Source organism: Paraburkholderia fungorum, from assembly GCF_003610895.1.
Lineage (GTDB): Bacteria > Pseudomonadota > Gammaproteobacteria > Burkholderiales > Burkholderiaceae > Paraburkholderia > Paraburkholderia fungorum_B.
Genome location: NZ_MCAS01000034.1, coordinates 1 through 56419, shown reverse-complemented (window position 1 = coordinate 56419; position 56419 = coordinate 1). Strand labels below are relative to the sequence as shown.

Here is a 56419-nt window from a genome sequence, read left to right as displayed (position 1 = left end):
CCGCGCTCGCCTGGACCGGCGTGAAGAATACCGGCCGTGGCGCGACCTTGTCGGCAGTTGGTTACGAGCACCTGACGCGACCCAAGTCTTTTCATCTGAAAACCCGTCTTTGAACGGGACTCTCGAAGGAACTCGCATGTCACTCCCCACCGCAAACTGGAATTACCCGACCGCAGTCAAGGTCGGCGCAGGCCGCATTGGCGAATTGGCTCAATGGTGCAAAAGCCTGGGCATGCGCCGGCCGCTCCTGATCACCGACCCAGGTCTCGCGGCGTTGCCGCTGATCGCCGGCGCGCTCGATCAATGCAAGTCCGCGGGTCTCGAGTGCGGACTGTTTCACGATATCAAGGGTAACCCCACCGGCAAGAATGTCGACGACGGTGTGGCGATATTCAAGGCCGGCGACCATGACGGCGTGATCGCCTTCGGCGGCGGCTCGGCCCTCGATGCAGCCAAAGCCGTCGCGCTGATGGTCGGGCAGGATCGTCCGCTGTGGGACTTTGAAGATGTCGGCGACAACTATCTGCGCGTCAACGTGGCCGGCATGGCGCCTGTCGTCGCCGTACCGACCACGGCGGGAACCGGCTCGGAAGTCGGGCGCGCGTCGGTGATCACCGACGACGAATCCCACGTCAAGCGAATCATCTTTCACGCGAAGATGCTGCCCGCGGTGGTCATCCTCGATCCTGAGTTGACGGTAGGCCTGCCGGCGAAACTGACCGCGGCGACCGGCATGGACGCCCTGTCGCATAACCTCGAAGCCTACTGCTCGCCGTTTTATCACCCGATGGCGACCGGCATCGCCGTCGAGGGGATTCGCCTGATCAAGCAGTTTCTGCCGCGAGCCGTCAAGGACGGCCACGATCTCGACGCGCGTCTGCAAATGCTGGTGGCATCGAGCATGGGCGCCACGGCGTTTCAGCGTGGTCTGGGGGCAATGCACGCACTGGCCCATCCGTTGGGCGCGCTGTATGACGCTCATCACGGCATGCTCAACGCCATTCTGATGCCGTATGTGCTCAAGGCGAACGAATCGGCGATCAAGGATCGGATCGAATTGCTGGCACGCTATCTGGAACTGGCGCAGCCGTCGTTCGCATCGTTCCTCGAATGGGTTCTGACCATGCGCGAGTCGCTCGGTATTCCTCATACGCTGCGGGACATCGGCATCGACGCGCGCGACGCGGCGAAGATCGGTGAAATGGCCGTGGCTGACGGATCTGCCGGAACCAATCCGATACCGTTCAGCGCCGCCGAGTACAGCCGCATTTTCACGGCCGCGGTAGAAGGCCTGCTGTAACGCCGGAGCGAATCAGTCAGTGTTATCGAGGGAATGCTGTGGCAAGAATCGGGATCGCTGGTTTTCTGCATGAGACCAATACTTTCGCCGCCAGCCGGGCGAGTTTTGCTACGTTCGTCGAAGCGGACGCGTGGCCGGGCTTGCTGGTTGGCGAGGAAATCTTCGGCGCGGTCTCGGGCGTCAATCTGGCCATCGACGGTTTCATCCAGGCCGCACGGCCGGCGCACCAGTTAGTCCCGCTATTGTGGGCCTCCGCGAATCCGAGCGGCCCGGTCACACAAGATGCGTTCGAAGCCATTGCCTTCATGCTCGACCGGATGATTCGCGACGCAGGTCCGCTCGACGCGTTGCTGCTCGATCTGCACGGCGCGATGGTGAGCGAGCATCTGGAAGACGGCGAGGGAGAATTGCTGCGGCGTTTGCGGCACCGGGTCGGCGCCACGATGCCGATCGTGGCGGCGCTCGATTTTCACGCCAACATCACGCCGGCCATGATCGAACATGCAAGCGGCCTGCTCACGTATCGCAGCTATCCGCATATCGACATGATGCGGACCGGGCAGCGGGCGCTCGCGCTATTGGATAAGTTGCTCGCTGGCGCGACGCTGTACAAAGGCTATCGCCAGGTGCCCTTTCTGATTCCCATGCCGTGGCAAAGCACCTTGACCGAGCCGATGCGCGGTTTGGTGGCGTTCGGTGAGTCGTTGGCATCGGAACAGGTTTTTGTCGCTGAATTTGTGCCGGGCTTTCCGCTCGCCGATATTCATCACAGTGGCCCTAGCGTGATTGCCTACGGCTGCGATCCGATCGCAGTCGAGGCGGCGGTCGACGCTTTGACGCAAGCTGTTCTGGCCAGACAGACAGACTTCGGCGGGCGCCTCCATGCACCGGCCGATGCAGTCGCGCACGCGCTCGAACAGGCGCTGCGGCCAGGCGGCGGCAGGGTCATCCTGGCCGACACGCAGGACAATCCGGGCGGCGGCGGTGGCGGTGAAACAACCGACATCCTGCACGAGTTGCTACGGCAAAAAGCGCAACGTGTCTGCGCCGGCGTGCTGTGCGATGCGGACTTTGTCGAAGCGGCGGCGCGCGCGGGCGTCGGCGCGGTTATTCACGCGCCGCTGGGCGGCGCCGGTGGCATGGGGGCCGGGCCGCTGCAGGTGCCGTTCGAAGTGCTTGCGCTCGGAACCGGCCGTTTCACCGGCACGGGGCCGTTCTATCTTGGCTGCCAGATGGATCTCGGGCCCATGGCCCGCGTGCGGTGTGGTGGCCCACTCGGCGTGGAGATCGTCGTATCAAGCCGCAAACAGCAAGCCGCCGATCAGGCAATGTTCCGGCACGTCGGCGCCAACCCCGCTGATTACCGCATCCTGGTACTCAAGAGCTCGGTTCATTTCCGGGCCGACTTTGCCGCGTTGGCGAACGAAATTCTGGTGGTGGCCGCGCCCGGCATCAATGTTGCCGATCTGCACCAACTGCGTTACGAAAAACTGAGACCCGGCGTCAAACTGCTTTGAAATCAGCCCAACACGATAGACGGCAGCAACCAGGGGGCATTCGCTTCGATGATGGGCAAGAAGCGATTCTTCAGCAACTGTACGCTGTCCTCGGCGAGTTGCTGCGGCAGCAATCCGAGATCGTCCTGGCGGGCGACCATGGTGAGTTCGCGAAAGAATTCCTCGCCGGGTATCGGGATCAGGCGAAACGCCTGAGAAAACTTTTTGTCCGGTGTCAGCCCGGACTGCAGCAAGCACAACGGTGTCGTGATGGTCCAGCCGGCATTGGCCATCACCAGTTGCATGATCGCAAACGAATTGTCGAGTTGCAGGCGCAAAGGCGGTTGAATGCCCCATTTCTCCAACTGCGTTTCGATACTGCGGCCAATCACCGTGGTATTGCTGTAGCGAATGAAATCGTCTCTGACCAGCAGGCTGCGCAGTGATGGAACGGGTCCTTTGAAGTCGCCGGGCAAAACCAGTACGAATGGTTCGCGCAAGATGCGCTGGCGGTACAGCAAAGGGTTTTTTAACACCAGGTCATCGGAAACGATGATGTCCACCCGCCTCGATAGCAATGCTTCGGCATGCTGATGTGACTGGCCCGTGACCATCGACCAGTTAGTGGTGCGCTGCCGTATCGCACTCAACAATTCGGCGCCGATGCTGGTGGCCATGGAGTCGACCAAGGCGATGCGAATGTGTTTGAGCGGCTCGCCCGGCGGCTTGTGGAACTCCTGACTCAAATGCCTCGCGTCATCCAGCAGCGTGCAGGCGCGGTTGTAGAACTGGCGGCCCGCAGGTGTCAGCAACGGAGGCCGTTGCGAGCGATCGAGGAGCTGGAGATTGAGTGCCTGCTCCAGGTTCGATAGCGTTTGAGAGACTGAGGATTGCGTGATGCTGAGCCGTTGACCTGCTGCTGTCATGCCGCCGGATTCGACGACAAGCACGAAGACTTCGAGCGCCTTCAGATCGAAATGAATGCCATTTTGCATAAGACCGCCTGATTAACCGCGACGGCAAGTGGCCGCGAGCGCGAGGGTGCTGTATCCCGGGGTAGTGTACCCACTGTTGGCGTGGGTGCAAAAAGCGACATCAGAATCGGATAGACAAGCATATGACTTTCTCGTCTGCTGCTTCAGAGCCCGACGCGGCTTATGAAGTGCCGTTTTCGGGCGCCACGGCGCCGGAGTTCCCCGACGGTTTTTGTATCAACACCCGGGTCGCCAGCGACGCCGACGAACAGGCGAGAAATCTCTCAGGCTGGCGGCAAACTTACGACCAGCTGGCGCCAGGCGGTTTTTCAGGCAGCGTGAACGAGTTGCGCCTGCCGCATATGACGATATTCTGCGAAACCACCAGTCACGCGCTGAGGCAAACCTGCGAGGTCGGTTCTGATGCCTACTGGTTCGGCATTCCATTGAAAAATGAAGGCCAAGGTTTGATTGACGGCCATCTGATTGCCGACGACGCATTGGCCGTCATGCGAGGCCGGGACGAATTCGAGTTGGTGACGGCGAGCGAGTACCGGATCCTCGGCGTGGTGATGGCGGATGCCGAATTACGCGCGCATGCCAATGAAGTCGAACGGGTCCATTTCTCCGACGAAGTGCTGGGCCGGCAAATTCTGAATGTGGGCACATCGCGCAAGACTAGCTTGTGCAATACGTTGAACATGCTTTTGCTGACTGCGCAAGCGGACCCGCAGCCGTTCTCCGCAACTGCCAGCAACAATTTGCGGTCTTCCGTGCTGGCTATGTTGTTTGACCTGGTGAGCTCATTGCAAACAGTCGACCCACCGGAAAGCCGCTCGAAGTCGGATCGCTACTGGATCGTCATGCAGGCGCGGGACTATATTCTGGCGCACCGTGACCGCCCGATCGCGGTGCCCGAGTTGTGCCGTCAATTCCACGTGAGCCGGCGTACCTTGCAATACTGCTTCGAAGAGACTTTGGGCATGACACCCGTGTCCTATCTGCGAGCAATCCGGCTCAATGGTGTGCGGCGCGATTTGAGTTCGGCGCAGGCGGGTTCGCCAAGAACGGTGCAAAGCGTGGCTGCCGACTGGGGCTTCTGGCATTTGAGCCAGTTCGCGACGGACTATCGCAAGCTTTTCGGCAAGCGGCCTTCGGAGTCCTTGCGAGAATCGGCGGTGAATGACACATCATGCCGAATCAACTGCTGTACGCGAGCGTGAGTCCGTTGTCTGACGCAGAAGAAGGTCTGCAGCATGCCAGGCTCGCGTCGCAACAGTGGGGTCACCGAATGCGCGGGCGTCGATCGTTGCGCCGTCCAACAACATCAGGCACACGCCAGCCAACTGGTGCGCCGTCTGCGACGGTACGATCTCCCGAAGAATTTCGCCCATCCAACCCTGCAATTTCTCCCGGTAGCGAAGCGCCACTTCGGACACCTTGGGATAGGCCGGGCCGAATTCGGCAAGGGCACGTTCGAACAGGCATCCCGCAAATTCAGGGCTCTCGAACCATGTTTCGTACCACTCAAAGATGCCTTTCAACCGGGAAGTGGCATCCGGTAGCGGCGCCAACCGCTGCTCAATGCCCTCGACGATAACGATGTAGCGCTGCTCCAGAACTTCCCGGATCAGATCTTCCTTGCCCGAAAAGTGGCGATACATGGTCATTCTCGCCACACCCGATTCGTCAATGATCCAGTCAACGCCCACGGGATGAAAGCCGTGCTTTGAAAACAGCTCTGTCGCCTTGTCCACTATCTGCTGGCGCTTGTTCACAGACATCCTTTCCCCTCCCCTTGCAGGCTATTTAACAATTTTAGCATCTGAGAACCGCGCGGGTTGTCCGGATGACCCTATGCCCGAATCGGGCGTACCAACTGCGAGTCGAAAAATTCCGCACCAGGCGATTCTATGCTCCGCAGGTTTGAAAATAAATCCAATGTGACTTCGTTGACATCAAGGTAGAACGATCTATATACTTCAGACTCATAAAAACGGTTCTTATCTAAAAAATCGAGCTTCAGGCTTGATGCGCAAGCCGTTCCGGTATTTTTTACGAAACGGAGATGCCCATTCTCCATCTTGATTAGCGGTCTACGGAAAATCGTAGATCGAGTTCACGAGTGTCAATTCGCTCACATCACGCCTGTGAACTGTGTTTGAAAGTTTGGGGAAACATGCTTCTCAATTGTTCAGGATCGATCTATCCAGAACGCGAAAGAATCAGCAATTACCGCCAATAGCGGCTGAACTCAATAACAACCAAAAGTAACAGGAAGATCATGTTCAAACAGATTGTGGCTTCCCTGGTTCTCGTCGGGCTGTCAGCATGCAACACCATGACTGATTCGGTGATGGACTCCAAACCCGTCGGATCCGCGATGGGCGCAGATAAATTCAATATCGATTACTTGCGCGCCAATCTTGTTGTTGGAAAGACGACCCAAGCTGATGTCCGCCGCACTTTTGGCGAACCTCAAAGCACCGACTCCTATCTGGATAACCCCGACGGCCGGTGGGATTACCGCAACTCGACATCTCAGGATACCTTCGGCTTCCTGCTCAACCACGTTCCATCACTGGGTACGGCAGACGACCTGGCAAGGAATGCGGTAGCAGGGCATGAGCCGAGCTACGGTGTGATGATCTACTTCCATAACCGTGTAGTGAAGAGTTTTTCGCCGCTGAGTCCGAAAGGGAAAGGATGACAATCCGGGGTTCTGTTCGAGCACATTGTTTAAATACCTGACCCGGCGAACCTTGATGGGCGCCTCGCGCCGGACATTAATCGTGTGAAGGGCTGTCAGGTCACGCCGTTCCTGTCAATGGCCACCGTCTCAGGCGAATCGTTCCGGGCCACGGTCTTTTCAGAAGGACGTCGCGCAGCCGCCTTGTCCTCCTGGCGGTGTCAAGGTATCTCCGTGAGTCTTTGTTTCCGCAAACACGATCTGACTTTCCGGACCAACGGCGCCCTTTTTGAGAGAAAAATAATGCTGACAGGAAGGCTAACCTTGTTAATGGCGGCTATCGCCGCCTTGGCCCTCTCGGGCTGCATGGGACTTTCACCCTATTCACCGACACGCAACGCTATGGATGCCCTGGTCGGCCATAACATCAAGGAAATGCTGCCGAGCTGGAAAGGGGCGACACCCGCCACCTATCGCGCCAATGCCCAGGAAAACGCCTACGTCTATACCTTTGGTTACCACCCCGGGCATTACGTTACCCAGGGATACCGGACTCTGGTTGCGCCTAACATTATCGAGGAGGGCTCCTACGATGATTATGTGCCGACCAATACGGATTGCGTGATGACATTCTTTACGGACCGGTCCGGAACCATCACTCGCTACATTATGAAAACCAATGGTGCAATAAACAATAACTCCTGCGGACACTATGTGAGCGGATGGGGCTTCTAGCACAGTCAGCGACGGTCACAAGACGTTGCCCAATTCATCTCGTCAAAGATCGCATCGGGCATGTTCAGCCTTTGTCATCAGGAGCGTCGTTATGCAGTTGAATCATCGGTTTCGTCGTGCCGTCCTGGCGGCCTTGCTCGTGGTCGCAATCGGCCAACCCGCATTCGCGGCCGATGCACAGCGCGGCCCATCTGCCGCCGATCTGGCAAGCCTGCGCAATTACCCTTTAACGGCCGGGTTTCTCGAAAAATGGCTGACGATCGCGGCAGACCCCAAGGCGCCGGTCAAGTCGCTGGACCTGACGTCACTGAGTCAGGACGGCAAAGCGATGTCGCTCGATGCGATGACCGCCACGCTCAACGCCCGGCCCGGTATCAGCGCCTATCTCGCGAGCCAGGGGTTGACCGGCCACGACTACGTTCTTGGCGGCTCGGCGCTGATGATGGCCACCTTCGAAGACATAAGGCAATTGCATCCGGAAATGTCCAGCAACGGTACCGCTGGTGTGTCGATGACGAGCCCTGCGAATCTGGCGTTCTATCGTCAGCACAAGAAGGAAATCCATCTGGCGATGCAGGCGGCGGGACGGCAGCAGTTGCAGGCCGATATGGCTAGAAACGGTGGGAACATGAGGCCCGACAAGATCGGCCCCTGCCTGAAACTCGCGATCGTGAGCGTCGGCCTGGCAGCGATGGCCGAACCAGGAACGGACAAAACGACGCCGGAGATGCACCTGAAACTCGCACAAAGTTTCAACGATATTTCCACCACACTGAAACAGAAAAACCTGCGCGACGACGTCAACGATATGGCCGATGAAATCCGGCTCCAGGCCAACGCATCTCACCTGACGCCAACGCCCAGGTTCACGCGTGGCTTTAACGACATGACCGCGTGGCTCAATACACAGTGTAATTGAGCGCGCCGGCCAATTGCGCTGCCTCTGCCCGGGTGCCGATCGACACCTTGCCAGGTGAGTGTTCGGAATCGGGCGCCCATCGCGGGTCGGCCGTGGCGTGTTGCCCGGCTTCTTCGCTACCCGTGTGTTTGAACTTCAGCTTATTGGGAACAGGCAGCCTGTCGAATCGACATGGCGTCATCCAATTTTGGCAGCATGCCCGGCTACGATCCGCCAATAGGCACCAGATTGCCTCCACAGTCGCGTGTAAGCGAACGTGCCGTCGAACGGGGTTGGCCCGAAGTGGCCACTGAGCGTAGCCTTCGTGGTCACTGCGATCATCTCACCGATGCGGTGAATTCTGGTTTCATACAGATCCAGTTGATCCAGACGCAAAAGCCTGGCGCGGTGAACGGATAGATCGTCTTCCTTCGATAGGAGCTGGCCATCCGGACCGGTGAAAACCAGATCGTCATCCAGCAACTCAGTGAGCGCTTCGACATCGTTGGTCAGCATAGCTGTCCGAAGTGCTGCTTCATATCGGTTGATGAACGTCACGTCATCCATATTTGATTCTCCCATCGCAAGACATGCTATTGAGGTCGGCAGGCGCTTGGCCTGGTCGCTGTCAACGGTCGCCCCGAGCGAATACTTTCGCATCGACGCATGAGTTCAGGATACCTGAGCGAACCATCTGGCGATCGTGCAGTATATGCATGTGTGACATGATTAAGCCAGCGGCGCTCGTTCAGTTTGCGTCGTCTTACGCGCTATTCGCAGCCGCCTGTTCCTCGCGCGCATATTGCGTAGGCGGCCGGCCAACGTGCCGGGTGAACGCGACGCTGAAGGTGCTGGCAGAACTGTAACCGACACGCTGCGCAATCTCGGCAACGCGGCCAACGTTGCGGCGCAGCAGGTCCTTCGCGAGTGCCATGCGCCAGGTGAGCAGATACTCCATCGGCGCGACGCCGACTGCGCGGTTGAAGCGCTCGAAAAAGGTCGAACGCGAAAGCGCGGCCTCCTTCGCGAACTCAGCCACCGTCCATGCGTGCGTCGGACGTTCGTGCATTCCCCGGATCGCGACCGCAAGGCGGCTGTCGGAGAGTCCGCGCACCAGACCCGGCGACGCATCCGTTCCGGCCATGGATCGCAGCGCCTCGATGAGCAGCACTTCCAGCAGCCGCGAGAGAACAACCTCGCGCGCCGGCCGCTGCTCGCGTGATTCCTCTCGTACAAGCTCCACGAGCGTGGCCAGCCGCCGTTCGCCGCGAACATGCACGAATTGCGGCAGCAGCGAAACCAGCAGCGACGCATCCGGCGAACCGAAGCTGCAGTGACCCGCCATCATTCGCGCGTCGACCGGACGATCCGGGGCGCCGATTCTGAATTCGCCGTTGCCCAGCGCGACGGGGGCAGCCGTCTCGACGCCCGGCGGCGGCGGCTCGAGACTGGACACCGCGACGCCATACGCCGCTGGAATCAGGATGAAGTCGCCCGACAGAAGTTCGATCGGCTCATGCCCGTCAATCGCGATGCGGCACCCACCTTCGAGGATCACGCAATAGAACGGCTGGCCGGCATCCGAGCGGCTGATGCGCCAGGGACTGGCGCCGTGGACGAGTTTGGAGAAGCGGGCACCCGGCTGCAGCAGCATCACGACTTCGGCCAAGGGATCGATCATCGCCGGACTCCTGCAAATGAAATTCGGATTTTTGATTGTAGCAAGTACGACCTCGGCGATCTATCGTATGGACACCCCTCACCCAGCAACCCTGTTGCATGAGATCGGAGTCAGTGCGCCGCACCCACTCCGATCGACATTGGAGTTTCCATGAAAACCGTACTGATCACAGGTTGCTCTTCCGGATTCGGCCTCGAGACCGCCCGCTTCTTCCTCGCCCGCGACTGGCGGGTCGTCGCCACGATGCGCACGCCGCGCGCCGACGTGCTGCCGCCTTCAGATCACCTGCGTGTGCTGGCGCTCGACGTCACGGACCCGGAGAGCATTCGCAAGGCTGTCGAGGCCGCAGGCCCAATCGACGTCCTCGTCAACAACGCGGGCTTCGGCGCAGCGGCTCCCGCCGAACTCGTCCCGCTCGCGACGGTGCGCGAGCTGTTCGAGACCAACACCATCGGGACGATCGTATTAACGCAAGCGGTATTGCCACAGTTTCGGCAGCGCAAGGCCGGCGTTGTCGTGAACGTCACGTCGAGTGTGACGCTCAAGGCGCTGCCGCTGCTTGCTGCGTACCGCGCGAGCAAGGCGGCAGTAAACGCATTCACCGAGTCGATGGCGCTGGAACTCGAGCAGTTCGGCGTACGGGCACACCTGGTTCTGCCGGGCCGTGCGCCGGACACCCGCTTTGGCGAGAACGCGCGCGCCCATATACACGGCTTCGACCATGAAGCCTATGCCGATCTTGCCAGCAAAGTCCTTGCGAGCTTCGGGGATGAGTCTGCCCCGATCACGCGAGCACAGGACGTCGCCGAAGCCGTGTGGCGCGCGGCGACCGACCCATCATCTCCGATGCGCATCCCGGCCGGCGCCGACGCCGAAGCGTGGGCAGCCGAGGCTCGCTGACCAGGCCGCACCACTGCCCTGAACTGAAACCGGCAATGGCATCCGCGAACCACAGCGCACCTCGGCGCACCACAGCGCATTACGACAAGGAGATTGCGATGCATGACTTTCACGCGCTGGGAAAATGAAATTATTCCGTGGTGGTGCGCTCTGGAATACAAGCTGCTTCGCAATCGTTTGCGAGAAGCCCGTAGTTCGCAAATAGCCCCGTATTGCCAGGCGGCGGTATTGCGCCGCTCACTGCCTACCTGCGCTGTAACGTTTGCGCGACTGGGGACAGCGGGGAGCGGCGATTCAATGAGCAGTTGGCAGCCAGACAGCAAGCTCCGATCAGCAACGCGACCAGGATCGCAATCACGAGTTGATAAGTCAGGATCGTGGTCAGCGCATGGGTATGGGCAAGCCATACCAACCAGCCTAGCGGACCGAGCGCTGCGCCAAATGCAGCTACACCGAACAAGCCGAGGATGACTCTCATGGCAACGTCCTCTTCAGGAGGTCAAACGGATACTGCACGGCAGATTATCTGCCAGAACCCGCCAGGCTGCCGGTTGATTGCACACACGATTGCACGCACAGAAGGCTCAGGCAAAAACACCTGTGGAGTGGATCGTCGCTCAACGCCCCAGTGCGCGCGCAAGAACAGCCATCCCCGACTCGATCGCAGCACTGTCGACAGACGCAAAACCCAGCACCAGTCCCGGCGGCGCGGGACGGTCGATCGCATACAGTGACAGCGGGCGCGTCTCGATACCCTCGCGAGCCGCGCGGCGTGCCATGTCGGTGTCATCCGTGCCGGGTGGAAAAAACGCCGGTGCATCGAGTCCCGCTGTGATCCGGGGAATATGCAGGAATCCGGAAAGATGCCGGTCAGCAGCCGCCGTCAGTGCTTCGGCACGCTCGCCGTACAGCATGCGCATGCGCCGAATATGCCGGCCAAAATGGCCTTCCGCGATGAACTCATGCAACACCGACTGCTGATCCAGTGGCACATGCCGCGCCGTCAACGACAATGCGGCCACGAACGAATCGACCAGGCGCTCAGGCAGGATCGCGTATGCGGTCCGCAGCGCGGGAAACAGCAATTTGCTGAACGTGCCGCAGTAGATCACGTGCCCATCGTGGTCGAGACTCTTCATCGCGGCCAGTGGATGGCCCTCGAAGCGGTATTCGCTGTCGTAGTCGTCCTCGACAATGACGGCGCCTCGATCGCGCGCCCACTCGAGCAGCGACAACCGCCGTTCGAGCGCGAGCGACGGTCCCAGCGGCGCCTGCCGCCCGGCCGTGACGTATGCAAGACGTGCTTCGGGAGCGTGCTGCCGCGCCCATTGCACATTGATACCGCTCGCATCGACAGGCACACCGATAACCCGCGCACCTGCTGCTTCGAGCACGAAGCGCGCGCCCTGATAGCCCGGATCTTCAATCCACGCGGCGTCGCCCGGATCGAGCAGCAAGCGCGCGGCCAGATCGATAGCCTGCTGGACGCTGCCCAGCATCACGACATTGCCGGCGGTGCAGGCGATACCGCGTGACATGCCCACGTACTCAGCAATCGCCTCGCGCAGCGGCCGGTATCCTTGCGCCTCGCCGTCACCCCGCAGATCTCGCCGGGTGCGGCGTGCGCGTCTTGCTGCCAGCCGTGCCCACAGTTCGAACGGGAACGCATCGAGGTCAGGTTGACTGGCGCGAAAAGCCCGCGCAGGACCTGGGCGGCCGCTTACGTCAAAAGCGCTTCGCGCAAGCAGACGGCCGCGGATCGAGAGTGCGACGGCGCGCGCTTGTGCGCCGCCGTCCCTGTCGCCATTGCGCTCGGCCGCGCCTGAGCGTCCATCGCGCTTTTTGCTCGACACCCGGTCGCCGCTATCGATACCCCGCCCGGACAGTTCGGGCAGTTCCGGCGCGACGAAACTGCCTCGTCCTACGGCGCCGCTCAGATAGCCTTCCGCATCGAGTTGCGAAAACACGCTCAGCACCGTTCCGCGTGACAAAGCGAATCGCGCTGCAAGATCGCGCGACGATGGCAGGCGCGCACCCGGCGACAGCCGGCCCGTCAGGATCGCCGAGCGTAATTCGTCGTATAGCCAGCGTTGCAGGGGCATACCGTCCGCTCGCGGCGCCAGTGCAAGTTCAATCTGTTCGGCTCGGCGCATCGTCGCTCATTCCAAATTGGCTCAATCCATTTCGCAATAATGGATCTTTTTCACGACCATTAAAAGCCCTATCGTCTTCTGTATCGACAGCGCGACCAACCGTGGCAGACGGTCGCCAACTCAAACAGGAGAAGAGAGATGACACACAGGGTTTTTGTAGCTGGAGCAAGCGGCGCGATCGGCACCGCGCTTGTGCCGCTCCTGATTGCCGCTGGTTACACGGTGTTCGGCAGCACGCGGCGCGCCGACCGGGCGAAAAAACTCGAAGACGCGGGGGTCACGCCGGTTGTTGTCGATGTATTCGACGCGCCCGCCTTACGCGACGCGCTGCTTCATATCGCGCCGCAAACCGTGATTCATCAATTGACCGATCTGCCTGCGGGACTCGACCCCGCTCGAATGGCTCAGGCGGTAACAGCCAACGCCAGGATACGTGACGAGGGAACGCAGCACCTGGTCGCCGCGGCCGTGTCGGCCGGCAGCAGCCGCATGATTGCGCAAAGCATTGCGTGGGCATATCGGCCAGGCGTGACGCCCTACGACGAAAGCTGCCCGCTCGACGTCGACGCACAAGGTACACGCGGTACGAGCGTGCGGGGCGTAGCCGCGCTCGAGCAACACGTGCTGGAAGCAGGGACGCTGACTGGCACGGTGCTGAGGTATGGGCAGATCTACGGGCCTGGCACAGGCGCCGATGCCCCCGCAGGTTCAAGCCCACTGCACGTTGAAGCCGCAGCGTATGCGGCATTGCTCGCCCTTCAACGGGAAAAAGCGGGCGTGTACAACATCGCGGAGGATGCCGCCGAGGTCAACAGCGCGAAGGCCAAGCGTGAATTAGGCTGGTCGCCCGACATGCGATCGGTGACGCGCTGATGACCCCGCGTAATCTGCCGGCCCTGTCAGGCAGGCCACCGATGCTTGCCGCGATCGTGGCGTCCGTGCTGATGGCCGGCCCGGCAGCGCCCCGTTCAGCATTCGACTGGATTGCGGATCTATGCGCTGGCGGCGTGGCCCTGTTGCTGTCCAGCGCTTCGCCGGCTGCCGGTGCCACAAATCGTCCTGCTTCGACAGTCAAGGTTCTATCGTGCGAAGCACTGCCTAACGCACCGGGAAAATCGGTGACAACAGCCATCGTCGACTTTCCGCCGCTCGGCTTTACGCCGGCGCATCGTCACCCGGGTTCGGTGACGGCGGTCGTGCTGGAAGGGACCATCCGCTCGCAGATGGAGGGCGGAGCAGCGGTCGACTACGTGAGTGGACAAACGTGGTTCGAGCCGCCGCGCGCGCTCCATCTGTTCGCCGAGAATCCCGATCCGACGCACCCGGCGCGGCTGCTTGCGACCTTCGTCGCCGACACGGGTTGCGGGCCGCTGGTGTTGCCACCGGATTAGGTCTCGCTGCTAAATGGTGACGCGGACGTCGTGATCTCGACGATCCAGTCGACAAACGCCTTGATCGCGGCGCTCGCATTCCGGCCGTGCGGATAGACAATCGAAACCGGCACCGGCGAGCATCTTGCATCGGAAAGCACCTCTTTCAGGCGCCCGGTTTGAAGATACGGAAAAGCGGCAAACTCCGACAACTGGATCAGCCCCAGCCCTTCCAGGCCGCACTGCAAATAGGCCTCGGTTTCGTTGATGGCGAATCGACCTGGCATGGTCATGGCGAGGTCTTCGCCATCGACGTTAAAGCGCCAGTCCATCGGACGGCCCGTCGCATTCGACAGGTAATTGACTATCCGATGCGCGCGCAAGGCACCGACGGAATCGGGCTCGCCGTGCTCTTTCAGATAGCGCGGCGCCGCACAGGTTATCCAGGTCAACTGACCGAGCCGCCGTGCAACCAGCGTCGAGTCCGTTAGTTCACCGGAGCGAATGACGCAATCTATACCGTCGTAAATCAGATCAGCGGGACGATCGCTAAGACCGATCACCAGCTCGATATCTGGAAAGCGTTGCTCGAATTCGCGCAGCCGTGGCAACACGATCGCGCGACCAATCACTCCGGGCATGTCCACTCGCACCCGGCCGCGCGGATTCGCCGAATCGATCGACAATCCGCTTTCAGCCTCGGCAATGTCCGACAGAATGGCCTGGCACGATGCAAAGTAGCGCGCGCCGGCATCGGTCAGGCTGAGCCTTCGCGTGCTTCGCCTGAGCAAAGGGGTACCGAGATGCGCCTCCAGGGTCTTGATCATTGTCGTAACCGACGAGCGCGGCAGCGACAAGGTTTCCGCCGCCTTGCTGAAGCTCTGAGCCTCGACAACGCGCACGAAGATCGTCATTGCTTGAAGTTTGTCCATGAGTGGCACACGTGGCGGATTTGCCGGCCATCTTACCGCTGCTGCCAGCCACGCCGGTCAAAACCTGTCCGTGCAACCTCCAGTTCACGCGGTCCGGTTCGGCGCGCTTGCGTTCTGTATTCCGGCATGGCGAACAATGCGGCACGTGCGGGCCCCTACACTTCAGATCGTTCGTCGTGCCTTCTTTCCGGCGTCTTGTCAGCAGGAAAGGAGTGCACGCTCCTTCACGATCTTCTTCCCAATATGGGGAACACACATGTCTCGCGATAACGCAATTCTCGTCTTAGGCGCAGGTGAACTCGGCATGGCCGTGCTGCGCAATCTCGCCCAACGCGCCGGCTCAGCCACCGGTATTTCTGTTGCCGTGCTGCTTCGTCCGTCGACCATCAACTCCACGAATCCCGACAAACAGAAGGATGTCGCGGAATTGCGGGCATTGGGCGTTGAACTGGTCCCTGGCGACCTGACGGCGCAATCCGTTGTGGCGCTCGCCGAGGTCTTCGCCCGATTCGATACCGTTGTCTCCTGCACGGGGTTTGTCGGCGGCCCCGGGGTACAACTCAAGATCGCGCAGGCAGTCCTCGATGCCCAGGTCGAACGGTACGTCCCATGGCAGTTCGGCGTGGATTACGACGTCATTGGCAGAGGAAGCGCACAGGACCTTTTCGATGAACAGCTGGACGTGCGCGACCTGCTCCGCGCACAGGATCGGACCCAATGGATCATCGTATCGACGGGGATGTTTACGAGCTTCCTGTTCGATCCGTCGTTCGGTGTCGTGGATCTTGCACAGAACACCGTGCATGCGCTGGGCAGCTGGGACACCGCCGTGACGGTGACGACTGCCGAGGACATCGGCGCGCTCACCTCCGCCATCGTGCTTTCCGAACCCGGATTCGCGAACCAGGTCGTGTACGTCGCGGGCGACACGGTGACTTACCGCCAACTGGCGGACACGGTCGACACGCTACTTCACCTGAAGGTTCGTCGCGTGGAATGGAGCGTACCGGAATTGAAGCGCCAGCTTGCCGCGGACCCGCACGATTCGTTGCGAAAGTACCGGGTCGTATTCGCGGAGGGGCGCGGCGTGTCATGGGACAAGAGACAGACTTTCAATGGACAGCGCGGAATCGCCGTCTGCGGGCTTGAAGATTGGATGCGGCAAAACCTGCCGGTCAGCGAAGGCGCTTCAGTCTAGCGGTGCGGATAGTCAGGTTGGCCGCCGTTATCCTGGCGGCCAGCAATGACAGTCAAGCCGTCGTGCGAATTCGAAAGCGTCGGCGGGCGAGCAATGCCACTATTGCCTCACGCACGGCACGCCGGATCGCGCGCTAACGCAGATCGCATTCTGATCACGCGTTGTGCCCACGAACGTCCGCGTCAGGTGATGCGCGGCGTTCCCTGGAAACGCCTGGATTCCATGTATAGCGACGTCCCGTCGCCTCGGTCAAGGAGAAACGAGATGCCTAAAGCGTTTTCGGTTCCTGTCACTCCGCAAGGAAAGTCCGCACTGGCGACGCTGCCACCGTGGCACTATTCCAGCGACTGTCTTGCCATCGAATACTGGACCGACCAGAAAGCGATCGCGGCGCTCCTCCCGCCAGGCTTCACGGCAGACGAGAAATCCGGCGGCCGGGCCTTCTTCTGGTTTCTGGATTGGCAGTTCACGGGTTCCAATGACGAATTGACGGACCCGGCCCGGTATCAGTACCGCGAGGCCTTCGTTCTGGTCGAGGCGATCTTCGAAGGTGTTTCGGTCAATTACTGCCCGTATATCTTTGTCGATAACGACGCCGCCATCGCCCGGGGATGGGCGCAGGGGTTTCCAAAGAAACTCGCGAGCGTCTACCAGACTCGCAGTTTCTCCGCGCCCAGTCTGGCTGCCGCGCCGCTTGCCAAAGGAAGCCGCTTTGGCGCCAGTGTGTCCGCCCACGGCGAGCGGCTGGCGACCGCCCGTATCCAGCTCGAGGAACCTGTCGCTGACCCGGCGACCGTCTTCAACCGGCCAACGACCATGCGCCGTTACTTTCCTCAACTCGCAGCGGGATTCCAGGAGAAACCGCCGGTCGATGAACTCACGATGTCGCTCACCGACAATCTCGCGATCGTGGATGTCTGGACCGGATCAGCAGAACTGAAGATTCCCGAGGTCGACGGCGAGGACATGCATCTGATTGCGCCCGTGCGCGTCGGGCGCGGTTACCGGCTCGGCATGGCGTACTCCGTGACCGATCTGCGCATCCTGAAGAACTACGCCGGATGATCGCCTTGAGTTAACAAGGGGGCAGGCTATGCGGGCCTCCGTCAACGCGAAGGCCCGCGAAACATCAGTCAAGGAGTCGCGCTCATGCCGCTCTACACCCTGATTACTCAGGAAGGCACACTCGGCAGTGACGCCAGGGCCAGGCTTGCAATGGAACTGACGACTCTGCATTCCGGGTACGCAGGTGTGCCGAAAAATTGGGTGCATGTCGTGTTCCAGGACTATGCACCGGGCAGCGGGTTCACCGCAGGCGAGCCCGCTGCAACTGCCTCGCTCACGCTTCTGATGCGGGCCGGTCGGTCACCTGAATATAAGCGTGAATTGATACAGCGTCTTTGGAAACTGTTTCAGACCGCGACGGGCGCGCCGGATGACCAGATCGTCGTCGGCATTCAGGAGGTGCCGGCCAGTCAGGCGATGGAGATGGGACAGGTCATGCCCGACGTCGCGGGCGAATAGCGCCAGCACGAAAGTCTTGCATCAGGTTGGGCACCTCAAGGGCACAAACGCTTGACGCGCTACTCGTCGTTGTCATTGCCCGCGACTGTCGCGCCCGCGATGTGATGCCGCGCGAGCGACGCCGCGACGAAGCCCGACGCCTTCATGTCTTCAACGAACCTCGACAGATACGCGGCCGCTTCATCGCCACGGGCCTTTGGCACGCCCATCGCCTGACGGATCACCATGAAGCGCTGATCCAGTATTCTCAGTCCGCCCGCTTGGGCCGCGTCTTTTTCGAGCTGTTGCTTGACGCCTGCAGCCACGTCCAGATGCTGATCCAGAAAGCCCTGCACAACCGCCGGTGAGGTTGGAATCCGCACGATTGTCGCGTGATGGAGTTCGCGCGTCAGAAACAGATCGTAAGCGCTGCCCTTGCCGACCGCGACCGTCACGCCAGATCGATCGACCTCCTCGTTGCGGGTGATCGGCGAAGTGTCACGCACGAGATAAAACCCTTCTATCAGAACATACGGCCTGGTGAACGCAATTTCCTGTCCACGCTTCGGATCGACGGCGAAGAAACCGATATCCGCTTTGTCCTGATTGACGTTTTCAACCGAATCTCCCGCCGACTTGACCGCGACCAGTTGCAGCGGCACACCGAGCCGTTTGGCGAATTCAGTGGCGAGATCGACGGACACGCCGACCGGTTTGCCTGTCGCCGGATCGAGGCTCGCCAGTACCGGATTGCCGAGATTGATCGATGCGCGCAGCGTGCCGCCCGGCGCGAACACCGTCGCCATCGACGGCGCCGGGTCTTTCGTTTGTCCGGCAGCGGGTGTCAAAACACACACGGACAAGACCGCACTTGACGTCATTGAGGCTGCCAATGTTCTGAACACGCCGCTGCGGCGTTTTGCGATTGAAGGCCTGGTCATGTTGGGTTGCCCTTGATTAACGCGTCAGAGCGATAGTAGCCTGGCATTGGTCGAAAGACATGCGCAGACACCCTATTCCCATGTCGTGATTCGCTAGGGCATGTCGCATCTTTTCGAGGGAGTGTTCTACAGATTTGCGCGGCCATCCGCGCCTCGGATCTTCTCTGCGCGACTACCATTCGGGTCTCCATGCCGCACGCGGCGTGTTTCCATCACGAAGGTTTCCGCATGAGTCTATTAATTCGCTTGCTGATTTTGTTATTCACCAGTCGTCGCCGGAGCCGGCTGCAGGTGCTCGATACCTGTGTCACGCCTTTTCGCGTCTGGCTAAACGACCTCGATGTATTGCTCCATATGAACAACGGCCGTTACTTCACGATCCTCGATCTGGCTCGCGTGGATCTGATGCTGCGTAGCGGCTTATGGCGGCAATTGAAGGCGCGGGGTTGGTATCCGGTCGTCACGCTGGAAACGATGCGTTTTCACCGGTCGCTCGAACTTGGCAACGCCTATAACGTCCACACGCGGGTTATCGGTTGGGATGAGAAGCACATCTTCATCGAACAAGGGTTCGTGCGCGACGACGTGCAAGTCGCATTGTCCGTTGTGCGGGCGCGATTCCTGAAGCGCAGTGGCGGCGTCGTGACGACTGCGGAATTGCTGCAACTGTCTGAGATTACGCAGCCGTCGCCCGAATTGCCTGAATGGGTTGCGAGATGGAGCGAGGCTGAAGGCGGCATGGCGTTTAACTAGTCCATGCCTTCCATCCCCGTTCTTAACGCGGATCGGCAAGTCCGATCCGGCTAAGATGAAACGTACGGCGCAATTGGAAACCAAGGCGCTCATACAACCGGATCGCGGAAACGTTGTCGCTGAGCACGTGCAGAAACGGCGTTTCCCCCCGTTGCTCAATTTCTCTACGCAAGACGTTCACAAGCCGCCCGGCAAGACCTTCTCCGCGATGGTCTTCATCCACGCAAACCGCGCTGATCTCAACGTAGCCGTCGACGTGCATCCGTTCACCGGCCATCGCAATCAGACGCCCCTGGTCGCGAATCCCAATGTAATTGCCCATCTCGCCAGTCCGCTTGCCGAAAGGTCCAGGCTTGGTCTTCAGGACCAGCTCGAGCATATCGTCCGCATCCGCCTTACCGAGCCGGATTGGCGCCTGGTCGTCCGTACTTCCTGCTTCGGGGCGCGGAGCGATCATTTGATGGATCACGCCGATATACGTCGTTTGTAAGCCGTCGACTGGACCCACCGGTTCCGCGGACAGCAAGGCGACCTGCTCGTGAGGCCGCAAAAGCTGATGGAGCGCCTGGTATGCAGCGGGCGTTTCGGCGGCGAGCGCGGCAAAAGGCGCCACGTCGGGATGGTATCGACGGGCGAGCGCGTCCCCTTGCCCGAGGTGCGCCTGCTTCGTTGTGAGGGCCGCCCAGATCGGACGATCTAGGTCAGTTTGTATCGAACCGCTCATGCTCTCTCCTTTTGTCATACAGCGCATAGCTTCGCCGCATTGCTATGCAGTCTAGGCCTTCGACTCGAACCAGACTATAGTCGCAAATGACATTAATAGAGGTATTTACGACATGAGACTGGTCATCTTCGCGCTTGACGGTGTATTCGACACTGGGCTTACGGTGTTGCTGGATACGTTCGCGATGGCCAACGAACTGGCCGCTGCTCAGGGGTTTGCCGCGCCGCCCTTCGACGTAAGGCTGGTTGGCGTGCGCAGCCGCATTCGTACCGCGCATGGATTGTCGACGCTGGTCGAGCCGGCCAGTACCGTGCGCCACCCGGATTGGGTGGTGGTGCCGGCGCCGGGTGTCAGGCAGCCAGAGCGCCTGACCGAGGCGCTGGAGCGCCGGGACGTGTGCGACGCGATGGCGTACCTTCGCACCTGGCATGCCGAGGGCGTCGGTGTCGCGGCCGCGTGCATCGGTACGTTCCTGCTGGCCGAAGCCGGCCTTCTGGATAATCGTGAGGCGACGACCACCTGGTCACTCGCGCCCTTCTTTCGCCAACGTTATCCGGCTGTCCGTCTGGATGATTCGCGCATGGTGGTCGCCTCGCAACGTGTCGTCACAGCCGGCTCGGCAATGGGCCATCTCGATCTTGCGCTATGGCTTTTGCGTCAGGCAAGTCCCGAACTTGCGACGCTCGTGGCCCGCTTCATGCTGATTGACAAGCGCTCATCCCAGGCTGATTACATCATCCCCGATCACCTCGCGCACGCCGATCCCCTGGTCGCGCGATTCGAGCGCTGGGCTCGCGAGAATCTCTCCCTGGGGTTTTCGCTTCAGGCAGCGGCGGCTGCGTTGTGCGTTGGACCACGCACCTTGCAGCGGCGTACTGAGGCGGTGCTTGGCAAGTCACCACTGGCGTTCTTCCAGGACCTGCGAATCGAACGGGCGCAGAACCTCGTCGCGATTGGCTACGACCTTGAGACAATTGCAAGCGAGGTTGGCTACGCCGACACGGCGACATTGCGAACTCTGCTGCGTCGCAAGCTCGGTCGCGGGGTGCGGGAGTTGCGTGCCGAAATGCGCTAGTGGGCTGACGACGGTTTTGCGTTTCCGGAGGGCCTGGCAGCCGCTAGCCGATGAAGGACGGACGTGCCTGAGCGTCGGTCATTGCGCCTCCTCGAACAGGTGCTTTGGTGAACTTGGTGCGCTTGGTGCGCTTGGTGCGCTTGGTGCGCCTTGTGCGCAGATCAGGGCAAGCAGCCCGTGCGCGTCATAGCGTTGGTGTCGATTCATGGTGCTCTCTACCGCCGGATGAGGACACAGCCCCCAATCAAAAGCGTAGCCCCAACGAGTCGAGGCAGATCGATCGGGTGTTCGGGGAGGCCAAACCATCCGAAATGGTCGACCATCACCGATGCGAGCATCTGCCCGGTAACAAGCAGGACGATAAAGCTCGCAGCCCCGAGCTTGGGGATCAGGAAAATCGCAAGGGCGATGAAGGTTGCGCCGAACAGTCCGCCGCTGAACGCCCACCAGGGAACGCGCCCCGTTACGGCAACGGCGGGAATCGGATCGCGCAGAACCAGCGCGAGCAGCGCCATGCAGGCGACTCCCACAAAGTAGCTCACAAAGCCCGACCATGCGGCCGAGTCCAGCGCCATGCGCAGGTTTGCGTTCAGCACCTGCTGGATGGCGACGCTGACCCCGCTCAGGATGGCGAGAATCGAAAAGAAGAGCACGTTAGGCATCGACGATTACCTTGCTCGGGTCCCATGTGGATCCGTCACTACGATTTGACGGCACGCCGGTCCATGCTGTCAAATGCTGCAAATCACCGTATCCATGCAAATGAGGCATGATGAACCCGGCTCATATCGACCTGTTTCGTGCCGTGATGCGTCACGGCGGCATGACGCGAGCGGCGGATGCACTTGGCATCGGCCAGCCTCATGTCAGTCGCGCGATTGCGCAGCTCGAAGCGGACCTTGGCTTTGCACTGTTCGTACGAGGGCATGGAAGCGCATTGCCGACCAGGGAGGGAGAAGCCTTCTCGCGCGAAGTCGAGCGGACCTACGCCGGGCTCGATCAGCTTCGGCAGGCGGGCCGCCAGATACGGGAGATAGGAACCGGCTTGTTGCGTGTGGCGTGTCAGCCATCGCTAGCCTCCCGGTTCGTGCCACGCGTCATCCGGCAGTTAGGTTTGGCAAGTCCGGGGGTGCGTGTCTCGCTTCACGTGCCGGGCCCCGACACCATCTGGTCATGGGTAATGAGCGGCCAGTGCGACATTGGCCTCGTGCGGCCGCGCGCCGGTTATGCCGGCGTCGAGTGCGAATCTTTCCTCACCATCGACGCGGTCTGTGCGCTGCCGAGGCGGCACGCGCTGGCGCGCAAACGAACCATCTCCGTGGCCGATCTTGCGGGTATCCCTTTGATTGCGGGTGCCCCGGGTGTTTTCCAGCGCGCGATTGAGGAGTCATTTGCACAGGCGGGTATTGAGCCACGCTTTGCGCTGATGGCGCAGTACACCGCAGCGCGCTGCGGCCTCGTGGCTGAAGGACTGGGACTCGCCATTGTCGATCCGTTGCCGGCTCGCGAACTGACCGGTTTGCCCATCGTGCTGCGGCCTTTTCAGCCTCGCTTGCCGATTGAGACGATGCTGACCCGGCCGGGCGGGAGGCCACCTGATAGCCTCACGGCGCGCTTCATCGATCTGCTGAAGGCAGAACGCGATGCCGTGGCATCAACCTCGATCGACTATCGCTGAAGCACGCGGTGCTACCCATGCATCGAATCTGGAGCGGGGGCGACGGCCAGCGCTGTCGCCGCGAATAACTGCTCCCCCGGAATTGATCTTCGCGGTTGGCGCCGCACACTACAACGGGCCCAGGTGTAGCCGGCCCGTTGTAGCGTCAGATGCAAACGGCGTTGCCCGAGCATGTCGGACGCACCGCACCTTCGATCACGCTGCCTTGAGGAGTCCGAGTTGCTGCAGAGCAGTCACGCCGTCATCCAGGCCGATTTCTTCAACGATCTTGCCGTCTTTTAGCTTGAGCACTGTCGTGCCGGTGAAGCGCATTTTTCGTCCGGTTGCAGCCGGCAACGATCCAACGAGGAAATCGCTGAACGCCGGACCGGTATGCGTGCCGCCACCTTCCCAACGACCCACTACATAGTCCCCTTCGGCGATGAGATCGGCGGCGCCCCAGAAGTTGAGATCCGGGAATGCTTCGCGGAAATCGGTCATGAAGGCCTTGATGTCCTCGCGGCCCCGGCGCGGCTCGTGCAGCGAGTAGCGCAGAAGCATGTCGGGGGCGGCAAGCTCGTCGACGATTTCAAGGTTGCAGGTCTCGCCCCAGAAGTGGGTGAACCATCGGCCCACGATGGCCTTGTTGTCATCTTCCTTGGACATGGTGAATTCCTCATTGACTGTGGTTGAAAGAGAGATGCACGATCGCCCCTCCCTGCGTGAACAATATTCGCGCGGACAGTCAGCGGCCCCCCGTTTCTTGCTGCAATACTCGAAGGAACGTCCTCGACCGCTACCTGGATGTCGGCGTTGACCTGTCGCTCAGCGATCATCTGGTCGATGTGGTGGCCAACGGGCTCGACGTGGCCATCCGCATCGCGAAACAGGAGGATTCCTCACTACGTGCGCGCCGGTTGTGCGCGGTGCCGGTAAGCGGCAGGGTCAGGAGTAACAATGCGGACGTGATTGGACGCCGCGATCCTCGCCGGAACAGAGCACTACGATGTGGACGATGCTGGTTCTTCCATTGCCTGCTGCTCGCATGCGGTGCGGTCCAGCCAGTTAACTCACCGGCATGGTTCCAACGTCGCACTCGCCCGATAAGGCAACTTCTCCTGCCGGCACGTTCGATACCCTAAGTGTTATCGACGCAGGCCTCGTGGCAGCACCCCGCTTATGTCCCAACAACTGTTTCCGGCTAATCGCGCAACCTTTGCGATGCGACCGAACAGACGGACACACTGTCCCGGATTTCTCTAGAGTTGACGGATCGTCGGTCAATCCTGACTTGCGACGCTGCGCTGGCCATTCAGCGTTAGTCCAACCTAGAGGAAAACAAATGAGAACGTATCTTCACAGGGAAATCTCGACCAGTTTCGATGAGCAGGCCAATCCAGGCCTGCCCTCCAGCAATGCGCCCTTGACGCTCAAACACACTATTCATCCCGAGGAAATACGGGACAACCTGCCCGCCGGCCAAGGCGGCATCGGATTTCTATTTCACGCGACGGACTGGGATACGCTTTCATTTTCTTTTCACAATGTGAAACACAGACATGCGTCATTCGAAGAAGAACTTTGGAACGCAAAGCCTTTTATTGCTTCGCCTATCTATTCGGGATCCCAGGTCATAGGGGCCAATATTGCCTGTCCAGTTCCCCTCGAGTTGTGGCTCGGGAGCCCGCGCGGTATCAAGCGATTCCGGGAGACGCAATTTTTTCCGGCACTGGAACTGGCAAGGCAGGCGGGATTGAGCATGGTGGCGATGGGCGCCTCCACGCCCTACGCCTGCAAGTATGGCGCACTGCCCCGGCATACAAAGCCGCCCTATATCACCACGGGCCATGCCGCCACCGCAGCGATGCTGAAAGACTGGGCCATCCACTGCTGCAACGAACTTGCCGTCGAATTCGGCGAGACGAAGCTCGCTCTATTCGGGGCTGCTGGCCGGCTCGGCACCACGGTGGCTAAATACCTGCTTTACAAAGATGCACCGAAGGAACTTGTTCTGATCGATCTACCGGACAAGGTGAACCTGCTCGCGGAGCAAGCAAAGGAACTGCTGGCAACCGATCTGCTGGGACGCACCCGGGTCTCGGTACACACATTCAGTCCGAACACGCCGTTGCCGCAGTTCGACGGTGCAATCCTCGCCAGCAGTACCAGCGTTCCCTACCTGACAGCTTCTGACCTCAAGCGGGCGCAGTTCTGGATTGACGATTCTCATCCCCGGGCGGCGAGCGTCGAGGCTGAACTCGCATCACGGGCTCACACGCTATATATTGAGTGCTTCGCGCGTGGCCCGGCCGGACTCAACACCGTGTTTCCGTTCAGACTGCCGACCACCCGCGATTGCTACACCTGTTTCGCCGAAGGCTACGCAGCCTGGCAGGAAGGCATTGTTTCCGATTTCATCATCGGCAGCCCTCCTGTATGGTCCGTTTCATATACGCACGGTCTTTTGAAGAAGTACGGTTTTTCGGTCGGACCTTTTCACGGCAAAGACGGTTCGACAATCGCCCCAAATACCCAACGTCGTGGCAAACACGAACTGATGGGGTCGTGAACGTCATTGGAGGCCAGATGGTGATGCCGCGCGAGAGTATGCGGGATTTGCTGGAACGAAGCCGGCTTGCAATTCGATGGGGAGGCATACTGGGCCTCCTGTGCCACCCCATTTACTACGTTGTCTGGACCTATGTCCTGCCGCAGCCGTACGACAACCTGTTCCTCCGGTTGAGTGCGGCGGCCATCTGCATTCCCTTGATTTTTCAGGCGCGTTGGCCCACGCGGTTTAACAGATACCTGCTGATCTACTGGCATTGCTGTCTGATCTACGTGCTGCCATTTGTTTGCACATTCCTTGCGATCAGAAATTCATTCTCCACCATGTGGATGATGACCGAGGTCATGATGCTTTTCATCATGGCGCTGTGCATCGACAACCCGCTTTTGCTGATGGCCTGCATAGGCGTGGGTATTTTTTCCGGCACGCTGGCAGCGGTGGCTACCTCACCGGCGCCGATCGTTCTGAGCGCTGCCAACCAGTCGGATCTCGCCGTGCTGCCCGTCGTCGTGCTGTGCAGTATGGCTTTCAGCTATGCAATCAGCAAAGGGCGCATCTTTGTCGAGCGAAACCGGGCTTTGCAAGCCCTCGCAGGCTCGATCGCCCATGAAATGCGGAATCCTCTCAGCCAGTTAAAACACGTTCTGGATCGCGTGGAAGAGGCGCTGCCTGCAACCACGGAATCCCACCGCTCACCGGCCTTGCCGCACGACCATGCAGCGCTGCTGTACCGTCAAGTCGCTCACGGCCAACTGTCGATTGAACGAGGCCTGCGCATTATCGCGATGACACTGGACGAAGTCAGCGCCAAACCCATTCGCTCAGATTACCTTGCCTATCTGAGTGCGGCGAACACCACGCGTAAAGCGCTGGACGAATACGGCTTCGGCGATGAAAAGGAGCGCAGCAAGGTCAGACTCGCGGTACTGGAAGATTTCACTTTCAAAGTCGACGAGACCGTCTATCTTTTCACCCTGTTCAATCTGATCAAGAACGCACTTCATCACATTGCCACGCATCCGTTAGCAACGCTCACACTCACGATCGACCGGCAGTCCGTTATCGTTCATGACACAGGTCCGGGAATCTCGCCCGAGATTCTGCCGCATCTGTTTGAGCCCTTCCGCACAGCGGGAAATTCGGCGGGTACAGGGTTAGGGCTCGCCTACTGTCAGCGCGCGATGCGCGCTTTCGGCGGCACCATCAGTTGCCGCTCGGAGGTCGGGAAATTCACGCAGTTCACGCTGCAATTTCCGGCCGTTCAGGAAAGCGAAGTCCTGGACCATGAGCACAGGATCTTTGAACGTGCCACGCCATTTTTCAGTGGGAAGCGCATTCTCATCGTAGACGACGATGCCGGCCAACGCGCGCGAATCCATCGCGCGCTCTCGAAGATGGGTGCGGACGTAAATGAGGCCGCAAACGGCGAGACGGCGCTGCGCATGCTTCGACAGGCAATACCGTGGGATCTTGTGCTGATGGACATCAACATGCCGGTTCTCGACGGCTACACGACCAGCGAAAAAATCCGCGCCGGTCATCAGGATCCTAACTGGAACGTTCTGATCGTTGCCCATACGGTAGAGCCCAGCAATGTGGCACGCATCCTCGCACGGCGAGCCGGCATGGACGAACTCATCAGCAAATCCTGCAGTGTGGTGGAATTGATCAGCACCCTGCAGACGCTCTTCGAAAACGGCAGCCGGCATCACCTGAACGAAAGATTCGACGGGTTCGCAGGCAAAACGATCCTGGTGGCAGACGACGACACCTACAGCAGGCTGGTTGCGAAAGGCTATCTGGAGCGATGCGGCGCGAGCGTCGTCGAGGCCGAACATGGGCAGGCGGTGCTGGCCGGGCTGGAGGAGAACGCCGCCATTGATGCCATCGTGATGGATCTGAATATGCCCGGCATGGGCGGCGTGGAAGTGACGGCGTTGATTCGCAATCGTGCCGACTCGTACGCCAAAGTCCCCATCATTGCCTTGACCAGCCAGTCCGATATGGACGCCGTACAGGCATGTCTCGCGGCGGGAATGAACGAGGTCATGATTAAACCGGTGCAGATCAGTTCCCTGTATGCCTCGCTTGCAAGACAGTTTGCCCAGCAACGTGCGTCGAACGCTTCGGCGAAGGCGGATCTATCGCAAACGTCGCCTGGTCCGACCGGAAAGCTTGCGACAGTCGCAGAAAGCAGCCTGCTTGACGAGAAACATCTCGAAGAGCTGGCGACGCTTGATTTGCTGGATCAGTCGTTTCTCAATGGCATTGAACAGATCCGCTCGCTCGTGGCGCGACTCCCGGCCAGTGTGACGGCACGCGACCTCGAATCGACACACGATGTATTGCACCGCCTGCTTGGCATCAGCGGCAATATGGGCGCGAAGGCGCTGTACCAGTTCACGAGGCAGATCTATCCGCGAGTGGTTGGAGGCGAATGGCCTTCAGAGCCTGAATGGCTTGAATGGATTTGCATGCTGGGGGAGCGCTCAACTGACGCGCTCCAGACGTATTTCGTTTCGGCGAACGCACGTCGCGATCATCGGGACGTGCTGAGCGGTGGGTAGCCGTCGGGTGACTGCCCGGCATCGGCGCTGCGTGTTCAGCTTCTGAAACGTGGAAAACTCATCGTTACCGTGGTACCCGAACCCAGGGTGGATTCGATCCCGAGGCGTCCACCTAAGGATTGCATGATGCGGTTGCAAAAGATCATGCCCATGCCGTGCCCGCCAGACCCTGCGTAGGTCGTGACAGGGTCCTGCAACAGACGCGCCTTGATCTCTGGCGCAATGCCCGGACCGTTGTCGCGAATGCGGATCTCAGGTTCGGGGGCGTCCACGACCTCGAAGCGCAACGAAGGCGCGGTTGCACCATCGAGCGCACGCAACGCGTTGGACAATAGCGAAGATAGTACGAGTGCGACGCAATTGGGCATTGAGTGCACGACGAAATCCCCTTGTACGTCGACCTGTATCCAGTCATCCTGCGAGGCGGTAAACGGATAGGTGTCGAGCAAGGTTGTGATCAATTGTGCCGCCTTGACCTTGCGCGTTCCAACGCCCGAGGCGAACGGCTGACCTCCATTCTTGTGCACGGCCGCCCAGAAAGATGAGATCAGTGTCAGACAGTATTGCGCATTGTTCTGCATCGAGGTCGCAGCCTGACCGATCGCCCTTTGACGCTCCGGATCGTATTGTTCGGCAACGTCGGTTTCGACGGCGCGTGCAAAAAGCGAGATCGTCGCCAAAGGCGTATTCAGTTCATGGGCGAGGAAAGCAAGCGTCTCATCCATTGCCAGCAGGCGCTGTTGGCGCGTTTCCCGTTCGGTGTAGCGCGCGGTGGCCTGCCGTAGGACCTCACGCACCGTTTCGACCCGAAGCGGCTTTTCGAGAATGCGGAATACATCACCCGTATTGACCGTCTGCAACAGCAGGTCCTTATCAGCATAGGCGGTCACCAGTATCCGCACGATCTGCGGATACTCCCGCGCTACCTGACGCAGCAGATCACCACCATGGCGCCCCGGCATGCGGAAATCGGTCACCAGTACGGCAATCTCTGCTGCGTGCTCACTCAGTACGCTCACTGCTTCGTCTACGCCTTGAGCGACATGCACTCGGTAATCCTCACGGATTGCGCGTGCGAAGTGGCTGCGCGATATCTCGTCGTCATCGACGAAGAGAATGGAAAAAAGCGCTTGCATGGCGTCACTCATCGAATTGCTGGCAGATCGAATCTGCACGTAGTCTATTGGCTGGATGATAAAAGTCGGAACAGATGCACGTCGGCTGACGCCGCAGTGGCTGATGACTATCGTAAGCGATTTTCAGAAGACAGCATGACATGCTAGGCATACGGCAGGATCGACCGGCACTCTCTAAAGCGGCCACGGCAGTTGTCACGGCATCGCAGCGCGCGTAGTCGCTCCCGTGTAGCGTGCCGCAGCGGTATCAGACAGGGCTGCTTCCGCTCGTGGCTCCATGTTCGGCCTCGTAAAGCAGACCGTATTCCCCTCTCGTTCGCTTGACTCGCGCGAAACCGAGTTCGCCCAAATGCATGCCGGCGACCAGGAGCCCCTCTGAACTGACCAGGTCCAGAAGCCGTGAGCGTGTAGTGGCTGCGAGAGACGGGTCTTGATCGAATGCAATCGATACGTCTGGCCGTTTAATCTGGATGTGAGGAAAATGAACAATATCCCCCCAAACGAGAAGACCCCGATCACGGGATTCGAGGATATATCCGGTGTGTCCATCAGTGTGTCCTGGTAGCGCCACCGCTCTAATACCGGGTAGCACTTCCCCCTCATCGAAAGTACGGAGCCTGGCGCTGTAGCCGTCGAACACCTGACGCGCTATCAGGAAGTTACCGCGAGCCCGCTCGCTGGCACGACTGAGATTGCCGTCATCCTGCCAGAATTTGACCTCTCGCTGATGAGCAATAAGCTCCGCATTCGGAAACGCAATTTGTCCGGCTGCATTCACCAGCCCGCCGACATGATCGGGATGAGCGTGTGTGAGCAGGATTGTGTCGATGGTGGATGGTTCGATGCCGGCAAGCAATAGATTCGTGTTCAGGCGCCCACCCCATTGCCTGATACCGCCGGCCCCAGCGTCGATGAGAATTGTGCGGCCCGCTCCGCGTACCACGTAGCAGTTGATGTGCACAGCGGCCGGCTCCTTCTGCCCGGCATCACGCTGCATTCTGGACGCCTCGGACGTGTCGATATTCGAAAGGAAGTCGAGGCTGGCAGTGAGGTAGCCATCGCTAATCGCGGTAATCGTGAAATCCCCAACGTGCTGACTTGGAACGGTAAAGGTGGACACAATTCCTCTCCAGACCGACTAATTTCGGGCGTAAATGTTCGACGCGGCATAACCAAAGCAGCGGATGCGCGCCGTGAGACCCGTGCAGCGAGCGATGGCGTTCTCAAGGGCTTCCGTGAACTGGTTCATTACCGCAGGCGTGCGAAACGTCTCAAGTCGATACTGGACTTCCGCGAAGACGGGATGTCCGTGCCCATGCCGAACGTCGACATAGACGACGTGGACGTTCTTGAGTGCCGCTTCAAGGACACTCGTACAGAGTTTGATGCAGTCGCGGGAAAGCTCGGCAAGCCTCTCGTCAGACGGCATTTGCCCCGCAGGAATATAGATAGTGACATTGGGCATCGCGGATCTACTTTGAGTGCCCGGTCAAAACGGTGCGAAAGCTTGTCAGTTGTTCGGTCATCGGTGCGTAGAGGTGGACGCCTTCAGACATGCCCCCGACAAGCTGAGCATTTTGCCGAGCCTGCTTTGCGAGCCAGCGGCGTTCCGGAAACTGCTCCAGCGCAACTGCACGCATGGCCAACGGTGTGAGGCCCATCCGGATCAAAGGATCGGGGCCGCTTTCACAAAGCACGAGGAGCTCGTCTGCATTTACCGCCGGCGCAAGGCCGATATCGCTATAGAGATTTCGATGCCAGTCCGTGATGTGTTGCTGCCACCTTGCGAAATTGCCGCCGCCTTTCTGGCGATATTCCTCTCCCGTCAGGACATCGAGACCGTCAATCGTGTGGACGGCGAGGTAGACCGGGCAGTCATTGCTTAATGACCTGAAACGCTGCGACGTGTGAAAGCCGGTAACCGAGATGAGAGCGGGCAGCTTTTCGAGGCTGTAGAAGTCGTTCCATTCGGCTTCGCTGCTGCGATCGGCGAAGCTGCATTCCACGGTGTAGATCATCAGATTGTCCTTCGTGACAGATGAGCGTAATACAGCGAACAATTCATGTTCAGTGCAGTAACGTAATGCTAATCTGACATTTTCCGCATATATAACGATATAAAATCAGCCTTCAGTGATGTTTACTCAAGCTGGCGTCGAACGCACACCAACTGACGAGATTCCAATGCGACGTAAGATTCCAAGCAATTCCGCGCTCCAGGCTTTTGAGGCGGCGGCTCGGCACGGCAGCTTCGCCCGCGCGGCCGAGGAACTCGCGCTGACCGAGGGCGCCATTAGCCGTCAGATTGGTCGGTTGGAGGAGTTTTTGGGAGTCGCGCTATTCGAGCGCATTGGAAATCGGGTAAGGCTTGCGCCCAACGGCACGCGATACGCGGTGCAGGTTCGCGAGATTCTGGATCGGCTGGAACGGGACAGCCTATATCTGATGGGGCAGCCCATCGAAGGCGCGAGTATAGATATCGCCGCAATTCCAACCTTCGCCACCCGTTGGCTTATCCCCCGGCTGAAACGCTTTCAGAATCAGCATCCCAACATTACCGTGCATATCGCCGAGCGTATGGAACCCTTCCTTCTTGCTGGTAGCGGTTTCGACGCAGCGATTCATTTTGAGCATCCCGCGTGGGCGGGTATGCATCTGCATCACCTGTTGGAGGAGGTGCTGGTGCCCGTCTGTAGTCCGGCGCTCCTCGCCGACGCCGATGCGAACCTATCCCTGGATGAACTGCCGCGCCTTCACAGGCGACAAAATCCGGACGCGTGGCAGATTTATGCACAGGAGTCCGGCATCGTGTTGACCAATTCGGCAGTTGGCCCACGCTACGATCTCCATTCCATGCTCATAGAGGCAGCTGTAGCCGGCTTGGGTGTCGCATTGGTGCCGCGTCTTTACATCGGGGCAGAGCTTGAACAAGGCCGTTTGGTCGCGCCCTGGCCGGACGGCAAGGCGATTACCAAAAACTTCTGCCTCGTTCTTCCGGAGCCGATCGAGTTGAGTGAAGGGCCGCTGCAGGCATTTGCGAAATGGATTCTTCACGAAGCCCGGGACATTTGAGCGTCCGCTTCGGGCTCACAAGGAGGCGGTGACTGCATGAGGCTGCCTGATCCGGCATCGCCACTGCTTGGCCGACGTCGGCGTGACCCACTGTCTTCGACCTCACCGCACTCCCTGCCTGACTATAGCCGCTTACATGCCACCCAACGGCTTTTTCACCATCAGCTTGCTGGTCACCGATGTTACTCCGGACACGCCCCTAACGATCGTTTCGGCCTCGCCGATCTGAGCGGCATCCGTGACCGTGCCATTCAGTGTCACCGCGCCGTCTTTCGCGATGACACTGATGTCTCCCGCGCTGATTTCCTTGTCCTTCCCGATGGCGGCATAAACCCTGCGGCGCAGGGCGCGGTCCGCCTTCCTGCCCACGGGGGCCACGGCGCCCGACGCCACCGTCCCGGACGCACCTTGCGCACCTTGCGCACTGTTGGCTGCGCTGGCGGCTCCTGCGGTTTGGGACCATGCGTTTGCGGACGCTGCAACGAACCATGCGGCGACCACCAGTTCGATTGCCTTGCTTGTTTTCATGGATTTCTCCAGTTCATGAAGGTGACGGAATCAGAAGCTATGGCGAATACCGACCATCGCCGCAGTGGTGGAGACACCTGGCGCCACCGGTGTGCCGTAGACGATCGTCTGGTTCATGGTTCCCTTGTTGTCGACATAGCCGACCTGCGCATACACCCTGGTCGACTTCGACAGGCTGTATTCCGCGCCCACGGCGATTTCGCTCGAATGATTCGCCGAATGGTTACGGTCCTTCAGGTAGTAGTAGCCGGACGTGATCTTGAAGAGCGGATTGAACTGATAGCCGAGGCCGCCCGAAATCATCTCGAAGTCGTAGGCGTTGCTCTTCGCCGGGTTCTTGCCCACGCTGTATGAGGCGGATAACGACAATCCGCTGATTGTGTACATCGCGCCGAAATAATAGAAGCGGTTATTGGCGAGGCCTGTCGTCGGTACGGCCGGACCCGCCGGATAGTTGGCAGGGTATGGATTGGTGTCGTGCCCGTTGTAGTACAAAGCGGCCAGATTCAGTCCATAGTTCGAGTACTTGAGCACGGCCGACTCGCGCGTGCCGCCCTGGGGCTGCCCCGGAACGCCGCCCGGTGCGAACTCGAGCGAAACGGACGCACCATGAAATTTCGGCGATGTGTAGACCAGCGCGTTGCTGTCATAGAGGGCGCCGATCGGTGCATTCGTGTTGGTGCCAGGCCAGCCGGCCGCCTGATTAAGACCGAGCCACGCGGTCAGGATACTGCCGAAATACTGCGCGCCGCGTACATCGGTGTCCGCCATCGCGTAGATCATCGGGACGATCTGCCGCCCTGCGTCGATCGTGCCGAACGGCCCGGACACGCCGATGCTCGCATACTGGTTGAAGAGCGCGGTCGCGCCCGGCGTGTCGGACAAACCCGGCTTGCCGTTCGTCGAGGTGAACGAGCCCTGCAGCTTGAAGTTGATCTTGTAGCCACCGCCGATGTCTTCGCTGCCCTTCAGCCCCCACAAGCTGGAAAAGATGCCGCCGTCCTTCGCTTGAAAGGTGTGGCCCAGATTGGGCGCATTCGGGGCGAACGATGCCGCCGCGGTGCTTTGATACAGCAGGCCACTGTCGAGCACGCCATAGAGCGTGACAGACGATTGCGCGTGGGCTGCTGAGGCAAAAACTATCAGCACTGCCAGGCTGCCTGATTTCAATTTCATTGTGTCTCCTCCAGGATCGGGTGCGCCGGGTGGGCCCGGCAGCTTATGGTTTGTTGCTCGAATGGAACTGTGTTGCCGCCACCCCGGTGTCTCAGGCCGAAAGGCGGTAATCGTTGAACCAGTCTTGTAACGGATTCCTGAGCAGTTCGTCCACGGCGCGAGCGCTACCGGGCTTCTTCATACTCAACTGCAGTGATCGCTCATCCCACTGCCGATGCCGCGCGCCGATGCGGACCAGCGTCGTGACTTCCAGGTACGGCGACGCGACGTTTTCAACGTCGCTCGATCAGACGAGCTGATGGATTAGTGTCTGCGCCATCGGCCATTCGCCAAACCCTGCTGCCGGGTTCAGATGACCGACGTCGCCAAGGTCGACGAGCCGGCTACCCCAGCTGTTCGCCATCGCAACGACACGCTCGAACTGCGCGAGCGGATCGTTGCGGCTCGCACCGACGATGCAAGGGAACGGCAGCGGCGTTCGTGGAATCGGTTGCCAACCGTTCTCAGCAAGTGCTTCCATGGTCGGATAGCCTGCCGGCAGCGGCGTCTCGAGATCGGCCGGAGCTGCAAGCAGTGCACCGTGAATCCTGCGGCTGTGCTGCTGGGCCCAATGCACCGTGATCATTACGCCCGCGCTATGCGCGACCAGGATCACCGGGCCGTCGATTTTCGCAAGCGCTGCATCGAGCGCGGCGACGCGTGCCGCGCAACTGAGCTTGTCGTGCTCGAGCGGCGGCACCGAGGCCACCTTGGGCAACTTTTGCTCAAGCAGCGTTTGCCAATGGTCCGCGACATGGTCGCGCAAGCCCGGCACCATCAGGATGGTTGGTGTCATATCGAAAGTCATGAAACGGTCTCCTGCCTGATCAGTACGGCTTGTCACCGATAATTCCGGCGCGCTCCATCTTGCGGTGACACGGCGGGTAGTCCATCACTGCATAGTGCTGCGTGCTGCGGTTGTCCCAGATTGCGATGCTGTTGGGTTTCCAGCGCCAGCGGACCTGGTATTCGGGAATGTAGGCCTGGCTCACGAGATAGCGCAGCAGGTCACCCGCCCCGGGATTGGCGTCCTGCCCGAAGCGCACGCGCGCCGGCGTGTGGTAGTTGGTGAAATGAGTGGTAAAGGCACTCACAAACAGCACCTTCTCCCCGGTCTGCGGGTGCGTGCGTACAACCGGATGCTCCGCGTCCGGGAATTGCGCCTTGAGAGCGAGGCGTTTCTCGACCGGCATCGCGGCGCCGAAGCTCGCCTCGATGCTGTGGCGAGCGCGCAGGTCAGCGATCTGGGTTTTGACGTGCTCGGGCAGTTTCTCGTAGGCGAGAGCCATGTTTGCCCACATCGTGTCGCCGCCTACCGGCGGGCACTCCACACAGCGCAGGACAGCGCCGAATTGCGGCGCCTCACGCCAGGTAGCATCCGCGTGCCACGCGTTTTCATACCGGTCGTTAGGCTGCTCCGGGTTCTTGTAGATGCGCACGAGGCCCGGATAGTCCGGGTCGCTGCCGGCGACCGGATGATCCTCCAGTTCGCCGAAACGGCGCGCAAATGCAACATGCTCGGCGCGCGAAATATCCTGGTCGCGCAGGAACAGCACCCGGTGTTTGAGCAGCGCCGCACGGATCTCGGCAAACAGGCCGTCATCGTCGATGGCATCGGCGAGATTCACCCCAACGAGTTCGGCGCCGATGGTGCACGTCAATTGTTCGACTCGCATGGCGTTCTCCTCAGATGACGAAGACTGACGAACCGGTCGTCTTGCGCGATTCAAGGTCACGATGGGCCTGCGCCGCATCCTCCAGCGCGTAGCGCTGATTGAGTTCGATCCTGATGCGGCCCGCGGCGACATGCCCGAAGAGTTCGCCGGCGAGCTCGTCCTTCTCCGCGGGGTCGGCGATATAGTCCGCGAGCGCGGGGCGTGTCAGATAGAGCGAGCCCTTCATCGCCAGCATCTGCGGATTGAACGGCGGAATCGGCCCGGACGCCGTGCCGACGCAGACCATCAAGCCACGGCGTCTAAGCGAATCGAGCGACGACTCGAAAGTATCCTTGCCGACGCTGTCGAACACAACGTCCACGCCGACGCCATTGGTCAGTTCGCGCACACGTTTCGCGACGTCCTCCCGGCTGTAGTAGACGATGTGGTCGCAACCATGCGCGCGGGCAACCTCGCCCTTGGCCTCGCTCGAAACCGTGCCGATCACGGTGAGACCCATCAGCTTCGCCCATTGCGACACAATCAGGCCGACACCGCCGGCGGCAGCATGCAGCAGGATGGTGTCACCTGCCTTGAAATCGTGAATGCGGCGCATCAGGTACGACGAGGTCAGGCCTCGCATCGTCATGCCCGCTGCCGTTTCGCAGGAGATCGTGTCCGGCAGCTTGATGAGCGGTGCGGCCGGGACGAGGCGTTCAGTGCTGTAGGCACCGAGTGTGTTGAGAAAGCCGGTGTACGTCACGCGATCACCCACCACGACGTTGGTCACATCCGCGCCGATTGCCTCGACCACGCCTGCAGCCTCGACACCCATGCCCGAGGGCAGCGGCACGGGGTACAGGCCGCTGCGGAAGTAGGTGTCGGCGAAATTCAGGCCCACAGCCTCGTGCCGCAAACGAACCTGTCCGGGCCCCGGGTCGCCCACTTCAACGCTTTCATAGCGCAAGACTTCGGGACCGCCGGTTTCATGGAAACGTACTGCTTTTGCCATACTAAACTCCTGTCTTTTATTCGTACTACAGATTTATTTACCTTTGAACTGGACTGTCTGTTCTGCTCCCGGGTGCGCTCTCCCGGAATACCAGCGCGCGGGTTAGCCGCGGGTTAGCGATAGATCAGCGCCGTGCCTGTTCGCGTAAGGCACTCACGCGATTGATGTCGACGCCATAGCTGCGCTTGCCAATGAAGAATGCGACCGCGGCGACCAGCGGTGCGAACGGCACGAGTTGCAACGCACCGAGCAGTCCTATGCGGTCAGCCACCATGCCTGTCAGGACGGCGGCAGGGGCCAGCCCCAGCAGGTTGTTCGCGAGCGTCAGGGTGGCAAATGCCGACGCATGGATCGCCGGCGGAGTGAGGTTCGCCACCATTGCGCCTGAGGGACCGGTTGCACCTGCACTGAAGAACATGCCGGCGCCGATCAAGACGAGCTGAGCCGGCCCCGCCGGCATCCGGAAACCGATTGTGAGCAGCACGAAACAGATCAGGCAGAAGGCAACGGCCGTGCTCCACTTCCTCCCCCGCTCATGCTTGCTGAGCCGATCGGCCAGATTGCCGCACACCACCATGCCGAAAGCGGTGGCCAGCACGAACAGGGCGGCGCTCATGGCTGCCTTGCCGGTGGACATGCCGTAGTACCGGTTCAGGAAGCTTGGCATCCAGGCCCAGACGGCGGCCGGAGTCAACAGATGAATACCGCTGCCGACATAGGCACACACGACCGATTTCGTCGAAAAGAGCCCTTTCATCAGCGCACGGAAGCTCATACGCAGGCCTTGGCCCCGCGCACACGGATTCGTATCTGCGGGCCGCAACCGCGCCAACTGTTTTTCTGTCACGGCGAACCGGTAGCAAGCGAGCAGCACGATCCCGAGGCCTGCCATTGCGCCGAATGCCGCGCGCCAGCCAAGGTGAGCCGCAACTGCGCCTCCGAGTGCCATACCCAGCACTGAACCGAACGCGCCCCCGGCCATGAACGCGGCGGTGAGCGTGGAGCGCAGCCGTGCCGGAAAAATGCTGAGGACAACTGCGATACCGACGCTCCCATAGGCTGCTTCACCGATGCCGACGAACGCGCGCGCGAGCAGCATCTCGTGATAGTTCGTCGAGAACGCGCAGCCAAGCGTCGCGAGACTCCACATCGCGGCCATCAGGGCAATGCTCCTGACGCGGCCCCAGCGGTCGGCGAGCACTGATAGCGGGAAGGTGAGCACCCCAACCATCAGCGCGACCACGCTGCTCAGCGAACCCAGATGGGTATCGGAAAGATTCCACGTGATCTTGAGCATCGGAAACACGGCGTTCAGCACCTGCCGCGACATGTAATCGGAGAGCAGCAGCCCGACCGTCAGTGCAAAGACAACCCAGGCATAGGCGCTGACGTCGGATTGCGTCGTCGAATCATTGCCCGTCCCGGGCTCCGCATGCGTAAGCATGAGTTGTCTCCTTCCTGTCCAGCTTTTTTATTGAGTCACGGCGCCGTTGCACATAGCGTCGGCCTGGCCGCTCATCGGGCGTTCAGGCGACTTTGCGCAGATGGCCCTGCTGGCGGCCCGTGCGGTTAGGCGCGAAGCCGTTGGCCGCCAGGGACTCCTCCACCGTGTCATAGGACACGCCGATCCTGGAGATCTCGCGCGCCTGCTGCGCGGTAGCGATCGGGCGCCCGAACTCGCGCGAAATGCGCACCAGTTGCTCGATTTGCTGGACCGTACTGAACTTGCCGGTGCGTTGCTGGTTCCAGAGGTTGTCCTCGATGCCGCAGCGCACGTGCAGACCCATGGCGATACCCATCATGTTGATCGGCAGCACGTTGAGCACGGAGCTCTCCACCGTCAGCACTGCGCCATCGGGCACGGCACGCACTATGTTAGCCATGTTGTATATGTTGGGCGCGTCCATGCCGCCGCTGATGGCCACCCAGTTCATGACCAATGGGCCTTTGTAGATGCCCCTGCGCATCAGGCGTTCGACGGACTCGAAGCTGTTGATGTTGTAGCACTGAAAGGCACTCTGAATGCCCGCGGCCGACAGGCGCCGGATGTGCTCCTCGACCCAGCCGGGCTGCGCGGGCACCGTCATCTCCTTGTAGGCCTGAAAAATGGCCGGATCTTCCATCGACGTGCCACGCAGGTCTTCGAAGTCGAAGTGCTCCAGCACATTCATCTGCGAGGTATTCACGGTCACCGTGACCTGGTCGGGTTTGGGATCGAGATCGGCCAGCATATGGCGCGTGTCGTCAGAAAGCCACTTGGCGGCAGCGCCATCAGTCTCTGGCGCGAACGAGATCGAACCGCCCACCTGAATGATCATGTCGGGCACGGCGTTGCGAACGCCGGCAACCAGTTCGTTGAACTTGGACAAACGCTTGGAGCCGCGTCCATCGAGTTCGCGCACGTGCAGATGCAGCACCGTGGCACCCGCGTTGTAGCAGTCCACCGCCTTCTGGATCTGCGCTTCCATCGTCACCGGAATGTCCTCGGGAAAATCGGACGGGACATAAGAGGGTGCGTAGGGCGCGGCCGTGATGATGAGCGGCTGCTGGTTTTCGGGGAATAGATGTCCGTCGAGAAAGTTCATGGCGTGTCTCCGTCGGTTGGAATAGGAAGGGAATGCGGTTGGTGAGGCCAGTTCCACAGTAGAAGACTATCGCTACAAGATCGGATGCAATGTATTATCTGGGACATTCGATGTCTAAAATGGGACATGGCGATGCGTGATTACACCCCCCTGATCCGAAGCGCCAGTCTTACCGGTTATGCCGAACTGGCGCGCCACCATGGGCTCAATCCCGAGGCGATGCTGCGCAAGGTGGGGTTGAGTAGCCGGAGCCTTCTCGATCCCGACATGCCGGTCAATCCCATCGCGGTGAGCCAGCTGCTCGAGGACAGCGCCTCGATGGCAGGCGTGGAAGACTTCGGCTTGCAACTGGCCGAGGGCCGGCGGCTGGCAAACCTGGGTCCGATCAGTTTTGTGATGCGCGAAGCGCCGAATGTCCGGCAGGCGCTGGACAACCTGTGTCGATACATGCGCCTGATTAACGCGGCGCTGTTAACCAGCCTCGAAGACTTTGACGATTGCGTACTGATTCGCGAAGAAGTCCTCGTGACCGGCACGCGCTCGGTGCGGCAGTCCGTCGAGATGGCGGTGGGCGTGGTATTTCGCGCGATCCAGGAATTATTGGGGCCGGCCTGGCGACCCCGGAGCGTCGGTTTCAAGCATCGTCGGCCGCACGGTGCTACGCATCACAAAGCGCTGTTCGGGACGGTGGTCGAGTTCAATGCAAGTTTCAACGGCATCGTCTGTAGCGCAAAGGACCTCGCTGCACCCATTTCGGCCGACGACTACCGCATGACGCCCCATGTTCGGCGCTTTCTCGATCACGCGCTGTCCGGATCCGATGAAAGTGTGACGCACACTGTCCGGCAGATCGTGGTTGCCATGTTGCCCGGCGGCAGATGCACATCGGAACAGGTAGCCAAGCACCTTGGCGTGGATCGCCGAACTTTGCATCGCCATCTGGCCGCAGAAGGCACGAGCTATTTTTCGCTGCACCAGTCGGTTCGAGCCGAACTCGCCTCCCGTCAAATACTCGACAGCGATCGCTCCCTCGCCGAGCTCGCGGATCTGCTCGGCTTCTCAAGTCCCAGCGCTTTCGCTTTCTGGTTCAGAAAGCAGTTCGGCATGACGGTTTCGAGCTGGAAGAAAGCCTCGCAGGCGCTCGCAAATACATTGCCGGGGGGTGGCTGATCCTTGTCTCCTCACCGTAACCTCCGCACGGAGGCGAAGTACAGGTTGATGTGATCGCGACAGTGGCGATCAGGCGGTCGCCTGGTTTCAAAACCAGGCGACCGTTCAGCGTGGTGCGATAGAGCTGGAGAAAGAAAGTCTGCGTAGTGAGGAGCGCTGTGTTCGCAATTCCAGTCGCGTGAATCGAGTCCGTCTGCGTCCCCGGCGGTCAAGCTCTACATCAATTGGAGTCCTTCTGCCCGCTGCCGTCCAAACCAGACTTAAGCGCCATCCAGAAGCGGACATCCTCCATGCCAAGCGCGTACATCGACGTTCCACCCAACCCATATGAATTAACCAGGCCCGCCTTGATTGCAACGCTGCGTGCGTTTTCGGTCCAGACAGTGTGAGTGCCGCTCCCGTCGTTGGCAACGTAAGTGAACTTTACCGAATTGCTTCCCACATCGTAGATCGGCGTAATGCCATATGTGCTGATGAGCGAGTCAGTGGCAAACCACGGCAGTTGCGATCCGGAGTTGTCAGCGCGCCAGTTGTAGCCATAGGCAGGAATGCCGTTCAGAATCTTTGTAGCCGGCACCAGCGAAACAGCGTAGTCGAGATCACGCTCCATCCACGCTGAACTGGCGACTGGGCCCGGGTCCCACGAGGGAATCGCCTCGTCATACGTCATGATCTGGAGATAGTCGACTGCGGCGCCCAGCGCGCGGAGATCGTAGGCGTAATTGTACGGATGCGCGGCATCCGTTGCGGAGAATGCCGGGACGCTAATGATCAGCTTCAGGCCGTTCGCGTGAAGCTCGCGCCCGAGGACCTGCGCGAAATTGCTGAAGTTGTCCCGGTCGCCTTGCGGGACTGCTTCAAAGTCAATATTGATACCCGCAAACTGGTTAGCTTGTGCAAATGCGACAAGGCTGGAGACGGCTTTGTTGAGATTTGTATAGATAATGTCGTGCGCGGTCGATGAATTCCACTTTGTGTCGAAATTGGCCACGCTACCGTAAGTCGGGATGTTCTTTGATTGGAGAAATGCGATTGCATCGGCGGGATCAGGTGCGCCATTGCCGATTACGGTGCCATCGTTCGTAATGTGGAAATCCATGGAGACAGCGTTGAAATAAGTGTAGTACCGCGTCAGCGACTGGTAGTTATTTCGGCTGCCTGAATAGTAGGCTAGCACCATCGGTGGCTCGGCAGCTTGAACGCTCGTGACTAAGATCAGACTCGCAAGGCAAGCCGAAAGGAGTTTCATTTTTACCCTTGTTTTGATGTGTAAAACGTTTGTGGATCCGCGTTAACGCACCTTCAGACTATCCATGGAAAATGACGCCGGCATGACCTCAAGACAAAGTCAAAATGTCGCAATCAACGATTCTCGGATGAGTAATTCAGTAAAGTTAATGCGATTCTAAACGTCAATTATTTGCAATCCTTATAAAACTATCGTTGTTAAATACCCTGAACGAGATTGACAAGCATTTCTGCCTGCATGAATGGCACAGAATCATTCCCGTTGCCGGCATCGTTCTCATTGAGCGGCCAACCGCTTTCTTCCGACAACGCAAGAGTTACGCAGCACGGTAGAGCGCTTTCAACTGCGCCAACTCCTCCATAAATTTCTTCTTAAGCTCTTGCGGCCCTACGATTTTCAGATTTGAACCGTATCCCAGCAGCTTCCGCGCGCCGTGCTCGATAGATTCGATGGGCATCAAAAACTCTTTCCATCCTGACGGCACCTCCGCGCTACCCGCACCCTGCAAAACCGGAGCGGTTTTAATCCGCGCGTTGAGCAACCAGTTCTCGCCGCGCGGCGACACGGCGATATGGGCCGTCAACCGATAAAGATCGGTCTCGTACCGGTTCATGGCATCACGCCAGTGCTTCGCCAGATCAAATCGCGCAGGCCGCTTGAAGCGGCGGCGGGAGGACTTGAGTTCACTAATATTCGCCAGCCGGAAGGTCAGTGCGCCGGGCTTGCCTACTACCCTGGCAATCAGATACCAGGTACCGCCCTTGAGCACCAAACCGAGCGGCTCAAGTTCGCGGTGAGACAAACCTTGCCAACTCTCATACTTCACTTCGATACGGTACGAGCTCCACACGGCATTGGCGACTTCACGCAGATATAGCGGTGTTTCTTGCGCACGGTACCAATCCACAGTGTCTATGTGCAGCCGGCTGGCGACGCGATCAGCCTGCTCGCGCGAGTCCGGAGGCAGGCTGGCAATCATCTTTAGCCGCGCGGAGCTTGCCATTCCGTCCAGGCCCAGTTCTGTGGCAGGCCCAGGCAGCCCTGCCAGAAACAGCGCATGCGCTTCTTGCGCCGTGAGCCCGGTGAGATCGGTACTCCAACCCTCGCGCAATTGAAATCCCCCATTGCGGCCCCGATCCCCCCAAATAGGCACGCCAGCCGTGGAGAGCTGATCGATATCGCGCAAGATCGTGCGCTCCGAAACCTCCAGTGCTTCAGCCAACGCCGGTGCGGTCATACGCCCGCGCGCTTGCAGCATCATCATGATCGACAAAAGGCGGCTGGCCTTCATAAATGACACCTCACCTCAAATACATGACATGAGGTGTCATGTTAACGGACTTACTATCTGCCACATCCTTAATCTGCACGATCGGTGCGAAGGCCAAACATGGACGATGAACACATGAAAATACTTTCCGGCCCCCTCAGCATGTTCGGCGCCAAGGTCGAGATCGCGGCGCACGAGAAGGGCATCGACTTTGAACTGGTGATGGTTCCGTTTGACCCGCTGCGTGGCTACGATCCCAAGCATCCGGATGTATTGCGCGTCAATCCGAAGCGTCAGGTGCCGGTACTGATTGACGGCGACCTGGAGATTTTCGATTCCACGCAAATATTTGAGTATCTTGAAGACCTGAAACCCAATCCTGCCTTATGGCCGGCGCATCCAAAGGCGCGCGCGATAGCGCGTCAACTCGAACACGGCAGCGATGAAATCTATTTCCCCCACGTTATCCGGCTGATGGGGCTTGAAGATACGCCGGATGATCCCGCGGCGCAGACTGCGCGCAGCGAAGCGCTGCAATACTATCGACGCATGGAACGAGTTCTCGCGAATCGGGAATTCCTGGCCGAGACCTATTCCTATGCCGACATTGCGTTTTACATGGCGCAGTTGTTCGGCGCGCGCAAGGGCGCGCCGATGACAGGAGAGACACCTAATCTGCTGGCCTGGCGTGAACGGATGACCGCACGTCCTGCTGTGCAAAAAGTTGCCGGTGCCATGGCGGGATATCTTGCCTCGATTGGAAGTATGGTCCCCGATTTTCTTCAGGGACTTACCCCGTCCGTGTAATCGAAGACCAGTACGCCTTGCTGGGCCAGCAACGGGCCGGTCCTTCCAATGCATCATCGGCTGCCGCAGGCCGTCCTTTGTGTTTCGCCTGTCCGCTTGCTATATCCTCGACAGAGGCGAACGCTTACAGCGGATGCGCCGTTCGCGATTTTTTTCGACGCTGCCTGTCCGTCAGCATGCGGCCCGAGCGTCATTGTGATGGCGGCCGATCTAATTCATCCGCCCTAACCCCATGACGGAGGCTCATATGCAATACCTATTGATGATCTACTCGGAAGAAAACGGCTGGAACCGGATGACCGACAGCGAGCGGCAGCAAGGGGTTGCCGCCTATCAGGCATACACCGAATCCTTGAAAAAAGCGGAGGTGCTGGTGGGCGCCAACCGGCTGCAACACACGAGCACGGCCACCACGGTGCGGCTCGTCGACGGCAAGCCGCAGGTGCTTGACGGACCGTTTTCCGATTCCAAGGAGCAGCTCGCCGGCTACTACCTGATCGACGTGCCCAACCTGGACGCAGCGATCGCGTGGGCGTCGCGTTGTCCCGGCGCGGCGCACGGCCTCATGGAAGTGCGCCCGGTCTGGACGGCCCCCTACCACGCGCCATCAGTGGCATGAGTCCGTCCGGCGGCGTCGACCGTGACGCTGGCGGCGCAGCGCGTTCGATTGCCGAGGCGGTCGCGCGCCGCAGTTACGGCAAGCTCGTCGCGCTGCTCGCGATGCGCACGCGCGACGTCGCCGCGGCCGAGGACGCGCTGGCCGACGCGTTTGCAGCCGCGCTCGCGGACTGGCCGGAGCGCGGCTGCCCGGCGAATCCCGAAGCGTGGCTGATGACGGTTGCGCGCCGCCGGGCGATCGATGGCGTGCGTCATCGCCGTATCGGTGACGATGTGACGAACCAGCTGACGATCCTCGCCGACGAGATCGACGAACGTGAAGCAGGCATGTTGCCCGACCGGCGGCTTGCGCTGCTGTTCGCGTGCACACACCCTGCGCTGGAGGCCGCGATTCGCACGCCACTCATGCTGCAGGTGGTGCTGAGGCTCGAAGCGAAGACGATTGCGTCCGCGTTCCTGATGTCGCCCGCCGCGATGAGCAAGCGCCTCGTGCGGGCCAAGAACAAGATCCGTGAAGCGGGCATTCCGTTCAGCGTACCGGAGCGCGAGGAATTGCCCGGCCGGCTCGCCGCGGTGCTGGAAGCGGTCTATGCGGCCTACGCGCACGGATGGACCGATCCGGTTGGCGGCGACACCGAGCAGCGCGATCTCACCGGCGAGGCGCTGTTTCTTGCCAATCTGCTCGTCGAGCTGCTGCCCGGGGAGCCGGAGACGCTCGGCCTGCTCGCGCTGATGCTGTATGCGCAGTCGCGCAACGATGCGCGACGCGATGCGGCCGGCGACTACGTGCCGCTGTCGGCTCAGGATCCGGCCACATGGAATGTGCCGATGATCGCCGCAGCCAACGCGCTGCTGCGGCGCGCGAGCGCATTCAACACAATCGGACGCTTTCAGCTCGAAGCCGCGTTGCAGTCGGCACACATCCACCGCTGCCTGACGCATCGCCCGAACTGGGACGAAATCGTGCAACTCTACGATGCGCTGTTCGCGATCGCCGCGTCGCCGGTGGTCGCGGTGAACCGCGCGCTCGCGCTGGCGGAACGGGACGGCCCGCAAGCGGCGCTCGACGCGCTCGAACCGTATGCGAACGACCCGCGCCTCGCCGACTACCAGCCGTATTGGGCCACGCGCGCCAATCTGCTCGCGCGGACCGGCGCAACGGCCGAGGCGCTCGGTGCATACGATCTCGCGATCGGACTCGAGCACGATCCGGCCGTGCGCCGATTCCTGCAAAGCAAGCGCAGCGAGTTGCCGTCGGCGAGAAGTGAGTCATGAAACATGATGAACACGCGCAAGGCCGGTTCTGCAGCGCCTAACCATATCGGCGCACCATTTGCCTTCAGTTATTGCGCGGCAACCTCACAGGTCTGCGTGCACCACCGATCTCAACCCCGCGCCTCAGCGTACGTTTCCTTGCAGATCTGGCGCAACGCGTCGACGAACAGCGTCTGCGCCGCCGGGTGCGCCCCTTCTGAACGGGTGAACAGCGCGATAGGCGAAAGCGTCCATTCGAATGAGTAGGGCACGATTGCAACGCCAGCAATGCGAACCAGTTCCTCGGCGATATCCGAGGGCACGATCGACACCGCCTCTTCGCTTGAAGCAATCATTTCGCCGATGAGTTTGGACGAGTAACTCTCCACCACCGGCACCGGCGGGGCCGTGCCCGCAGTGAGGAACAGGTCGGTCACCTGCTCTCTCATCGGCGTATGCGGTGCGCCGAGAATCCAGTCCAGCGTCAACAGCCGGCTCCAGTCGAGTTTCGTGCGCGCCAGTTTTGCCGCGAGACGCCGGTTCGCGATCAGCCGGGGTTGCTGCCGGAACAGAACCTGAAAGCTGACCTGTTTCAGATCGACCGATGCCGCCGCCCGTCCGATCACGATGTCGACGGTATGGTCCTGCAACTGCCGCAATAGCTGATCGCTGGTCCCCTCGTGGATGGTCACGGTCAGGCGCCGCTCCATGCCGGATTGCAGCCGCTTGAGTGCTGCCGAGAGCATCTGGCCGGAAATAAACGGAATCACGCCGATATGCAGGTGCGCCGCATGCCCCGAAGCCACGGCCTTCATGTCGCGGGCAAGATGATCCAGATCGTGGATCATCGCGCGGGCCCGTTCGAGTACAACCGCCCCGAGTGCGGTGGGCAGCATGCCGCGCGAGGAGCGCTCGAAGAGCGGCGTGCCGAACATGCTTTCCAGTTCGGCGAGCGCATTGGTCACGGCCGGCTGACTGCTGGCCATGTGTTCCGCGACGCGCGTCAGCGAGCCGTGCTGCTGGATTTGCAGCAACAGCACGAGGTGCCGCATCTTCAGCCGCGCGCTCAGCCGCCTGACTATGTCGTTCGACTCGAATGTCATTGACCGTCAACGCACCCATCATAAAAAAGTGATGGACCGATATTAAAACAAAATCATCCGGTTATGGCAGCGCCCTAGAATCGCCTCAATGGATCGCGCCGGGACTCGCCCGGCGCACTCCCCAGGCACACTCACCAGGCGGAAAACACAATGAAGCAGACAGAGACCGATCAGCAAGCCGCGTTCGACTACCACGAGTTTCCGACACCCGGAAAAATCTCCGTGGTGGCAAGCAAGCCACTTGTAACCCAGCGTGATCTGGCGCTTGCCTACACGCCGGGCGTCGCCAGTGTCTGCGAAGCGATTGCAGCGGACCCTCTGGAGGCGCATCGCTTCACGAGCCGCGGCAATCTCGTCGGCGTGATTACCAACGGCACCGCCGTGCTGGGCCTGGGGAACATCGGTGCGCTGGCCTCGAAGCCGGTGATGGAAGGCAAGGCCGTGCTATTCAAGAAGTTTGCCGGCATCGATGTGTTCGACATCGAGATCAACGAGACCGATCCGGACAAGCTGGTCGACATCATCGCCGGGCTCGAACCCACCTTTGGCGGCATCAATCTCGAGGACATCAAGGCGCCGGAGTGCTTTATCGTCGAGCGCAAGCTGCGCGAACGCATGAAGATTCCCGTCTTCCACGACGATCAGCATGGCACGGCCATCACCGTATCCGCCGCCTTTATCAACGGGCTGAAGGTGGTGGGCAAAACCATTTCGGAGGTCAAGGTGGTGACGTCCGGCGCGGGCGCGGCGGCTCTCGCCTGTCTCGACCTGCTGGTCGATCTGGGGCTGCCGGTGGAAAACATCTGGGCAACCGACATTGAAGGTGTCGTCTATCGCGGACGCACCGCGCTGATGGACCCGGACAAGATGCGCTTCGCCCAGGAAACCGGTGCACGCACGCTTGCCGAAGTGATCCAGGGAGCGGATGTGTTCCTCGGACTCTCGGTAGGAGGCATTCTGAGCGCGGAGATGCTGAAGACGATGGGCCCGCGCCCACTCATTCTCGCGCTGGCCAATCCCACGCCGGAAATCTTTCCTGAGCTCGCTCATGCAACGCGCGACGATGTCGTCATCGCCACCGGCCGCTCGGACTACCCGAACCAGGTCAACAACGTCCTGTGTTTCCCCTACATCTTTCGCGGCGCGCTGGACGTCGGCGCGACGACCATCACACGCGAAATGGAAATTGCGGCCGTGCATGCAATCGCCGGTCTCGCGGAAGAGGAACAGAACGACGTTGTCGCTGCCGCGTACGGTGCCTATGACGTGGCATTCGGCCCGCAGTATCTGATTCCCAAGCCGTTCGATCCGCGCCTGATCGTCCGGATCGCACCGGCAGTCGCGAAGGCCGCGATGGAAGGCGGGGTGGCGACGCGTCCGCTGCCGGATCTCGCCGCCTATGTCGAACAGTTGCAGCAGTTCGTCTACCACTCCGGCGCCTTCATGAAGCCGCTGTTTTCGACCGCGAGACGGCTCGTGCGCGACGGCGGCAACGCGCGCATCGTCTTCACGGAGGGCGAAGACGAGCGCGTGCTGCGAGCCGTGCAGGTGATCGTCGACGAGAAGCTGGCGCGGCCGATTCTGGTGGGACGTCCGGAGGTGCTGCTGGCGCGCATCGAGCGATTCGGTTTGCGCCTGCGCCTCGGGCAGGACGTCGAAGTGACCAATCCGGAATACGACGAGCGTTTTCCACAGTACTGGACAACGTACTGGGAATTGATGTGCCGGGACGGTATCACCAAGGAGATGGCGCGTGTCGAGATGCGCCGCCGTCTGACCCTGATCGGCGCGATGATGGTACGGCTCGGCGACGCGGACGGCATGATCTGCGGCACGGTTGGCGCGTATCACGACCATCTGCGCTTTGTCGATCAGGTGATCGGCAAGAAGCGCGGCGCGCGAACCTACGCGGCCATGAATATTCTGCTGCTGGATCAGCGCACCGTGGCGCTGGTGGATACCCACATCAACGACGATCCGAGCGCCGAACAGATTGCCGAATTTACGATTAGCGCGGCGAAGCAGATGGCGTGGTTGAACCTCGAACCCAAGGCTGCATTGCTGTCACGCTCGAACTTCGGTGCAGGCGGCGCGGCGTCGGGCGTGAAAATGCGCCGGGCGCTGGAGATCGTGAGGGAGCAGGCTCCCGAACTCGAAGTGGATGGCGAGATGCATGGCGACTGTGCGCTCGACGAAGTATTGCGCTCGCGGATCTTGCCGACATCGCCCCTCAAGGGTGCCGCCAATCTGCTGGTCTGCCCCAACGTGGATGCGGGCAACATTGCCTACAACCTGCTCAAGACCGGCGCGGGCAGCAACGTGGCAGTAGGCCCGTTTCTGCTGGGCGTCAACGCGCCGGTGAACATTCTCACGTCCAGCTCGACAGTCCGAAGAATCATCAACATGACGGCGTTGACCGTGATCGAGGCGAATCGTACGCAGTAGGCGCGTTCTACCGCTCGCCGCTCTGCCCCAGCGTTTCCTGCAGAAAAGCGATGAAACTCGCCAGTTTCGGTGGCATATGTGGATCGGGCAAATGCACCACCTGGAGCGGCCAGGTCGGTGCCGGCCAGTCGGGAAAAAGACGAACGAGCCGGCCCGCATCCAGATCTTCCTGCAGCATCACCTGCGGCTGCAGAACAATCCCCAGTCCTGCGAGCGCGGCCTCGCGAAGCGCGAGGCCGCCATTGACATCGAGACGGCCCCGCACCGTAACGCGCTCCACGCCGTTGCCGTCGGGGCGCGGAAAGCGCCATTCCCGTTCAGGGCCGGTCGCGACCATAAAAGCCAGGCAGTTGTGCTGCGCCAGATCGGCGGGCGCTTGCGGGTGCCCATGGCGCGCCAGATAGGCCGGCGACGCGCAGGCGATACGCGGCGAATGGCTCAACGGCCGCGCGATCAGGCCTGAATCCGGCAGCACACCGGCGCGAATGGCGGCGTCGAAACCTTCTTCCGCCAGATCGACGAAGCGGTCGCTAAGGGACAGCTCGACCTGAACCTCCGGATAGCGATCGAGATACGCGGCAAGCGCCGGTACGAGCACACGCGTGCCATAGATAACCGGGCAACTCACCCGCAAGCGGCCACGCGGACTGCTCTGCATTTCTCGCGCATCCAGCTCGGCGGAATCCACCAGCGCCAGAATTTCGAGGCATCGCGCGTGATAGCGCTTGCCGAGTTCGGTCAGGCTTTGACGCCGGGTGGTGCGATTCAGCAGCCGGCCTTCGAGGCGCCGCTCCAACTCGCGAATATGGTTGCCGACCATCGTAGGCGTCATACCACAGCCTTCGGCCGCCGCGGTAAAGCTGCCGCGTTCGACCACGCGTGCAAATATCGCCATGCTGCTGAATCGATCCATTCGCAAGCTCTATTAAGGAGTGTTCGAAGAGATGGTGGGTTTATCAAGTCAGACTAAAGAATAATACTCGGGTCATGGCTTGATTCACCATTCACATCTACAGCGAGCACTCACCATGACTATTGCAAGCACGAACCTTCAGCATCAACACGTCGTCCTGCTGGGCGGCACCTCGGGAATCGGCCTGGCCACGGCCCAAGCCGCGCTGGTGGCCGGCGCCTCGGTGAGCGTTGTTTCATCGCGCAGCGAGCGAGTCGCCGAGGCCGTTGCCAAACTCGGCGACCGGGTCAAGGGATATACGGTCGATCTGAATAATGAGTCCGCGGTGCGCGCACTGTTCGGGCAGGTCGGCGCTTTCGACCACCTGGTCTACAGCGCGGGGGATTCGTTGCGAACCGGCGCGCTCGCCGACATGAGCCTCGATACGGTCCGCCGGGTTTTCGACGTGCGAGTCTTCGGCGCCATTGCCGCCGTCAAACATGCGGCGCCGTATCTGCGTCCCGGCGGCTCAGTGGTGTTGACCAGCGGTATTGCGAGCTTGCGGCCACAAAAGGGGTGGGCTGCGCTGGCCAGCGTCTGCAGCGCGATGGAAGGTCTCACACGGGCACTCGCGGTGGAGTTGGCGCCCATTCGCGTCAACCTCGTGAGTCCCGGTTTGGTGCGCACGCCGCTGTGGGATGACTTGCCCGAAGCCGAGCGCGAAGCGCTCTATGCCGCAAGTGGCGCGGCCCTGCCAGTGGGTCGTGTCGGCGAGGCGGAGGACCTCGCGCAAACCTACCTCTATCTGATGACCAATCGCTATGCCACGGGACAGACTGTCGTCGTGGATGGCGGTGGGGTGCTGGTTTGATGGTCTGGCGCGGCTAACCGAACTCAATCCGGAATTCAAGCCGGAACTCAAGCGGCTAGCGCGTCCAGACTGGGTGAAAAGACGATCTGTCAGCAGTCGTGCCAGGGGCAACCGCCAACTCACTCCCCCGGCACCCTCACCCACCCCTCCATCAACACCCGCGCACTCCGGCTCATGATCGCCTTGGTGACCGTCCATTCGCCGCCTTCCTCGCGAGCTTCGGCACCCACACGCAACGTCCCGGACGGATGCCCGAACCGCACCGCATCGCGTGCCCCGCCACCCGCGGCGAGATTCACCAGGGTCCCTGAAATCGCCGCCGCCGTACCAATCGCAACAGCCGCCGTTCCCATCATGGCGTGATGCAGCTTACCCATCGACATCGCCCGCACCAGCAGATCGACGTCGCTCGCGGCAACCCGCTTGCCGCTGGAAGCAACGTAGTCGGCAGGCCTCGCGACAAATGCAACCTTCGGCGTATGCTGCCGCGTCGCAATCTCATCGATATTCCTGATGAGCCCCATGCGCACCGCGCCATGCGCGCGAATGGTTTCGAACATCGCCAGCGCCTTGTCGTCGCTATTGATGGCGTCCTGCAGTTCGGTGCCCTTATAACCGATCGCTTCCGCATCCACGAAAATGGTCGGAATACCCGCATTGATCATGGTCGCCTTCAGCGTGCCCACACCTGGCACGTCGAGGTCGTCAACCAGATTCCCTGTGGGGAACATCGCACCGCCGGCGCCCTCTTCCTCAGCAGCGGGGTTCATGAATTCAAGCTGAACCTCGGCAGCCGGGAACGTCACGCCGTCGAGCTCAAAATCACCGGTTTCCTGCACGGCGCCGTCGGTCATGGGCACGTGCCCGATGATCGTCTTGCCGATATTCGCCTGCCAGATTCGCACAACGGCCACACCGTTATGCGGAATCCGGCTCGCATCGACGAGACCCGCGCTGATCGCAAACGGCCCCACGGCAGCAGAAAGATTCCCGCAATTGCCGCTCCAGTCGACGAACGCCTTGTCGATGGAAACCTGGCCGAACAGATAATCCACGTCATGATCCGGCTTGCTGCTCTTCGCGATGATCACCGTCTTGCTCGTGCTCGAAGTCGCGCCGCCCATGCCGTCGATCTGCTTGCCATACGGATCGGGGCTGCCGATCACGCGCATCAGCAGCGCGTCGCGCGCGGCACCCGGCACTTGAGCCGCCTCCGGCAAATCCTGCAGCCGAAAGAACACGCCTTTGCTGGTGCCGCCGCGCATGTAGGTTGCGGCAATCCTGATCTGAGGTTTGTGAGCCATGAAAATAATGTCCTGATGAGAGAAGCTCAAACGCCTTAAGCCGCGGCCTTCGTCGATTCAAGAAAGTCCTGCGCGAAACGCTGCAGCACACCGCCTGCTTCGTAGATCGACACTTCTTCCGCGGTGTCGAGCCGGCACGTTACCGGTACCTCCACACGCTCACCGTTCTTTCGATGAATCACGAGCGTGAGGTCGGCGCGTGGTTTGCGCTCGCCGATCACGTCGAAGGTTTCGGTGCCGTCGATCGCAAGCGTCAGGCGATTCACGCCAGGCTTGAATTCCAGCGGCAACACGCCCATGCCCACCAGATTGGTGCGGTGAATCCGCTCGAATCCTTCGGCAACAATCGCTTCCGCGCCGGCCAGCCGCACGCCCTTCGCCGCCCAGTCACGCGACGAACCCTGGCCGTAGTCGGCCCCGGCAATCACGATCAGCGGCTGTTTGCGCTCCATGTAGGTTTCGATCGCTTCCCACATGCGCGTCACCTTGCCCTCAGGCTCGACACGCGCCAACGAACCGGCCTTCACCTTGCCGTCCTCCAGCACCATCTCGTTCTTAAGCGTCGGGTTCGCGAAGGTGGCGCGTTGCGCGGTCAGGTGATCGCCGCGGTGGGTTGCGTATGAATTGAAGTCCTCTTCCGGCAGGCCCATTTTGGCGAGGTATTCGCCCGACGCGCTATCGGCCAGAATCGCATTCGAAGGCGACAGGTGGTCGGTCGTGATGTTGTCGCCCAGCACCGCCAGCGGACGCATGCCCTTGAGCGTGCGTTCACCGGCAAGCGCGCCCTCCCAATACGGCGGACGGCGAATGTACGTGCTCATCGGACGCCAGTCATACAGCGGATCGGCCTTCTCACCGGTATCGACAGAAACGGCGAACATCGGCTCATAGACTTTGCGGAATTGTTCCGGCTTCACACTCGACGCAACGATCGTGTCGATCTCTTCGTCCGAAGGCCAGATGTCCTTCAGTCTGATCGCGTTGCCCTCAGCGTCGACGCCCAGCACATCCTTCTCGATATCGAAGCGGATCGTGCCCGCAATCGCGTAGGCCACCACCAGCGGCGGCGAGGCAAGGAAAGCCTGCTTCGCATACGGATGAATACGTCCGTCGAAGTTGCGGTTGCCGGACAGCACGGCCGTCGCATACAGATCGCGATCGACGATCTCCTTCTGGATCACCGGATCCAGTGCACCCGACATGCCATTGCACGACGTGCAGGCATACGCCACCACGCCGAAGCCCAATTGCTCCAGTTCCGGCAACAGGCCCGCCTCTTCCAGATACAGCGTGACCGCCTTCGACCCCGGCGCGAGCGACGTCTTGGCCCACGGCTTGCGGGTCAATCCACGCCGATTGGCGTTACGCGCCAGCAAACCGGCGGCAATCATGTTGCGCGGGTTGTTGGTGTTCGTGCAGCTCGTGATCGCAGCGATGATCACAGCGCCGTCCGGCATCAGGCCCGGCTCGTTCTCCACCTTGCCGCTGATCCCGCGCGCAGCCAGATCGGCAACCGGCAAGCGGCGATGCGGGTTCGACGGCCCCGCCAGCGTGCGCACCACGGTAGACAGATCGAATGTCAGCACGCGCTCATACTCGGCGTGCTTCAGCGTATCGCCCCACAGGCCGGTTTCCTTCGCATAGGTCTCGACCAGCTTGACGAGTTCGTCGTCGCGGCCGGTGAGCTTGAGGTACTTGATGGTCTGCTCGTCGATGTAGAACATCGCCGCCGTCGCGCCGAATTCGGGTGCCATGTTGGCGATGGTCGCGCGATCGCCGAGCGTCAGCTTGGCCGTGCCTGCGCCGTAAAACTCGAGGTATGCGCCGACCACTTTTTCCTTGCGCAGGAATTCGGTCAGCGAGAGCACGATGTCGGTCGCCGTGATCCCCTCAACCGGCTTGCCCGTGAGCTCCACGCCGACGATATCCGGCAGCCGCATATAAGACGCGCGGCCGAGCATCACGCTCTCCGCTTCAAGACCGCCCACGCCGATCGCGATCACGCCGAGCGCATCCACCATCGGCGTATGCGAATCGGTGCCGACCAGGGTATCGGGAAAAGCCACGCCGTCTTTCACCTGCACCACCGGGCTCATACGCTCGAGGTTGATCTGATGCAGGATGCCGTTGCCCGGCGGAATCACGTCGACGTTCTTGAACGCGCGCTTGGTCCAGTTGATGAAATCGAAGCGGTCTTCGTTGCGGCGATCTTCAATGGCGCGGTTCTTCGCGAACGCATCCGGATCGAAACCGCCGCATTCAACGGCAAGCGAGTGATCCACCACGAGTTGCGTCGGCACGACCGGGTTGACCATGGCCGGATCGCCGCCTTGTGCCGCGATCGCATCGCGCAGACCGGCGAGGTCGACCAGCGCGGTCTGACCAAGAATGTCATGACACACCACCCGCGCCGGGAACCACGGAAAATCCAGTTCGCGCTTGCGTTCGATAATCTGCTTGAGCGATGCGACGAGCGTCACCGGATCGCAGCGGCGCACGAGGTTTTCGGCCAGCACGCGCGAGGTATACGGCAGCTTGTCATAGGCGCCGGGCTGGATCGCATCGACGGCGGCACGCGTGTCGAAGAAATCCAGCTGGGTACCGGGAAGGCGTTTGCGGTTGGCAGTATTCATGGCGTAGGGGACAAAACAATAATGATCCGGGGACAATGGCGGCAGCCGTATTTCACGATCCGCTACCCCTCTTTCATGCGGCGCAACGCTTGCGCGTCAGCGCGTCAATCGGACAGTCTGTGTAGTTTAGCTTGCGGTGGCGCGCCCGCTTGCAGCGTGTTTCGTTGATGCGCCGCACAACGTGCTGCAACTCGCACGGCAACGCGTACTGCAACTTGCGCCGCAAAAAACAGCCTTGGCTCGGGGTTCCAGCGAGCCAAGGCCCAACTTCATTGCGCCGCGCTCATGAGACGCAATGGAGGAGAAACACTTGCGGCTTCACGCTTACGCCGCTAACAGGCTCATACCCTTAGACGCGCTTGGCGAGCGGCACGAACGGCAGATCGTCGGGACCGGTGTAATTCGCGCTCGGCCGGATGATCTTGTTGTCGATCCGTTGCTCGATGATGTGCGCGCTCCAGCCCGCTGTACGGGCGATCACGAACAGCGGCGTGAACATCGCCGTCGGCACGCCCATCATGTGATACGACACCGCGCTGAACCAGTCGAGATTCGGGAACATCTTCTTCGCGTCCGCCATCACGGTTTCCAGCCGCTCGGCGATGCTGAACAGCTTCAGGTTGCCCGCTTCCTTCGAGAGCTTCTTCGCGACTTCCTTGATGACCTTGTTGCGCGGGTCGGAGATCGTGTACACCGGGTGACCGAAACCGATCACCACTTCCTTGTTTTCCACGCGCCTGCGGATGTCCGCTTCGGCTTCGTCAGGCGTCTGGTAGCGCGACTGGATTTCGAACGCGACTTCGTTGGCGCCGCCGTGCTTCGGGCCGCGCAGCGCGCCGATCGCGCCGGTGATCGCCGAGTAAATGTCCGAGCCCGTGCCCGCGATCACGCGGCCAGTGAACGTCGAGGCGTTGAATTCATGTTCGGCGTACAGGTTCAGCGACACGTGCATCGCGTCGACCCACGCCTTCGACGGCTCCACGCCGTGCAGCAGGTGCAGGAAGTGGCCGCCGATCGAGTCGTCGTCGGTTTCGACTTCGATGCGCTTGCCGTTGTGCGAGTAGTGGTACCAGTACAGCAGCATCGAGCCGAGCGAGGCCATCAGCTTGTCGGCGATATCGCGCGCGCCCGCCAGGTTGTGATCGTCCTTCTCCGGCAGCACGGTGCCGAGCACCGAGACGCCGGTGCGCATCACGTCCATCGGGTGCGCGGCGGCCGGGATCCATTCCAGCGCGGCCTTGACGTTCGCGGGCAGGCCGCGCAGCGCCTTGAGCTTCGTCTTGTAGGCGCTCAGTTCGGCCTGGGTCGGCAGCTTTTCGTGGACCAGCAGATAGGCGATCTCTTCGAATTCGCAGGCGCCGGCGATGTCCAGAATGTCGTAGCCGCGGTAGTGCAGATCGTTGCCAGTCTTGCCGACCGTGCACAGCGCCGTGTTGCCCGCCGTCACGCCGGACAGGGCGACGGATTTCTTCGGTTTGAAGGCGC

General features: G+C 60.6%; 54 protein-coding genes and 2 pseudogenes (1 of these 56 cut by a window edge). 26 read left to right on the top strand and 30 right to left on the bottom strand.

Annotated features, from left to right (window positions below):
• The 3 genes in view from BCY88_RS26890 to BCY88_RS26880 are tightly spaced (at most 38 nt apart) and all read left to right on the top strand, a layout consistent with a single transcriptional unit that may run on beyond the window.
• A protein-coding gene (locus BCY88_RS26890; RefSeq protein ID WP_120347448.1) for an aldehyde dehydrogenase family protein crosses the window boundary here: on the top strand, positions 1 to 113 show its 3' portion. Its footprint begins 1279 nt before the window's first position; 113 of the gene's 1392 nt are visible here — the last part of the coding sequence; its start codon lies beyond the left edge, outside the window; the stop codon is at positions 111 to 113.
• 23 nt (positions 114 to 136) lie between these two features.
• The gene (locus BCY88_RS26885) at positions 137 to 1300 is read left to right on the top strand and encodes an iron-containing alcohol dehydrogenase (RefSeq protein ID WP_120347198.1); all 1164 of its coding nucleotides are present in this window, start codon (positions 137 to 139) and stop codon (positions 1298 to 1300) included.
• Positions 1301 to 1338: 38 nt separating this feature from the next.
• Positions 1339 to 2817: a M81 family metallopeptidase gene (locus tag BCY88_RS26880; RefSeq protein ID WP_220669695.1), complete on the top strand. Its 1479-nt coding sequence runs from the start codon at positions 1339 to 1341 to the stop codon at positions 2815 to 2817.
• Between the two features lie 2 nt (positions 2818 to 2819).
• Here BCY88_RS26880 and BCY88_RS26875 read toward each other — a convergent pair whose 3' ends face one another.
• On the bottom strand, positions 2820 to 3791 hold the full coding sequence (locus BCY88_RS26875) for a LysR family transcriptional regulator (protein ID WP_120347196.1): 972 nt from the start codon (positions 3789 to 3791) through the stop codon (positions 2820 to 2822).
• Between the two features lie 122 nt (positions 3792 to 3913).
• Between BCY88_RS26875 and BCY88_RS26870 the strand changes: the two genes are divergently transcribed.
• Positions 3914 to 4993, top strand: coding sequence for a helix-turn-helix domain-containing protein (locus tag BCY88_RS26870; protein ID WP_120347195.1), 1080 nt, complete (start codon positions 3914 to 3916; stop codon positions 4991 to 4993).
• Here BCY88_RS26870 and BCY88_RS26865 read toward each other — a convergent pair.
• A complete protein-coding gene (locus BCY88_RS26865) occupies positions 4961 to 5554 on the bottom strand; it encodes a TetR/AcrR family transcriptional regulator (RefSeq protein WP_120347194.1) in 594 nt (197 codons plus the stop codon). The two genes, BCY88_RS26870 and BCY88_RS26865, sit on opposite strands and share 33 nt — an antisense overlap.
• A 500-nt stretch (positions 5555 to 6054) precedes the next feature.
• Here BCY88_RS26865 and BCY88_RS26860 point away from each other — a divergent pair, with 500 nt between their 5' ends.
• Positions 6055 to 6480, top strand: coding sequence for a hypothetical protein (locus BCY88_RS26860; protein ID WP_120347193.1), 426 nt, complete (start codon positions 6055 to 6057; stop codon positions 6478 to 6480).
• Positions 6481 to 6489: 9 nt separating this feature from the next.
• Here the strand turns inward: BCY88_RS26860 and BCY88_RS40465 are convergent.
• Positions 6490 to 6668, bottom strand: a pseudogene (locus tag BCY88_RS40465) (IS6 family transposase); the annotation flags it as partial.
• 25 nt (positions 6669 to 6693) lie between these two features.
• Between BCY88_RS40465 and BCY88_RS26855 the strand changes: the two are divergent.
• Positions 6694 to 7194 (top strand): hypothetical protein, encoded by a 501-nt coding sequence (locus tag BCY88_RS26855; protein ID WP_259461521.1) that lies wholly within the window; start codon positions 6694 to 6696, stop codon positions 7192 to 7194.
• Positions 7195 to 7285: 91 nt separating this feature from the next.
• Positions 7286 to 8113 carry a hypothetical protein gene (locus BCY88_RS26850; RefSeq protein ID WP_120347192.1) on the top strand — a complete coding sequence of 276 codons (828 nt, stop codon included), beginning with the start codon at positions 7286 to 7288 and terminating at the stop codon, positions 8111 to 8113.
• Positions 8114 to 8290: 177 nt separating this feature from the next.
• Here the strand turns inward: BCY88_RS26850 and BCY88_RS26845 are convergent, their stop codons facing one another.
• Both BCY88_RS26845 and BCY88_RS26840 read right to left on the bottom strand, forming a co-directional pair.
• Positions 8291 to 8659 carry a nuclear transport factor 2 family protein gene (locus tag BCY88_RS26845; protein ID WP_120347446.1) on the bottom strand — a complete coding sequence of 123 codons (369 nt, stop codon included), beginning with the start codon at positions 8657 to 8659 and terminating at the stop codon, positions 8291 to 8293.
• A 196-nt stretch (positions 8660 to 8855) separates the two neighbouring features.
• Entirely contained in the window at positions 8856 to 9773 is a 918-nt protein-coding gene (locus BCY88_RS26840; protein ID WP_183081460.1) for an AraC family transcriptional regulator, read from the bottom strand.
• Between the two features lie 150 nt (positions 9774 to 9923).
• Between BCY88_RS26840 and BCY88_RS26835 the strand changes: the two genes are divergently transcribed.
• On the top strand, positions 9924 to 10673 hold the full coding sequence (locus tag BCY88_RS26835; RefSeq protein WP_120347190.1) for an SDR family oxidoreductase: 750 nt from the start codon (positions 9924 to 9926) through the stop codon (positions 10671 to 10673).
• Between the two features lie 244 nt (positions 10674 to 10917).
• Here BCY88_RS26835 and BCY88_RS39615 read toward each other — a convergent pair whose 3' ends face one another.
• Positions 10918 to 11151: a hypothetical protein gene (locus tag BCY88_RS39615; RefSeq protein WP_147408560.1), complete on the bottom strand. Its 234-nt coding sequence runs from the start codon at positions 11149 to 11151 to the stop codon at positions 10918 to 10920.
• 139 nt (positions 11152 to 11290) lie between these two features.
• Positions 11291 to 12826, bottom strand: a complete 1536-nt coding sequence (gene pdxR, locus BCY88_RS26830) for a MocR-like pyridoxine biosynthesis transcription factor PdxR (protein WP_120347189.1) — start codon at positions 12824 to 12826, stop codon at positions 11291 to 11293.
• A gap of 138 nt (positions 12827 to 12964) precedes the next feature.
• On the opposite strand from pdxR, the gene BCY88_RS26825 reads away from it, so the two are divergent.
• Both BCY88_RS26825 and BCY88_RS26820 read left to right on the top strand, forming a co-directional pair.
• Complete coding sequence (locus tag BCY88_RS26825) at positions 12965 to 13699, top strand: NAD-dependent epimerase/dehydratase family protein (protein WP_120347188.1); 735 nt, start codon at positions 12965 to 12967, stop codon at positions 13697 to 13699.
• Positions 13699 to 14217, top strand: coding sequence for a cupin domain-containing protein (locus BCY88_RS26820; RefSeq protein WP_183081459.1), 519 nt, complete (start codon positions 13699 to 13701; stop codon positions 14215 to 14217). Before BCY88_RS26825 ends, BCY88_RS26820 begins: the two co-directional genes overlap by 1 nt.
• Here BCY88_RS26820 and BCY88_RS26815 read toward each other — a convergent pair.
• Entirely contained in the window at positions 14214 to 15128 is a 915-nt protein-coding gene (locus BCY88_RS26815) for a LysR family transcriptional regulator (RefSeq protein ID WP_120347186.1), read from the bottom strand. The two genes, BCY88_RS26820 and BCY88_RS26815, sit on opposite strands and share 4 nt — an antisense overlap.
• A 256-nt stretch (positions 15129 to 15384) precedes the next feature.
• Between BCY88_RS26815 and BCY88_RS26810 the strand changes: the two genes are divergently transcribed.
• The 3 genes from BCY88_RS26810 (at position 15385) to BCY88_RS26800 (ending at position 17850) form a co-directional block, all read left to right on the top strand.
• Positions 15385 to 16326, top strand: a complete 942-nt coding sequence (locus BCY88_RS26810; protein WP_120347185.1) for an aromatic alcohol reductase — start codon at positions 15385 to 15387, stop codon at positions 16324 to 16326.
• 264 nt (positions 16327 to 16590) lie between these two features.
• Complete coding sequence (locus BCY88_RS26805) at positions 16591 to 17391, top strand: acetoacetate decarboxylase family protein (RefSeq protein ID WP_120347184.1); 801 nt, start codon at positions 16591 to 16593, stop codon at positions 17389 to 17391.
• Between the two features lie 84 nt (positions 17392 to 17475).
• Positions 17476 to 17850, top strand: a complete 375-nt coding sequence (locus BCY88_RS26800; protein ID WP_120347183.1) for a tautomerase family protein — start codon at positions 17476 to 17478, stop codon at positions 17848 to 17850.
• A 59-nt stretch (positions 17851 to 17909) separates the two neighbouring features.
• Here BCY88_RS26800 and BCY88_RS26795 read toward each other — a convergent pair whose 3' ends face one another.
• A complete protein-coding gene (locus BCY88_RS26795; protein ID WP_259461536.1) occupies positions 17910 to 18635 on the bottom strand; it encodes an ABC transporter substrate-binding protein in 726 nt (241 codons plus the stop codon).
• Positions 18636 to 18998: 363 nt separating this feature from the next.
• Between BCY88_RS26795 and BCY88_RS26790 the strand changes: the two genes are divergently transcribed.
• The gene (locus BCY88_RS26790; RefSeq protein ID WP_120347445.1) at positions 18999 to 19523 is read left to right on the top strand and encodes a thioesterase family protein; all 525 of its coding nucleotides are present in this window, start codon (positions 18999 to 19001) and stop codon (positions 19521 to 19523) included.
• Positions 19524 to 19545: 22 nt separating this feature from the next.
• Here the strand turns inward: BCY88_RS26790 and BCY88_RS26785 are convergent, their stop codons facing one another.
• The gene (locus BCY88_RS26785) at positions 19546 to 20247 is read right to left on the bottom strand and encodes a GNAT family N-acetyltransferase (protein WP_120347181.1); all 702 of its coding nucleotides are present in this window, start codon (positions 20245 to 20247) and stop codon (positions 19546 to 19548) included.
• Positions 20248 to 20359: 112 nt separating this feature from the next.
• Between BCY88_RS26785 and BCY88_RS26780 the strand changes: the two genes are divergently transcribed.
• Complete coding sequence (locus BCY88_RS26780) at positions 20360 to 21322, top strand: GlxA family transcriptional regulator (RefSeq protein ID WP_120347180.1); 963 nt, start codon at positions 20360 to 20362, stop codon at positions 21320 to 21322.
• Positions 21323 to 21537: 215 nt separating this feature from the next.
• Here BCY88_RS26780 and BCY88_RS26775 read toward each other — a convergent pair whose 3' ends face one another.
• A complete protein-coding gene (locus BCY88_RS26775; protein ID WP_120347179.1) occupies positions 21538 to 21984 on the bottom strand; it encodes a DMT family transporter in 447 nt (148 codons plus the stop codon).
• Positions 21985 to 22091: 107 nt separating this feature from the next.
• Here BCY88_RS26775 and BCY88_RS26770 point away from each other — a divergent pair, with 107 nt between their 5' ends.
• Positions 22092 to 23000 (top strand): LysR family transcriptional regulator, encoded by a 909-nt coding sequence (locus tag BCY88_RS26770; RefSeq protein WP_120347178.1) that lies wholly within the window; start codon positions 22092 to 22094, stop codon positions 22998 to 23000.
• A 195-nt stretch (positions 23001 to 23195) separates the two neighbouring features.
• Here the strand turns inward: BCY88_RS26770 and BCY88_RS26765 are convergent, their stop codons facing one another.
• Positions 23196 to 23645: an ester cyclase gene (locus BCY88_RS26765; protein ID WP_120347177.1), complete on the bottom strand. Its 450-nt coding sequence runs from the start codon at positions 23643 to 23645 to the stop codon at positions 23196 to 23198.
• Between the two features lie 122 nt (positions 23646 to 23767).
• Between BCY88_RS26765 and BCY88_RS40460 the strand changes: the two are divergent.
• The 3 genes and pseudogenes from BCY88_RS40460 to BCY88_RS26750 all read left to right on the top strand — a co-directional run.
• Positions 23768 to 23908, top strand: a pseudogene (locus BCY88_RS40460) (LysR family transcriptional regulator); the annotation flags it as partial.
• A 413-nt stretch (positions 23909 to 24321) separates the two neighbouring features.
• Complete coding sequence (locus BCY88_RS26755; RefSeq protein ID WP_120347175.1) at positions 24322 to 25548, top strand: Rossmann-fold NAD(P)-binding domain-containing protein; 1227 nt, start codon at positions 24322 to 24324, stop codon at positions 25546 to 25548.
• Positions 25549 to 25565: 17 nt separating this feature from the next.
• Complete coding sequence (locus BCY88_RS26750) at positions 25566 to 28115, top strand: ATP-binding response regulator (RefSeq protein ID WP_120347174.1); 2550 nt, start codon at positions 25566 to 25568, stop codon at positions 28113 to 28115.
• 35 nt (positions 28116 to 28150) lie between these two features.
• Here BCY88_RS26750 and BCY88_RS26745 read toward each other — a convergent pair whose 3' ends face one another.
• From BCY88_RS26745 to BCY88_RS26730, 4 genes are all read right to left on the bottom strand, one after another.
• Positions 28151 to 29263: a hybrid sensor histidine kinase/response regulator gene (locus tag BCY88_RS26745; protein WP_120347173.1), complete on the bottom strand. Its 1113-nt coding sequence runs from the start codon at positions 29261 to 29263 to the stop codon at positions 28151 to 28153.
• Between the two features lie 235 nt (positions 29264 to 29498).
• The gene (locus BCY88_RS26740) at positions 29499 to 30371 is read right to left on the bottom strand and encodes an MBL fold metallo-hydrolase (protein WP_120347172.1); all 873 of its coding nucleotides are present in this window, start codon (positions 30369 to 30371) and stop codon (positions 29499 to 29501) included.
• Between the two features lie 18 nt (positions 30372 to 30389).
• On the bottom strand, positions 30390 to 30716 hold the full coding sequence (locus BCY88_RS26735) for a hypothetical protein (protein ID WP_120347171.1): 327 nt from the start codon (positions 30714 to 30716) through the stop codon (positions 30390 to 30392).
• A gap of 7 nt (positions 30717 to 30723) precedes the next feature.
• Positions 30724 to 31269 carry a sugar ABC transporter gene (locus BCY88_RS26730; protein WP_120347170.1) on the bottom strand — a complete coding sequence of 182 codons (546 nt, stop codon included), beginning with the start codon at positions 31267 to 31269 and terminating at the stop codon, positions 30724 to 30726.
• A gap of 166 nt (positions 31270 to 31435) precedes the next feature.
• Between BCY88_RS26730 and BCY88_RS26725 the strand changes: the two genes are divergently transcribed.
• Positions 31436 to 32323, top strand: a complete 888-nt coding sequence (locus BCY88_RS26725) for a LysR substrate-binding domain-containing protein (RefSeq protein WP_120347169.1) — start codon at positions 31436 to 31438, stop codon at positions 32321 to 32323.
• Between the two features lie 132 nt (positions 32324 to 32455).
• Here the strand turns inward: BCY88_RS26725 and BCY88_RS26720 are convergent, their stop codons facing one another.
• The 7 genes from BCY88_RS26720 to BCY88_RS26690 all read right to left on the bottom strand — a co-directional run bounded on the left by BCY88_RS26720 (position 32456) and on the right by BCY88_RS26690 (position 39318).
• Positions 32456 to 32851, bottom strand: coding sequence for a BON domain-containing protein (locus tag BCY88_RS26720; protein WP_120347168.1), 396 nt, complete (start codon positions 32849 to 32851; stop codon positions 32456 to 32458).
• A 30-nt stretch (positions 32852 to 32881) separates the two neighbouring features.
• On the bottom strand, positions 32882 to 34027 hold the full coding sequence (locus BCY88_RS26715) for a porin (RefSeq protein ID WP_120347167.1): 1146 nt from the start codon (positions 34025 to 34027) through the stop codon (positions 32882 to 32884).
• Between the two features lie 286 nt (positions 34028 to 34313).
• A complete protein-coding gene (locus tag BCY88_RS26710) occupies positions 34314 to 34874 on the bottom strand; it encodes an RBBP9/YdeN family alpha/beta hydrolase (protein WP_120347166.1) in 561 nt (186 codons plus the stop codon).
• Positions 34875 to 34893: 19 nt separating this feature from the next.
• The gene (locus tag BCY88_RS26705; RefSeq protein ID WP_120347165.1) at positions 34894 to 35742 is read right to left on the bottom strand and encodes a TauD/TfdA dioxygenase family protein; all 849 of its coding nucleotides are present in this window, start codon (positions 35740 to 35742) and stop codon (positions 34894 to 34896) included.
• A gap of 10 nt (positions 35743 to 35752) precedes the next feature.
• Positions 35753 to 36733 carry a quinone oxidoreductase family protein gene (locus tag BCY88_RS26700; RefSeq protein WP_120347164.1) on the bottom strand — a complete coding sequence of 327 codons (981 nt, stop codon included), beginning with the start codon at positions 36731 to 36733 and terminating at the stop codon, positions 35753 to 35755.
• 124 nt (positions 36734 to 36857) lie between these two features.
• On the bottom strand, positions 36858 to 38177 hold the full coding sequence (locus BCY88_RS26695; RefSeq protein WP_120347163.1) for an MFS transporter: 1320 nt from the start codon (positions 38175 to 38177) through the stop codon (positions 36858 to 36860).
• Positions 38178 to 38259: 82 nt separating this feature from the next.
• On the bottom strand, positions 38260 to 39318 hold the full coding sequence (locus BCY88_RS26690; RefSeq protein ID WP_120347162.1) for a beta-keto acid cleavage family enzyme: 1059 nt from the start codon (positions 39316 to 39318) through the stop codon (positions 38260 to 38262).
• 132 nt (positions 39319 to 39450) lie between these two features.
• On the opposite strand from BCY88_RS26690, the gene BCY88_RS26685 reads away from it, so the two are divergent.
• Entirely contained in the window at positions 39451 to 40488 is a 1038-nt protein-coding gene (locus BCY88_RS26685) for an AraC family transcriptional regulator (RefSeq protein WP_120347444.1), read from the top strand.
• Positions 40489 to 40708: 220 nt separating this feature from the next.
• Here the strand turns inward: BCY88_RS26685 and BCY88_RS26680 are convergent, their stop codons facing one another.
• Together BCY88_RS26680 and BCY88_RS26675 are read right to left on the bottom strand one after the other, a co-directional pair.
• The gene (locus BCY88_RS26680) at positions 40709 to 41737 is read right to left on the bottom strand and encodes a glycosyl hydrolase family 18 protein (RefSeq protein WP_220669694.1); all 1029 of its coding nucleotides are present in this window, start codon (positions 41735 to 41737) and stop codon (positions 40709 to 40711) included.
• 316 nt (positions 41738 to 42053) lie between these two features.
• Positions 42054 to 43028: a helix-turn-helix transcriptional regulator gene (locus tag BCY88_RS26675; RefSeq protein ID WP_120347160.1), complete on the bottom strand. Its 975-nt coding sequence runs from the start codon at positions 43026 to 43028 to the stop codon at positions 42054 to 42056.
• Positions 43029 to 43142: 114 nt separating this feature from the next.
• On the opposite strand from BCY88_RS26675, the gene BCY88_RS26670 reads away from it, so the two are divergent.
• The 3 genes from BCY88_RS26670 to BCY88_RS26660 all read left to right on the top strand — a co-directional run bounded on the left by BCY88_RS26670 (position 43143) and on the right by BCY88_RS26660 (position 45707).
• Entirely contained in the window at positions 43143 to 43814 is a 672-nt protein-coding gene (locus tag BCY88_RS26670; RefSeq protein WP_120347443.1) for a glutathione S-transferase family protein, read from the top strand.
• A gap of 247 nt (positions 43815 to 44061) precedes the next feature.
• A complete protein-coding gene (locus BCY88_RS26665) occupies positions 44062 to 44433 on the top strand; it encodes a YciI family protein (RefSeq protein WP_120347159.1) in 372 nt (123 codons plus the stop codon).
• Entirely contained in the window at positions 44430 to 45707 is a 1278-nt protein-coding gene (locus BCY88_RS26660; protein ID WP_120347158.1) for an RNA polymerase sigma factor, read from the top strand. The genes BCY88_RS26665 and BCY88_RS26660 overlap by 4 nt, the downstream gene beginning before the upstream one ends.
• A 110-nt stretch (positions 45708 to 45817) precedes the next feature.
• Here BCY88_RS26660 and BCY88_RS26655 read toward each other — a convergent pair whose 3' ends face one another.
• Entirely contained in the window at positions 45818 to 46789 is a 972-nt protein-coding gene (locus BCY88_RS26655) for a LysR family transcriptional regulator (RefSeq protein WP_120347157.1), read from the bottom strand.
• A gap of 150 nt (positions 46790 to 46939) precedes the next feature.
• Here BCY88_RS26655 and BCY88_RS26650 point away from each other — a divergent pair, with 150 nt between their 5' ends.
• Entirely contained in the window at positions 46940 to 49234 is a 2295-nt protein-coding gene (locus BCY88_RS26650) for an NADP-dependent malic enzyme (protein WP_120347156.1), read from the top strand.
• Positions 49235 to 49241: 7 nt separating this feature from the next.
• On the opposite strand, the gene BCY88_RS26645 is transcribed toward BCY88_RS26650, so the two are convergent.
• Entirely contained in the window at positions 49242 to 50147 is a 906-nt protein-coding gene (locus BCY88_RS26645; RefSeq protein ID WP_120347155.1) for a LysR family transcriptional regulator, read from the bottom strand.
• Positions 50148 to 50262: 115 nt separating this feature from the next.
• On the opposite strand from BCY88_RS26645, the gene BCY88_RS26640 reads away from it, so the two are divergent.
• Complete coding sequence (locus BCY88_RS26640) at positions 50263 to 50997, top strand: SDR family oxidoreductase (RefSeq protein WP_120347154.1); 735 nt, start codon at positions 50263 to 50265, stop codon at positions 50995 to 50997.
• A gap of 119 nt (positions 50998 to 51116) precedes the next feature.
• Here the strand turns inward: BCY88_RS26640 and prpF are convergent, their stop codons facing one another.
• The 3 genes from prpF to prpC form a co-directional block, all read right to left on the bottom strand.
• Complete coding sequence (gene prpF, locus BCY88_RS26635) at positions 51117 to 52301, bottom strand: 2-methylaconitate cis-trans isomerase PrpF (RefSeq protein ID WP_120347153.1); 1185 nt, start codon at positions 52299 to 52301, stop codon at positions 51117 to 51119.
• 35 nt (positions 52302 to 52336) lie between these two features.
• On the bottom strand, positions 52337 to 54934 hold the full coding sequence (gene acnD, locus BCY88_RS26630; protein ID WP_120347152.1) for a Fe/S-dependent 2-methylisocitrate dehydratase AcnD: 2598 nt from the start codon (positions 54932 to 54934) through the stop codon (positions 52337 to 52339).
• 349 nt (positions 54935 to 55283) lie between these two features.
• Positions 55284 to 56419, bottom strand: a 1136-nt coding sequence (prpC, locus tag BCY88_RS26625; protein ID WP_120347151.1) for a bifunctional 2-methylcitrate synthase/citrate synthase, incomplete at its 5' end; no start/stop codon positions are given.

Coding starts and splice junctions, on each gene's coding strand:
- BCY88_RS26885 (WP_120347198.1), top strand. CDS start 137: ATGTCACTCCCCACCGCAAACTGGAATTACCCGACCGCAGTCAAGGTC.
- BCY88_RS26875 (WP_120347196.1), bottom strand. CDS start 3,791: ATGCAAAATGGCATTCATTTCGATCTGAAGGCGCTCGAAGTCTTCGTG.
- BCY88_RS26870 (WP_120347195.1), top strand. CDS start 3,914: ATGACTTTCTCGTCTGCTGCTTCAGAGCCCGACGCGGCTTATGAAGTG.
- BCY88_RS26865 (WP_120347194.1), bottom strand. CDS start 5,554: ATGTCTGTGAACAAGCGCCAGCAGATAGTGGACAAGGCGACAGAGCTG.
- BCY88_RS26860 (WP_120347193.1), top strand. CDS start 6,055: ATGTTCAAACAGATTGTGGCTTCCCTGGTTCTCGTCGGGCTGTCAGCA.
- BCY88_RS26850 (WP_120347192.1), top strand. CDS start 7,286: ATGCAGTTGAATCATCGGTTTCGTCGTGCCGTCCTGGCGGCCTTGCTC.
- BCY88_RS26845 (WP_120347446.1), bottom strand. CDS start 8,659: ATGGATGACGTGACGTTCATCAACCGATATGAAGCAGCACTTCGGACA.
- BCY88_RS26840 (WP_183081460.1), bottom strand. CDS start 9,773: ATGATCGATCCCTTGGCCGAAGTCGTGATGCTGCTGCAGCCGGGTGCC.
- BCY88_RS26835 (WP_120347190.1), top strand. CDS start 9,924: ATGAAAACCGTACTGATCACAGGTTGCTCTTCCGGATTCGGCCTCGAG.
- BCY88_RS39615 (WP_147408560.1), bottom strand. CDS start 11,151: ATGAGAGTCATCCTCGGCTTGTTCGGTGTAGCTGCATTTGGCGCAGCG.
- pdxR (WP_120347189.1), bottom strand. CDS start 12,826: ATGCGCCGAGCCGAACAGATTGAACTTGCACTGGCGCCGCGAGCGGAC.
- BCY88_RS26825 (WP_120347188.1), top strand. CDS start 12,965: ATGACACACAGGGTTTTTGTAGCTGGAGCAAGCGGCGCGATCGGCACC.
- BCY88_RS26820 (WP_183081459.1), top strand. CDS start 13,699: ATGACCCCGCGTAATCTGCCGGCCCTGTCAGGCAGGCCACCGATGCTT.
- BCY88_RS26815 (WP_120347186.1), bottom strand. CDS start 15,128: ATGGACAAACTTCAAGCAATGACGATCTTCGTGCGCGTTGTCGAGGCT.
- BCY88_RS26810 (WP_120347185.1), top strand. CDS start 15,385: ATGTCTCGCGATAACGCAATTCTCGTCTTAGGCGCAGGTGAACTCGGC.
- BCY88_RS26805 (WP_120347184.1), top strand. CDS start 16,591: ATGCCTAAAGCGTTTTCGGTTCCTGTCACTCCGCAAGGAAAGTCCGCA.
- BCY88_RS26800 (WP_120347183.1), top strand. CDS start 17,476: ATGCCGCTCTACACCCTGATTACTCAGGAAGGCACACTCGGCAGTGAC.
- BCY88_RS26795 (WP_259461536.1), bottom strand. CDS start 18,635: ATGGCGACGGTGTTCGCGCCGGGCGGCACGCTGCGCGCATCGATCAAT.
- BCY88_RS26790 (WP_120347445.1), top strand. CDS start 18,999: ATGAGTCTATTAATTCGCTTGCTGATTTTGTTATTCACCAGTCGTCGC.
- BCY88_RS26785 (WP_120347181.1), bottom strand. CDS start 20,247: ATGAGCGGTTCGATACAAACTGACCTAGATCGTCCGATCTGGGCGGCC.
- BCY88_RS26780 (WP_120347180.1), top strand. CDS start 20,360: ATGAGACTGGTCATCTTCGCGCTTGACGGTGTATTCGACACTGGGCTT.
- BCY88_RS26775 (WP_120347179.1), bottom strand. CDS start 21,984: ATGCCTAACGTGCTCTTCTTTTCGATTCTCGCCATCCTGAGCGGGGTC.
- BCY88_RS26770 (WP_120347178.1), top strand. CDS start 22,092: ATGATGAACCCGGCTCATATCGACCTGTTTCGTGCCGTGATGCGTCAC.
- BCY88_RS26765 (WP_120347177.1), bottom strand. CDS start 23,645: ATGTCCAAGGAAGATGACAACAAGGCCATCGTGGGCCGATGGTTCACC.
- BCY88_RS26755 (WP_120347175.1), top strand. CDS start 24,322: ATGAGAACGTATCTTCACAGGGAAATCTCGACCAGTTTCGATGAGCAG.
- BCY88_RS26750 (WP_120347174.1), top strand. CDS start 25,566: ATGGTGATGCCGCGCGAGAGTATGCGGGATTTGCTGGAACGAAGCCGG.
- BCY88_RS26745 (WP_120347173.1), bottom strand. CDS start 29,263: ATGAGTGACGCCATGCAAGCGCTTTTTTCCATTCTCTTCGTCGATGAC.
- BCY88_RS26735 (WP_120347171.1), bottom strand. CDS start 30,716: ATGCCCAATGTCACTATCTATATTCCTGCGGGGCAAATGCCGTCTGAC.
- BCY88_RS26730 (WP_120347170.1), bottom strand. CDS start 31,269: ATGATCTACACCGTGGAATGCAGCTTCGCCGATCGCAGCAGCGAAGCC.
- BCY88_RS26725 (WP_120347169.1), top strand. CDS start 31,436: ATGCGACGTAAGATTCCAAGCAATTCCGCGCTCCAGGCTTTTGAGGCG.
- BCY88_RS26720 (WP_120347168.1), bottom strand. CDS start 32,851: ATGAAAACAAGCAAGGCAATCGAACTGGTGGTCGCCGCATGGTTCGTT.
- BCY88_RS26715 (WP_120347167.1), bottom strand. CDS start 34,027: ATGAAATTGAAATCAGGCAGCCTGGCAGTGCTGATAGTTTTTGCCTCA.
- BCY88_RS26710 (WP_120347166.1), bottom strand. CDS start 34,874: ATGACTTTCGATATGACACCAACCATCCTGATGGTGCCGGGCTTGCGC.
- BCY88_RS26705 (WP_120347165.1), bottom strand. CDS start 35,742: ATGCGAGTCGAACAATTGACGTGCACCATCGGCGCCGAACTCGTTGGG.
- BCY88_RS26700 (WP_120347164.1), bottom strand. CDS start 36,733: ATGGCAAAAGCAGTACGTTTCCATGAAACCGGCGGTCCCGAAGTCTTG.
- BCY88_RS26695 (WP_120347163.1), bottom strand. CDS start 38,177: ATGCTTACGCATGCGGAGCCCGGGACGGGCAATGATTCGACGACGCAA.
- BCY88_RS26690 (WP_120347162.1), bottom strand. CDS start 39,318: ATGAACTTTCTCGACGGACATCTATTCCCCGAAAACCAGCAGCCGCTC.
- BCY88_RS26685 (WP_120347444.1), top strand. CDS start 39,451: ATGCGTGATTACACCCCCCTGATCCGAAGCGCCAGTCTTACCGGTTAT.
- BCY88_RS26680 (WP_220669694.1), bottom strand. CDS start 41,737: ATGAAACTCCTTTCGGCTTGCCTTGCGAGTCTGATCTTAGTCACGAGC.
- BCY88_RS26675 (WP_120347160.1), bottom strand. CDS start 43,028: ATGAAGGCCAGCCGCCTTTTGTCGATCATGATGATGCTGCAAGCGCGC.
- BCY88_RS26670 (WP_120347443.1), top strand. CDS start 43,143: ATGAAAATACTTTCCGGCCCCCTCAGCATGTTCGGCGCCAAGGTCGAG.
- BCY88_RS26665 (WP_120347159.1), top strand. CDS start 44,062: ATGCAATACCTATTGATGATCTACTCGGAAGAAAACGGCTGGAACCGG.
- BCY88_RS26660 (WP_120347158.1), top strand. CDS start 44,430: ATGAGTCCGTCCGGCGGCGTCGACCGTGACGCTGGCGGCGCAGCGCGT.
- BCY88_RS26655 (WP_120347157.1), bottom strand. CDS start 46,789: ATGACATTCGAGTCGAACGACATAGTCAGGCGGCTGAGCGCGCGGCTG.
- BCY88_RS26650 (WP_120347156.1), top strand. CDS start 46,940: ATGAAGCAGACAGAGACCGATCAGCAAGCCGCGTTCGACTACCACGAG.
- BCY88_RS26645 (WP_120347155.1), bottom strand. CDS start 50,147: ATGGATCGATTCAGCAGCATGGCGATATTTGCACGCGTGGTCGAACGC.
- BCY88_RS26640 (WP_120347154.1), top strand. CDS start 50,263: ATGACTATTGCAAGCACGAACCTTCAGCATCAACACGTCGTCCTGCTG.
- prpF (WP_120347153.1), bottom strand. CDS start 52,301: ATGGCTCACAAACCTCAGATCAGGATTGCCGCAACCTACATGCGCGGC.
- acnD (WP_120347152.1), bottom strand. CDS start 54,934: ATGAATACTGCCAACCGCAAACGCCTTCCCGGTACCCAGCTGGATTTC.